The sequence below is a fragment of the Azospirillum sp. B510 genome, from assembly GCF_000010725.1.
Taxonomy (GTDB): domain Bacteria; phylum Pseudomonadota; class Alphaproteobacteria; order Azospirillales; family Azospirillaceae; genus Azospirillum; species Azospirillum lipoferum_B.
This window is the reverse complement of the sequence record NC_013856.1, coordinates 345,391-402,164: the sequence shown is the minus strand read 5'-3', so window position 1 is coordinate 402,164 and position 56,774 is coordinate 345,391. Positions and strand designations below refer to the sequence as shown.

Sequence of the window (56,774 nt, the reverse complement as noted above, 5' to 3'; positions counted from 1 at the left end):
ACGAACAGGCAGGCGGCCCGGCGAACGGGCGGATCGACAAGGGATTCACGATCATGACTGACGAGAGGACTGGAACGCCGGCTCCCTGGCAGATGGATGCCACGGATCTCGCCACCCGGATCGCCAAGCGGGAGCTGTCCGCGCTTGAGGCGGCGCGCAGCTGTCTGGAACGGCTGGACGCCGTCAACCCGGCGATCAACGCCATGGTCGGCGATCTCAGCGCCGGCGCGCTGGCGGAGGCCGAGCGGGCCGACCGGCTGGCGGAGGCCGGCGAAGCGTTCGCCCCGCTGCATGGCGTGCCGGTCACCACCAAGATCAACGTCGATCAGGCCGGCGTCGCCACCACCAACGGCGTGTCGGCCTTCACCGGCCTGATCGCCGAGACCGACAGCCCGCCGGTCGCCAACTGGCGCAAGGCCGGGGCCGTCTTCATCGGCCGCACCAACGCGCCGCCCTTCTCCGTGCGCTGGTTCACCGACAACGAGCCGCATGGCCTGACCCTCAACCCGTGGAATCCCGCCCGCAATGTCGGCGGCTCCAGCGGCGGGGCCGCCGCCGCGGTCGCCACCGGCATCGGTCCGCTGGCCCATGGCAATGATCTGGCCGGCTCCGCCCGGCTGCCGGCCAGCGCCTGCGGCATCTATGGCATGCGGCCGACCACCGGCCGGGTTCCCGCCTTCAACCCGACCGGCAAGGGCGAGCGCTCGCTCTGCCTACAGATCGGCTCGTCCCAGGGGGTGCTGGCGCGTTCGGTGCGCGACATCCGCCTGGGGCTGGAGACGATGGTTCCACGGGACGCGCGGGATCCTCTGTGGGTGCCGGCGCCGCTGGCGATGGCGGGCGATGACGACAAGGTGCGCGTCGCCCTGTTCACCGGGGAGCCGGATTACGCCATCGACCCTGCAGTGCGCGACGCGCTGCGGCTGGCCGGCGACTGGCTCAGCGACGCCGGTTACGCCGTGGAGGAAGCCGCACCGCCCAGCTTCGCCGAGATCGCCCGGCTGTGGATGGCGATGCTGGGCACCGAGATGCAGGGCCCGGCGATGCAGCAGGCGATGGCGCTCGCCGACGAGCCGCTGCGCCGCTCGCAGGCGCTGACCGCCGGCCTGTCGCCCCGCCTGTCGGCGGAGGAGATGCTGGCCGGCTTCACCGCCCGCGCCACCTATCAGCGCGCCTGGCAGCTGTTCTTCGAGCAGTATCCGCTGCTGCTGCTGCCGACGGCCTGGGCCCTTCCCTTCCCGGTCGGCCATGACACGGTCGGCGAAAGCGAGGCGCTGGAGATCCTGCGGGCGCACAGCCCCTGCTGCGTCACCGCCTTCCTCGGCGTGCCGGCGATCTCGGTCCCGGTGGTGCGCGCGCCGCTGCCGATCGGCATCCAGCTGGTGGGGGCGCGGTTCCGCGATGGCCTGTGCCTGACCGCCGCCGAGGCGCTGGGCCGGCGCATCGGGCCGATCCTGCCGATCGATCCCAAAGGGTCAAGCCCTTCGCGATAATCCCTGGCACGAACTAGTCATTTGACCTAGTTTCGGTTCCCTGCCGGCCGATGGTGCCGGAATGCCCGGCCCTGCGCGCTTTTTCGGTGTGCAGCCCCGCGTCGATCCAAGGAGGAAACCGAAGGTGTTACGGAGAGCGAAGAGTGAGGCCAAGCGCGAAACCATCCTGCAGGCGGCGATCACCGTCATCGCCAAGGAGGGCGTGCACGGCGCCACGACACGCAAGATCGCGGCGGAAGCGGGAATCAATCTCGCGACCCTGCATTACCAGTTCGAAAGCAAGGAAACGATCCTGCTCAGCGTGCTCGGCCATCTGACCGCGCAGTACCGGCAGGAACTGGACATGACCTTTTCCAAGCCGGAACCCCTGCGGGACCGGATCGACCATCTGCTGACCTTCATCTGGAGCGAGGTTCAGCGCGCACCGGAAGAACAGCTGACGCTCTACGACCTCACGCTCTACGCCCTGACGACCCCGGGGTCGGAATGGATGGGGAAGAAGAAGTACGAGGAGCTTCTGCTGCTGTACCGGGACGCGCTCGCCTCCTCCACCGAGATCACGACCGGCTCACTGGACATCGACCTCGACGGCCTGGCGAATTTCGTCTTCACCGGCTTCGTCGGCACCGTTCTCCAGTGGCTCGCCACCGCCAACACGCCGCGGGCCAGACAGCAAATCCAGAATCTGATCGTCGCGGCCCAACGCATGTATCTCTGACCCCCTCCCACCCCCGGAGACACCATGGGCAACACCCCGATCCACACCGCTTCCCGCCATGTCGCCGTCATCGGCGCGGGCTTCGCCGGACTGACCGCCGCCCGCGCCCTGAAGGCCGCCGGCCACCGCGTCACCATCCTCGAAGCCCGTGACCGGGTCGGCGGACGCATCAACACCAAGGCGGCGAAGGACGGCACGCCGGTGGATGTCGGCGGCCAGTGGATCGGTCCGGGCCAGGATCGCGTGATCGCGCTTGCCGAGGAACTGGGGGTCGAAACCTTCCCCTCCTACGAGGCGGGCGAGAATCTCTGCCTCTATGACGGCAAGCTGATGCGCTTCGACGGGCTGATGCCGCCGCACGAGCCGGCCGGTCTCGCCGATGCCGAGGCGATCTTCGGCGCCCTTGACGCGCTGGCGGATACCGCCAATGCCGAGCGCCCGTGGGAGACGCCCAACGCCAACGAGTTGGACAGCATCACCTTCGAGCAGTGGATCGTCCGCACCGCCAACACGCCGGAGGCCGCCTTCTGGATGCGCTTCCTGGCCAATTCGGTGTTGGCGGCCGACGCCCGCGAACTGTCGATGCTGCATGTGATGTTCTACATCAAGGCCGGCGGCGGGCTGGCCAGCCTGATCAGCATGTCCGGTGGCGCGCAGGAGCGGCGCTTCACCAAGGGCGCCCAGCATCTGGCCGACCGGCTGGCCGACAGCGTGCGCGACGATATCCGCTTCAACTGTCCGGTCACCTCCATCACCCAGGACGAGGGTGGCGTCACCATCGAGCATGCCGGCGGCACCCTGCGCGCCGACCGCGTCGTCGTCACCCTGCCCCCGGCGCTCGCCGGCCGCCTGCGCTACAGCCCCGCCCTGCCCGGTCAGCGCGACCACCTGACCCAGCGCATGCCGATGGGCGCCTGCATCAAGATCCAATGCTTCTACGACACGCCCTTCTGGCGCGAGGACGGTCTGTCGGGCATGGCGGTCAACCAGGACGGTCCGATCAGCCTGACCTACGACAACTCGCCGGCCTCCGGCCAGCCGGGCGTGATGGTCTGCTTCATCGAGGGCGAGGACGCCAAGGAGTGGACCGGCCACAGCGCCGAGGAGCGGCGGACCGCCGTGCTGAACGCGCTGGCGCGGCTGTTCGGTCCGCGCGCCCTGGAGGTGCGCGAGTTCATCGAGCAGTCCTGGCTGGAGGAGGAATATTCGCGCGGCGGCTATGCCGGCTTCATGATCCCCGGCGTCTGGACCCGTCTCGGCCCGGCGCTGACCGCGCCCTGCGGCCTGATCCATTGGGCCGGCACCGAGACCGCCAGCCGCTGGTCGGGCTACATGGACGGCGCCATCCGATCCGGCGAGCGCGTCGCCGCCGAGATCGCGACCGCCCTGGCGACGGCGTAAGAATAAAGAAAAACAAGCAAGAACAAGATCGAACAGGAGATCACGACATGGTGGACAGTGCGAAGCTGGCGCGCCTGCGCGACCGTTACGGCAACGCCACTCCGGCCGATTTCTTCGACCCCCAGTTCCGGGCGGTGGCGGAGGCGGTGTTCCGCGGGGCCGAGGCGCCGCGCCAGCCCTATTCCGACGCCGGAACCCTGCTGGATGCGCCGCTGCGCACCGATGTCGCCGCCCTGCCGGATTTCGGCGGCATCGACATCGCCCTGGTCGGGGTGCCGCTCGACCTCGGCGTGACCAACCGGGCCGGCTCCCGCTTCGGACCACGGGCGCTGCGCAACACCGACCGCATCGGCCCCTACGACCATGTGCTGAAACTGGCGCCGGCGACCCTGGTGGAAATCGCCGACATCGGCGACGTCCCCTTCGCCAACTATCTCAGCCATGACAGCTGCCATTTCGACATCCAGGCCTTCTATGCCAAGATGAAGGCGGCTGGCGTCATCCCGCTGTCGGTCGGTGGCGACCATTCCATCACCGGCTCGATCCTGAAGAGTCTGGGCAGCGACCGCCCGGTCGGTCTGGTGCATTTCGACGCCCATTGCGACACCAGTGGAGTCGGCGACGGCGCCCGCTTCCACCACAGCGGCCCCTTCCGCACCGCCGTGCTCGACGGCGTGCTGGATCCGGACCGCACCATCCAGATCGGCATCCGCGGCAGCGCCGAGTTCTTCTGGGAATTCTCCTATGAATCCGGAATGACCGTGCTGCATGCCGAGGATGTCGAGGAGATGGGTGTCAAGGCGGTCATCGCCAAGGCCCGCGAGGTGGTGGGCGACGGCCCGGTCTATGTCTCGTTCGACGTCGATTGCCTCGACCCGGTCTATGCCGCCGGCACCGGCACGCCGGAGGCCGGCGGCTTGACCTCGCGCGAGGCGCTGGCGATCCTGCGCGGCCTGGACGGCCTCGACGTGATCGGTGCCGACGTGGTGGAGGTGGCGCCGCAATACGACCCCACCAGCAACACCGCCCAGATCGGCGCGCAGATCCTGTTCGAGGAACTGTGCCTCGCCACCCGCGCCCTGCGGAAGCGGCGGGCGGTCTGATCCCGCAGCATGGGTAAAGGTGCTCCGGGCCGTCTCCCTCGACGGTCCGGCGCGTCATGCCGCCACGCGGCACCGAATTGGTGCGGCGCAGCACCGCAAACGTTTGCGCAAACGTTTCGATAACGCTAGGCTCCCGCTCGTATCGCCCTGCTGGAGCCTGCCTCGCCATGAAACGGATCGGCCTTCTCAATGCCCCGCTCAGCCACGCCATCGCGACGCTGGGCCATACGCAGGCGTTGACCATCGCCGACGCCGGACTGCCGATCCCCGCCGGTCCGCAGCGCATCGATCTGGCGGTGACGCCGGGCCTGCCCTCCTTCCTTCAGCTCCTCGACGCCGTCGCCGGGGAGATGATGGTCGAGCGCGCGGTGATCGCCTCCGAAATGGCCACGGTGAATCCTTCCCTGCGCGCGGCATTGGCCGAGCGGCTGGACCGCATGGCGGCGGCCCAGGGCCGCGCCATCGCGCTGGAGGAGGTCGCGCATGAGGAGTTCAAGCGGCTGACGGTCGCGTCGGCCGCCGTGGTGCGCACGGGCGAATGCTCCCCCTACGCCAACATCCTGCTCTATTCCGGCGTAACCTTCTGACCCACGGGGGCGACATGGATCCCAACACCGGGTTCCTGCTCGACCTCCAGGGGGTCGGCAAGGGGTTCAACGGCGTCACGGTGCTGGACGGGGTGGATTTCCGCCTGCGCGGCGGCGAGGTCATGGCCCTGATCGGCGAGAATGGCGCCGGCAAATCGACGCTGATGCGCATCGTCACCGGCATCATTCCGCCGGATTCGGCGTCGGCGATGATGTTCCGCGGGCGGGCGGTCAGCTTCACCGCGCCGAGGCAGGCGATCGACGCCGGCATCGCCATGATCCACCAGGAACTGAACCTGCTGCCCCACCTGTCGGTGTCCGACAACATCTGGCTGGGGCGCGAGCCGCTGAACCGGCTGGGGCTGATCGACCGCGCCCGCATGCGGCGCGAGGCGGCGGCGCTGTTGCGGCGGCTGCGGCAGACCATCGACCCCGACCGTCCGGTCGGCAGCCTCAGCGTCGGCCAGCAGCAGATGGTCGAGATCGCCCGCGCCCTGTCGCTGAACGCCGAACTCATCATCATGGACGAGCCGACCGACGCCCTGACCGACGTCGAGACCGCCGTGCTGTTCGAGGTGATCCGCGGCCTGAAGGCCGAGGGCAAGGGCATCGTCTACATCTCGCACCGGCTGGGCGAGATCTTCGCGCTGTGCGACAGCGTCACCGTGCTGCGCGACGGCCACATGGTCCATCGCGGCGCCGTCGCCGATCTGGACGAGGCAGCGCTGATCCGCCACATGGTCGGCCGCTCGATCAGCGACCAGTATCCCTATCTGCCCTGCCCCGCCGGGCCGGAACGGCTGGCGGTGGAGGGGGTGAGCGCCGAGGGGGTGAACGACGTCGGCTTCACCGCCGCCGGCGGTGAGATCCTGGGCTTCGCCGGGCTGATGGGCGCCGGGCGGACCGAACTGGGCAAGGCGATCTTCGGCGCCAGCCGGCTGCGCGCCGGCCGCGTCCGTGTCGATGGCGCCGAGGTGCGGTTGCGCCATCCCCGCGACGGGGTGGCCGCCGGCATCGCCTATGTGCCCGAGGACCGCAAGGCGGAGGGGCTGATCCAGTCCCATTCCATCCGCACCAACATGTCGCTGGCCGCCTTGAAGCGGCTCTGCGGCCCCGCCGGCGTCGTCCGCCAGTCTGACGAGCGCTCCGCCATCGACCGCTTCATGGCCGCCTTCTCGGTCAAGGCGCATGGCATCGGGGCGGAGGTGCGGACGCTGTCGGGCGGCAACCAACAGAAGATCTCGCTGGCCAAGGCGCTGATGCTGTCGCCGAAAATCGTGATCCTCGACGAGCCGACGCGCGGCGTCGATGTCGGCGCCCGCCGGGAAATCTACGGGCTGATCAACGGCCTGAAGGCACAGGGCCTGTGCATCCTGCTGATGTCGTCGGACATGCCGGAACTGCTGGGCCTGTCCGACCGCATCCTCGTCATGGCGGGCGGGCGGATCACCGGCCGTTTCGGCCGCGACGAGGCGACCCAGGAAAAGATCATGGCCTGCGCCATCGGATGAGGGCAGGAAGAGAGACGACGATGACCATGCTGATACGCTTCCTGTCCCGCAACAAGCCGCTGGTCGGTCTGGTCGTGCTGATGGCGGTTGTCGCCATTCTCAGCCCCAGCTTCATGACCATCGACAATCTGCTGAACATCCTGCGGCAGACCTCGATCAACGCGGTGATCGCGGTGGGCATGACCTATGTCATCCTGTCCGGCGGCATCGACCTGTCGGTCGGCTCGGTCCTCGCCTTCTGCGGCGCGGTCTGCGCCTGGCTGGTGGCGGGGGATATGTCGATCTGGCTCGCCATTCCGCTCACCCTGCTGCTGGGTGCCGGGCTGGGTGCCGTGAACGGCATCGTCGTCGGCACCGGCGGCGTGCAGCCCTTCGTCGCCACGCTGGTCGCCATGACCATGCTGCGCGGCGCCACGCTGGTGTTCACCGACGGGCGGCCGATCACCACCGGGACCGGTGCCGCGGCCGACGCCTTCTGGAGCGTCGGCGGCGGCTATCTGCTCGGCATTCCGGTGCCGGTGGTGGTCGCGGCCGTCGTCTTCGCCGTCTGCGGCCTCGTCCTGACCCGGACCCGCTTCGGCCGCTACACCTACGCGGTCGGCGGCAACGAGGTGGTGGCCCGGCTGTCGGGCATCCGCGTCAATGTCGAGAAGACCACGATCTACGCCCTGTCGGGCCTGCTGGCCGCGCTGGCCGGCGTCATCCTGACCGCCCGGCTGGAAAGCGCGCAGCCGACCGCCGGCGCCGGTTACGAGCTGGACGCCATCGCCGCCGTGGTGGTCGGCGGCACCAGCCTGTCGGGCGGCAAGGGCACCCTGTTCGGCACGCTGGTCGGCGCCCTCATCATCGGGGTGCTGAACAACGCGCTGAACCTGATGGACGTCTCCTCCTATTACCAGATGATCGCGAAGGGTGCGGTCATCCTGCTCGCGGTGCTCGCCGACAGCCGCAAGTCGTCGTAAGGCGACCGTTTCCCCCGCTCGGCCCCATCTGCACGAACAAGAACGTTGAGGAAGGAAAAACCAGCCATGCGCAAGCTTCTGACCGCCACCACCGTTGCCGCCACCGCCCTGTTCGCCTCGGCCAGCGCCCAGGCGGCCGACACCATCGCGCTCGTCGTCTCGACCCTCAACAACCCCTTCTTCGTCACGTTGAAGAACGGGGCGGAGAGCAAGGCCAAGGCGCTCGGCTACAATCTGCTGGTCCTCGATTCCCAGAACGACCCGGCCAAGGAGCTGGCCAATGTCGAGGATGTGGTGAACAAGAAGGTCAAGCTGCTGCTGGTCAACCCGACCGATTCCGACGCGGTGCGCTCGGCGGTCCGTTCGGCCAACCGCGCCAAGATCCCGGTGGTGACGCTCGACCGTTCGGCCAATGGCGGCGAGGTCGTGTCGCACATCGCGTCCGACAATGTGGCGGGCGGCCGCATGGCCGGGCAGCTGGTGGTCGACATGCTGAAGGGCCAGGGCGCCGTCGTCGAGTTGCAGGGCCTGCCGGGCGCGTCCGCCGCCCGCGACCGCGGCAAGGGCTTCCACGAGGTGGTCGACAAGGCCGCCGGCATCAAGGTGGTGGCGAGCCAGCCGGCCGACTTCGACCGCACCAAGGCGCTGAACGTCATGGAGAACATCCTCCAGGCCCAGCAGAAGATCGACGTCGTGTTCGCCCACAATGACGAGATGGCGCTGGGCGCGGCCAAGGCGGTGCAGGCGTCGGGCCGCAAGATCCCGGTGGTCGGCTTCGACGGCACCGACGAGGGCGTCGCCGCCATCAGCGCCGGCACCCTGACCGCCTCGGTCGCCCAGCAGGCCGGTCTGATCGGCGAGAAGGGTGTCGAGACCGCCGACAAGGTGCTGAAGGGCGAGACGGTCCCGGCCTTCACCCCGGTCGAGCTGAAGCTGGTGGCGAAGTAACGCACGGCCTCCCCGCCGGCATGGCCGCGACGGCCGTGCCGGCGGGGGGACCGCGCTTGGGGGACAGGTTCGGGAGCGGCGGCATGGTGACGATCAGGGATGTGGCCCGCGAGGCCGGCGTGTCGATGAGCACCGTCTCCCACGTCATCAACGCCACCCGCTTCGTGGCGCCGGAAACCGAACGGCTGGTGCGCGCCGTCATCGACCGGCTGGGCTACATGCCGAACGGCATCGCCCGCGCGCTGAAGGGCAACCGCACCCGCACGCTGGGGATGATCGTCACCGCCAGCTCCAACCCCTTCTTCGCCCATGTCATCCATGGGCTGGAGACGGTCAGTTCCGACCGCGGCTACAGCCTGATCCTGTGCAACACCGACGACGTGCCGGGCAGGCAGCTCCGCGCCTTCGAGGCGCTGCACAACCGGCGGATCGACGGGTTGGCGGTGATGACCAGCAACGCCGATCCCGGCTTTCTCGACGATGTCCAGGCCCGCGCGCCCGGCCTGCCGCTGCTGCTGCTCGACACCGATCCGCGTCCGGGCGCCTGCGCGGTGACCGACGATTCGGTGATGGGCGGGCGGCTGGCCGCCCGGCTGCTGGCGGAGCGCGGATTCCGCCGCATCGCCTGCGTCACCGGGCCGGGGCGCCATCCGCGTTCCCGCGCCCGGCTGGCCGGCTTCGTCGAGGAGTTGGGCCGGGCCGGGCTGACGCTTGATCCCGCGCTGCTGCGCGAGGCCGACCTGACCATCGCCGGCGGCTATGCCGCCGCGGCCGCCCTGCTCGACGCCGGACAGGCGCCGGAGGCGGTCTTCGCCTTCAACGACCTGATGGCGGCCGGCGTGCTGCGCGCCGCCGCCGAGCGCGGGCTGCCGGTTCCCGGCCGGCTGTCGGTTCTGGGCTATGACGACATCGAACTGGCCGCCTATCTCACCCCGCCGCTGTCCACCATCCGCCAGTCGGCGGACCTGCTGGGCGCCCGCGCGGCGGAGCTTCTGATCGACCATCTGGAAGACGGCCGGCCCCTGCCGGACCTGCTGTCCCTGCCGCCCGACCTCGTGCTGCGCGCCTCGGTCGGGCGGCCCCGCGAGAGGCTTTCATGACCAAGACCCCTTCCTTCATCGGCCGCCCCATCACCGTCTTCGGCAGCGTCAACATCGACGTCTGCGCCTATTCCGACCGGCTGCCCCGTCCGGGCGAGACCGTGCATGGCGGCGGCTACGCCATGGGGCTGGGCGGCAAGGGCGCCAACCAGGCCGCCGCCGCCGCCCGTCTGGGCGGTCAGGTCGAGATGGTCGGCCGCACCGGCGACGACGCCTTCGGCGAGATGGCGCGCGGCCGGCTGGCCGGCTTCGGCGTGCGGACCAGCCATCTGTCGGCGGATCCGGACCATCCCACCGGCATCGCGGTGATCGGCGTCGAAGCCTCGGGCGAGAACTGCATCACCGTCGTCGGCGGCGCCAACATGGCGGTGAGCGCCGAGGATGCCGCGCGGGCCGCCCCGCTGTTCGCGTCCTCCGCCATCCTGCTGCTTCAGCTGGAGACCCCGCTCGCCGCCGGTCTGGCGGCGGCGGCGGCGGTGCGGGCCGGTGGCGGGCGCGTCATCCTCGACCCCGCCCCGGCGCCGCGCGGCGGGCTGGCGGCGGAGGTCTTCCAGGCGGTCGACGCCATGACCCCCAACGAGACCGAGACCGAATCCCTGGTCGGGCTGCGGCCGACCAGCCCGGAGGAGGCCGCCGCCGCCGCCGACCGGCTGATCGGGTGCGGCCTGTCGATCGCCATCGTCAAGATGGGGGGCAAGGGCCTCTATTACCGGGGGCCGGGCCAGCAGGGCTATCTGCCGCCCTTCCCGGTGAACCCGATCGACACGGTGGCGGCGGGCGACTGCTTCAACGGCGGTCTGGCCTTCGCCCTGGCGCGCGGCGACGATCTGGCCGCCGCCGTACGCTTCGCCTCCGCCTGCGGCGCGCTCGCCACCACCCGCGCCGGGGCGGCCGATTCGGCGCCGACGCTGGCGGAGGTGACGGCGCTGCTCGGGTAAGCGGTGGTCGCCGGTGTCAGCGGAGCGGTCCGGCGGCGTTCAGGACGCCGCCGTCCAGGCGAAGGCGTCGCTGCCGGCCTTGCGGTAATTGGCGTCGAGGGCCGGCTCCATCAGGATGATGGCGGTGAGGCGGCGGACCATGGCGGTGACATACTCCAGCTCGTCCATGGTCAGGTCGCGGCCCAGCACCGACCGCTCCCGGTAGGACAGCCATTTCTTGATCACCTGATAGCCGCCGATCCGGTAGTCCCAGACGGCGGTCGGAACATCGGCCCAATAGGCCGCCTCGTTCAGATGCACATCGACCGGCGGGCCGAGCCGGTCCAGCAGGGTGGCCGGCAACGCGGCGTTCGCCAGCGCCTTGCGGATCGCCGCCTCGGTGGCGGGATCATAGGCGGCGCGGGCCGTCAACCTGCCCCGGCCCGGCATGACGCCGTTGGTGTCCGCGCGCCCCCAGCCGGCGGTCACGGCGAGATCGGCCGCCCTGAGCACCCCGCCCCCGGCCCGGCTGATCACGCCGAAGGGGAGATAGAGCGGATCGAGGGGGAAGGCGTCCACGCCGTCCACCGCTGTTTCGGTGTCGAGCAGGGCCGCGAGCCGCGCGCCCAGCGCCGCCGACGCCTCCAGCCCCGCCCTGGTCGAGGGCAGCGGCACACGCGGCCAATTTCCTTGCAGTTCCCCCTGATTCTCCTCCAGATATTTCGGCGCGGCCACAACCGCAAGCGCATGCATCCACGGAAGCGGGCCAGCCACGCTCTCGATTTCAGAGGCCGGGAAGCCGATCTTTACCAGATAGTCCTTCATCCTCTCCGACAGGTTCGCCTTCAATTCCTCGGGCAGGAACCCATCACTTTTCGAGACGATATGGATGGGCATGTAATAGGCATGCCCCCTCAGCGCGTCATTGTCGCCGAGGCAAGACGTATAAACTATGGGAATGCCCTCCGGCTCGGCGACACGGGCTGGACGGGAGACGATGAAGGCATTCTTCTTATTAAACTGATCCCATAACTTCGGCCTTGGCTCGTTCCAGAGGGGGCGGGTTTTGCAGTAATAGGCAAACCTGTCATCAAATGGGCGGATCATATAGCGGACGACATTCGCAGGATCGTATGTCTCGGCGGCCAGGATCTTCGGTCTGGCGGTTCGGGCCTCGAACCGCGCCGCGTCGACGCAAAGCGGGTGGCCGCCAGACAGAAGGGTGTCGAAATCATGGCCGGGGTCGAAGTAGGCCCTCATCCTCGCGGACAGCTTCGCCTGATCGATATCGATCAGCGCGCCGCCACGCTTTTCCATCAGACCATTCAAAGGCTGGATTGAGCCGAACTCGACAAGCGACGCCCAGTTCTCTCTGTCGGCGCCGCCGCTGACCGGACGGAACGAGAAGCGGTTGCCCGGCTCCGGAACCGCGACGCCGTAGGCCGCATCGAAGGCCGTGCTGTCCAGGCTGGCCGCCAATTCCTCCCGCTTCGCCGTTCCCCAGAAATCGCGGTAGAGGATTTTGGGCGGGTCGTGCCGGGCGGTGCGGACGAACAGGCCGACCGCCGTGCCGGCGCGGATGCCCTCGCGGTTGAACTCGGTCGAGAAGACCGACGGGTCGGGCTTGCCGTCCGGCGTCAGCTTTCCGGTTTCCCGGCTGTCGCCGTTCAGCCCGTCGATCCAGATGCGGTCGAAACCGGTCAGCAGCCGCTGGCGGGCGACGACATAGGACGGATCGCCGATATAGGAATGGTTGGTGATGTAGCAGACGACGCCCTCGTCCGCCCGCTCGCCGATCTGGCGTTCGGCCAGCCGCAGGAAGCGCACATAAAGGTCGTCGAGGTTGAATTTGCGGATGCCCCAGACCTTGGCCAGCCCCTCCTTGTAGGGGGCGACCAGCCCATCCTCGCCCGGCGGGCTGGTGCCGGCGAAGGCGTTGTAGGGCGGGTTGCCGAGAATGACCAGGATCGGCACCTCCCGCTTCACATGGTCGGCGGCGTCGCGTTCCGCCTCCAGCTCCGGGAACAGCAGGCGGGTCTTCGGCTCGGCCGGCGGTTCCCAGCCGGTCAGCGCGTTGGTGAGATAGACGGCGGCACGCTCCCCCGTGGCGCCGTCCAGCGGCACGCCGAGCGCCGCCAGGAAGAAGCCGATCTGCCAATGGGCGATGACGAAGGGCGCCGGCATGATCTCGAATCCGAACACCCGCTCGGTCGCCGCCTCCTTCAGCCGCAAGGCCGTCAGCGCCCCGGCCCCGCCCTCGGCGAGGTTGCGCCTGATCTTGTCGAGCACCGCGATCACGAAGGACCCGGTGCCGCAGCACGGATCAAGCACATGGACCCTGGGATCCGCCAGCCCGGCCTTGACGCCGAGTTCGCCGCGCAGCACCCGGTCGACCCGCTCGACCATATAGGTGACGACCTCCGGCGGCGTGTACCAGACGCCGAGATCCTTGCGCAGTTCCGGGTCGAAGGCGGCAAGGAACGGCTCGTAGAAATACTGCACCGCCTGCCCGGCATCGAAGGCGGAGAAGAAGGCCGGACGGTCGACGCGGGCCAGCGCGTCGCCGGTCCAGTTCAGCACCTCGGTCAGGCCGAGCGGCCCGAGCCGGCTCGGCTGCGCCACCTGGTCATACAGGTTGCGCACCATCGGCACATGCAGCGACCAGCCGGCACTCTTCCAGTCGAACAGCGCCTTGCTTCCCGGCGGCTGCTGGCGCGACCACATCACCCAGGCGGAGAACACGCCGTAGAACAGGGTCTGGACCAGGGTGGAGCGGAAGAAGTGATGGCCCTTCGCTCCCTCGAACCTCATCCCCAACGCCTGTTCGAGCGCCGTTTGCAGGATGGCGAGCGCGGGCAGCTCCGCCGCCTCGACCCGCGCCAGGGCTTCGCGCGCGTAGGACGCCAGCAGCCACGCCAGATCGCGGGCGGTGGTGATCGGCGCCTTGAGCAGCAGCGCGCGGCGCAGGAACTCGACGAAGCGGGTCCGTTGCTCCGGGCCGACCATTCTCGGCTTGCGCGTCGCCTCCCAGAACGCGACCTCGGTGTCGAACAGGGAAAAGCTCTCCAGCTTCGCCGGCTGGCCGCGGTCGCCGGTGCCCAGGATGATGAACTGCCGGTAGTTGGTGACGAGGACGAGGCCGTAGCGCTTCCAGTATTTCGACACCTGATCGCCGTCGGCGGTCTGCCAGCTGTCGTCGCTGGCCGCCTTCACCTCGATGACGCCGCGTTCCGGCGTCTCGCCCTGGCCCTTCTTCGGTTCGCCCTTGGCGCACTGGTCCTGCGTGTACAGGCCGAAATCGGGATGCCCGGCGCCCTGGTTGCGGATCTGCCCGTTGCACATGACCCTGGGCTTCAGCGTCCTGCCGATCTCGTTGAGCAGGGTTTCAAGCGCGCCGTAATAGGAGGTCTCGCCCGCCGCCGCCCCGGTTCCGCGGATTTCCGCCATCCGGCGCAGATAGGTTTCAACGGCGCTGTCCATGACACTCCCCCCGCGCAAGCTCCCCGGCCCCGCCGGCCGGAGGCGAAGAAGCTCTCCGATCGCCGCCGGAAATGCCAGCCGAAAGACGGGGGAAGGGCGCGGCATCCGCGCGCCCTTCGGGGACGGTCACTCAAAGCACGAAGGTCAGCACGATGTTCATCAGCACCGCCGCGACGACGCCGACGGGGGCGGCGCGGAACAGCAGCCGGGTGAACAGCCCGCCGCGGGTCTCCTCGTCCGGGGCGGAGCCGAGGACCAGGCTGCCGCCGGACGAGAAGGGCGAGATCGAGGTCGCCTGCGAGCCGACGACGATCGCCGTGAACAGCAGCACCGGGCTGACCGACAGGCTGGCCGCCAGCGCCGGCACCAGCGGGAACAGCGTCGGCGTCACCACGCCCAGCGTGCTGGAGAACAGCGACATGATGGCGGCGACCACGCCGAACACCACGGGCAGCAGCCAGGCCGGGATGCTGCCGCCGAGCCACGCCGCCAGCACCGCGATGGTCCCCGCCTTGATCGCCACCGAGATCAGCATGCCCATGCCGCAGATCATGATCAGCGTCGACCACGGCACCGAGGCGATGGCCTTGCGCTCGTCGCCGAGCTTCAGCAGCAGGGCGATGACGGAAAAGGTCCCGGCGATCAGCCCGATGTCGATCTTGGAATTCAGGGCGGCGATGGTGGCGTTCGCCGGCAGCGCCAGTTGCAGCACCGGGCCGAGCAGCACCAGCGCCATCATCGCCAGCGTGAGCGCCAGCGTCTTGCGCTGCCGGCCGTCGAGCGGCTCCGGCCGCGCGCTGTCGGCCATCGCCGTGTTCAGGGAACGGTGATCGCCGAACAGGAAGAGCATCACGGTGATGACGAGGAACGGGATGATCAGCGTCGCGGCGAAGATGACCGCGCTGTAGAGGAAGGCGTCGGCCTCACTGGTGCCGTTCGCCGTCATCAGCCCACGGAAGATGATGCCGCTCTGGCTCGACATAAAATTCGCGCCGGCCAGCGCGCCGTAATTGGCGCCCATCGCCCCCAGCACCATGTCCAGCCCGGTCCGCCGGCACAGGATCAGCGTGAGCGGCGCCATGAAGGCCAGGACGGTGTAATAGCCGGCCCCCATCGCGGCGATCAGCGTCGCCGTGACCAGGATGGCATAGGGCAGCACCCAGGGGATGCCGCGGCAGCGGTAGAGCATGTGCTCGGCCAGCTTCTCCAGCGTGCCGTTGACAAGGGCGAAGCTGTAGAACAGGCAGACCGAGAAGATGACGAAGAAGATCTTCAGGGGCCACAGATCGACCACGGCGCCCGGCTTCATCCCCAGCCCGAAACAGCCGATAAGATAGGCGAAGGCGATGGCGAACAGGCCGATGTTGATCTTGGTCACATAGCCGAGATAGACGGCCAGGGCGATCGCCAACACGACGACAAGGCTCACGGGGGGGCTCCCTTGGTGGATTTTCGGGCCCGTTGAAGGATCGGGCCCGATTGGAAATTCAGGAAAATTGGAAAAGCGCCGCCGGATTCCCGGTCAGGATCCGGGTCCGCTCCGCCCGGTCGGGGATCAGCGCCTGGAGCCGGGCCATCTGGGCGTCATAGCCGGTCTCCGCCTCGTGCTGGGTATGGGGCCAGTCGCTGCCCCAGACGAAGCGATGGGAGCCGCCGCAGGCCTCGCGCAGCAGATCGAGGCTGCGGGCCGCCAGGTCCGGCGTCAGGCCGGCGCGATAGGGGGCGGACAGCTTGACCCAGACGGCCGGCGTCCGCCGCAGCACGTCGAGGAAGGCGGCATGGCCGGGGTTGGCCGGATCGATGCCGCCCTGGGGCAGGCCGAAATGATCGATCACCACGGTCACGCCGGAAGCGGCGATGGCGGGGACGAAGGCGGCGAGATCGTCGAAGCGGCGCTGGATCTCGACCTGCCAGCGGCGGGCGGCGAGGCGGCGGAGGAAGTCCCGCCAAGGGGGCGCCGTGTAATCCTCCAGCGCGCGGCCGACGAGATTCAGCCGGACCCCGACGAAACCGAGGGCGCCGAGCCGGTCCAGCTCCGCCTCCGCGACGGCGGGATCGACGACGGCGATCGCGCGCAGCCGCTCGGGAAAGGCGCCGAGCGCCGCCTCGATGAAGCCGTTGTCGGTGCCGAGGAAGCTGGGCTGGATCAGCACGCCGTGGCTGATGCCGGCGCCGTCCTGCAAGGCGAACCAGTTGGACAGCTCCGCCGCGTAGGCCGGGCTGTAGCGCCGGCCGGCGGCCATCGGCAGATCCGGGCGGAAGATGTGGGCATGCGTGTCGATGCCCCGGATGGGGGTCTGTGCGGTCATTCGTCGGTCCATGCAGACGGCAGGCAAGGAGGGAGCGGCCTCCGCAGCCTTGCGGTCACGGGGCGGGAGAAGACAGGACAGGAGGAAGGAGGACGCCGGGAGAACCGCTCCGGCGCCGCGGGTCAGCCCAGGCGGCTGCGGTAACGGAAACGGTCGGCCGGGCCTTGGGCGATGCGCCATTCGACCGCGCCGCCGTCCACGGTATAGGCGGTGCGCTCGATCACGGCGGTCGGCGCCCCCGCCGCCAGTCCAAGCCGTGCCGCGATGTCCGGGGAGGCCGGGGCGAAGCTCACGTCATCGACGGCGCTGGCGATGAAGACGCCGAAGCGTTCGAAATAGAGCGGATAGAGCAGCGGGCCGAACTGGGAATCGTCCAGCCCGTCGATGCCCTCGAACCGGGCGCGCGGCAGCCAGATCTCCTCCGACAGCAGCAGGGCGCCGGACTGGCCGCGCAGACGGTCGAGACGGATGCAATCGGCCGTGCCGAGAATGACGGCGACGGCCGGCGGTGCCGCCGCCATGGCGCGGGCGATGATGCGGCTGGGCGGGATCGTCGCCGCGCCGTCGGCGGACTGGACCGCGAAGAAACGGAACAGCGAGGCGTTGAAGGCCCGCTTGCGCAAATAGGTTCCCGATCCCTGGCGCCGTTCGAGCAGCCCCTCGTCGACCAGGGTCTGGATCGCCTTGCGGACGGTGCCGACCGACAGGCCGGTTTCGGCCGTCAACTGGTTTTCCGACGGCAGCGCGGAGTCGGGCCCCCATTCGCCATGCGCCACGCGGGCGGCCAGCGCATCGCGCAGTTGCAGATAGGCCGGCAACCGCCGGTCGGACGGTTGGGCAGAGGCAGAATCACGCTGTGGCATCGTTTCCTCCCACAGCCATCCTGTCGCATATCGGTGCCGCGGTCAACAAGTTCTATATAGAACTATATGATTGCTCCAATGCCGGGATGTTCAGGATGCCGGACAAGACGAAAGCCCCCGACCCTATGCGATGTCGCATAAGGCCGGGGGCTTTCGGGTGAAGGACGGAACGGCGCTTAACGGTCGATCCGGGTGCGGAGCCGCAGGAGCAGGGCGGCGGCCGAGGCGGCGGTGGCGACGGCGACCACGCCGTTCCAGCCCCAGGCGGCCAGGGCCTGGCTGCCCAGCGTCGCGCCGGCCGACATGCCGATGAACATGCCGACCATCAGCACCGCGTTCAGGCGGCTGCGGGCGGGCGGATCGATGGCGTAGATGATGGTCTGATGGGCGATCAGCGAGGCCTGGACGCCGAGGTCGAAGCCGATGGCGCTCGCCACCAGCAGCCACAGGCGGCCACCCTCGGGCAACAGCGGCGACAGGGCCATGGCGGCGAAGGACAGCGCGGCCAGACCGGCGCCCAGCCGGGTCACCAGCGCCGGCCCATGGCGGTCGGCGATGCCCCCGGCCAGAGGTGCCGCCAGCGCACCGGCGGCACCGGCCAGCCCGAAGGCGCCCGCCGCCGCGGCACCCAGTTGGAAGTTGGCGTGCAGCATCACCGCCAGCGTCGACCAGAAGGCGCTGAAGCCCAGCGACAGCAGTCCCTGCGCCACCGCCGCCCGGCGCAGACCCGGATGACGGGCGAACAGGGTGACCAGCGATCCCAGCAATTGGCCATAGCCGAGGTCGGTCGTCGGCGCGAAGCGCGGCAGCCCGCGCCACAGCGCCGCCCCCAGCAGGGCGATGCTGCCGGCGGCGGCGATGAAGACCGCCCGCCAGCCGAACTGCTCGGCGATGGCGCCGCTGACCACCCGCGACAGCAGGATTCCCAGCAGCAGGCCGGTCATCACCGTGCCGACCACCCGGCCGCGATGCTCCGCCGGAGCCAGCGTCGCGGCGGCGGGAACGATGTCCTGGGCCAGCGTCGCCGACAGGCCGATCACCAGACTGGCCGCCAGCAGCCCGCCGATGGAGGGGGCGATGCCCGCCCCCAGCAGGGCGGCGGCCAGCACAGCCACCTTCGCCAGGATGATGCGGCGGCGGTCGAAGCGGTCGCCCAGCGGCGCCAGCAGAAGCAGCCCGAAGGCGTATCCCAGCTGCGTCAGCGTCGGCACCCAGCCGACGGTCCGGTCCGCGGCACCGATCTCGGCGCCGAGCACCCCCAGCATCGGCTGGCTGTAATAGAGCGCCGCCGCCGCCAGACCGGCGCCGGTGGCCAGCAGGAAGACCAAAGGCCGGCTTATCCCGCTCTCGCGGGCGGGCGCCAGGACCACCGGACCTTCATGCGCTTCTTGAATGGATGACATCGTCCGACCCTCTGTTCAGTCCCCGCAGGGACATCCATGACGTTGTTGAGCGCGAGTATGGCGGCGTGCCTCACGAGACGGTAGCCGGAACGGCGGTAGATTTGTTATACGCTGAGCGTATGAAACTTGACCTGACAGCCGCCGGCAGCGACCGCATCGCCCTGCTGGAGACCTTCGTCCGCATCGTCGAGTCCGGCAGCCTGTCGGCGGCGGCGGCGTTGCTGGGCAGCACCCAGCCGACGGTCAGCCGCCGCTTGCAATTGCTGGAGCGGATGCTGGGCGTGCGGTTGCTCCAGCGCTCCACCCACCGGATGAGCCTGACGGAGGACGGGACCCGCTGTTACGAGCGGGCCAAGGATCTGCTCGCCGGCTGGCAAATCCTGGAAAGCGACGTCCGCGGGGCCGACGACCAGCCGTCCGGTCATCTGCGGGTGGTGGCGCCGCACGCCTTCGGACAGCAGCAGTTGATCGGACCAGTGGTCGATTATCTGCGCCGCTATCCGGGCATGACGGTGGAATGGCTTCTGCACGACCGCATGCCGGACTTCATCGCCGAGGGCATCGACTGCGCCATCCGTGTCGGCGAGGTCGCCGATCCCTCGGTCGTCGCCTTGCGGGTGGCGGAGGTGCCGCGAATCGCCGTCGCCTCTCCCCTCATGCTCGATGGACGGCCACCGCCCCGGCACCCCGATGAGCTGGCGGAGCTGCCCTGGCTGGCGTTGCGCACCTTCTACCGCGACGAGGTGATGCTGACCCATGCCACGACCGGTGAGACCGCCAGCTTCGCGATCCGGCCGCGCCTGTCCACCGACGGGTTGCAGGCGATCCGCAACGCGGCGCTGCTCGGGCTGGGGGCCGCCATCGGTTCGCAATGGGCGCTGGTGGAGGATCTGGCGGCGGGGCGTCTCGTCCATCTGGCGCCGGACTGGCGGGCCGCCGCCCTGCCGGTCCATCTGGTCTATCCGCCGGCCCGCCACCAGCCCGCCCGCCTGCGCCGCTTCATCGAGGTGATGCGCGTCGCGGTTCCTCTCGCCTTCCGCGCGGTTCAGGAGTCATAAACCGCCGGCTCTGATATGCTGCCGCCCCCTGTCGCAGAAGGCCCGAAGTCGATGCACGAGTATGTCCGCAAGATCCTCACCGCGCGTGTCTATGACGTCGCGATCGAGAGTCCGCTCGATCCGATGCCGCGGCTGTCCCAGCGCCTGAACAACAAGGCCCTGCTGAAACGCGAGGATCTCCAGCCCGTCTTCTCCTTCAAGCTGCGCGGCGCCTACAACAAGATGGTCGGCCTGGCCCCGGAGCAGCGGGAGCGCGGGGTGGTCTGCGCCTCGGCCGGCAACCATGCCCAGGGCGTGGCGCTGGCGGCGCAGAAGCTGGGTATCAAGGCGGTGATCGTGATGCCGCGCACCACGCCGGCCATCAAGGTCCAGGCGGTCAAGAGCCGCGGCGGCCGGGTCGTGCTGCATGGCGACCTGTTCGACGACGCCTATCTCCATGCCCGCCAGATCGAGGCGGAGAAGGGGCTGACCTTCATCCATCCCTATGACGATCCCGACGTGATCGCCGGCCAGGGCACCGTCGGCATGGAGATCCTGCGCCAGCATCCGCAGCCGCTCGACGCCATCTTCGTGCAGATCGGCGGCGGCGGGCTGGCCGCCGGCATCGCCGCCTATGTCAAGTTCCTGCGCCCCGACGTCAAGGTGATCGGGGTCGAGCCGGACGATGCCGCCAGCATGGCCAAGGCCATCGCCGCCGGGGACCGCGTCCAGCTCGATCAGGTCGGGCTGTTCGCCGATGGCGTCGCCGTCCGTCAGGTCGGAACCGAGACTTTCCGGCTGTGCCGCGAGCTGCTGGACGAGGTCATCACCGTCAACACCGACGAGATCTGCGCCGCCGTCAAGGACATCTTCGAGGACACCCGCGCCATCACCGAACCGTCGGGCGCGGTCGGTCTGGCCGGGCTGAAGAAATACGCCGGGCGCGAGCGGTTGCAGGGCAAGGGGCTGGTCGCCATCGGCAGCGGCGCCAACATGAATTTCGACCGGCTGCGTCACATCGCCGAACGGGCGGAGATCGGCGAACGGCGCGAGGCGCTGCTCGCCGTCACCATCCCGGAACGGCCCGGCGCCTACCGCCAGTTCATCCAGGCGCTCGGCAAGCGGTCGATCACCGAATTCAATTACCGCTACGCCGACGAGCGCGAGGCGCAGATCTTCGTCGGCGTGCAGTTGACCGAGGGCGACGCCGAAAAGCGCCAGATCATCGAGCTGCTGCAAGGTCTGAACTGTCCGGTGCTCGACATGAGCGACAACGAGATGGCCAAGCTCCATGTGCGCTACATGGTCGGCGGCCGGGTCCGCGGCCTGAAGGACGAGCGGCTCTACCGCTTCCAGTTCCCCGAACGGCCGGGCGCCCTGCTGAAGTTCCTGAACGGGCTGGCCCAGGACTGGAACATCTCGCTGTTCCATTACCGCAACCATGGCGCCGACTACGGCCGCGTGCTGGCCGGCATCCAGGTGCCGGAGAAGGACCGCGCCCGCTTCCGGCGCTGCCTCGACGACCTCGGCTATCCCTGCTGGGACGAGAGCGATAATCCCGCCTACCGGCTGTTCCTGGCTGAACCGCAGCCGCGTTGACGGCGTGCGACATTGAAAAGCTGGCAACTCGGCGCTTACATGTTTACAAATACCTGACAGCGCGGAGGCGACGGTCAATGGATGGGAGCGGCAGGATGCGATCGGGTGACAACGGCGCGGCGGCCCGTGTGGCGGCCTCTTCGGCGCCGGAAGGAAACTCCGACGGAACGTCGCATCTCCGGACCCGGCAGACCCCGCTGGTCACCCGGGTCTATCAGCTGCTGCTGGCCCAGATCAGCACCGGCGAATTCCAGCCCGACGAACGTCTACCGGGCGAGAACGAGCTTGCCGGCCGCTTCCAGGTGTCCCGTCCGGTGGTCCGGGATGCGCTGAAGCGGCTGCGCGAGGATGGGCTGATCTATTCCCGCCAGGGGGCCGGCAGCTTCGTCCGCGCGGCGGCGGAGGAAAGCCCGCCGATGCTGGGCTACGCCCCGGTGGAGACCATCGCCGACATCCAGCGCTGCTACGAGTTCCGGCTGACCATCGAACCGGATCACGCCTACCATGCCGCCTTGCGCTGGAACGATGCCGCGCTCGACAGCATCGCGACGGCGCTCACCCTGATGGATGACGCGACCCGCGCGCACCGGCACCGCGAGGATGCCGACTATGCCTTCCATACCGCCATCGCCGAAGCGACGAACAATCATTATTACATGTCGTCGATGCAGGCGCTGAAGGATCACATCGCCGTCGGCATGAAGTTCCATGGCGTGTCGCTGATGGGGCCGAGCTCCGGCCTGTCCGGCGTCTATGACGAGCATCGCGGCATCTTCGAAGCCATCCGCGCCCGTGACGGCGAAACCGCGCGCCAGCGCATGCGCCGCCATCTCGAAGGGTCGCGCGACCGCGTGTTCGAAGGCCGCACCCTGGATCTGTCGCTGTAAGCCCCTGCACCTGCCGCAAGTCTCAGCCTGTAGGCATGACGAACCCGCACCGGCCCGGCTGCTTTACGGGGAGCGCCGGCTGGCGCGGTTTTGCAGCCGTCCATACATGTAAACATGTAATGTAAAATTACTGCGACATTTGCGCATTTTCCGCCCAACAAGATTACAACATATTGACATCTCCGCAGCGCTGTGATGGAGTGGGGCATCGTCAAGGGCGGCATGAGCGCCCGGTTGCGGTTCGCCGCTTTTCCGGCCGCCGCCGCTCAGAATGATGGGGACCACCGATGGACAGCATGGTTGCACCTGCCGGACTGCCGGACGGCCTCGACATGCCGGCCCGATCGCCGGCCGCCCTGCGCCCGTGCCTGATCGCCGATGATCTGACCGGCGCGCTCGACACAGCCGCCCAGTTCGCCATCGCCACCGGTCCGATTCCCGTTTTCTGGCGGACCCTGTCCCATGCCGATGCCCCGACCGGTGCCGCCATCGACAGCGGCACGCGCGAAGCGACGCGGGACGAGGCGCGCCGCCGGGTCGCCGCCCTTGCCGCCGGACTGCCGCGCACGCCCGGCAGCCTCCACTACGCCAAGCTCGACAGCCTGCTGCGCGGCCATGCCGGGGCGGAGATCGCCGCCTGGATCGCCGCCACGGCTCCCGATCATGTCATCATCGCCCCCGCCTTCCCCTATCAGGGCCGCATCACCCGCGACGGTGTCCAGCTCGCCCGCGGACGTGACGGGCGCGGCTGGACCCCCGCCGCCAGCGATCTGCGCGCCGATCTGGAGCGCGAGGGCCTGACCCTCCGGCTCCGTTCCCCGGGCGGCACCGTGCCGGCTGGCATCAGCCTGTGGGACGCGGAGACCGACGCCGATCTCGACGCCATCGCCGCCGTCGGCCTCGCGCTGAAGGGGCGCGTGCTGTGGTGCGGCAGCAGCGGGCTTGCCGGCGCCCTTGCCCGGCAGATCGGCGCGCCGGCCGAGGTCACCGACCAGCGCCGGCTGCCGCGCCCGTTGCTCGGGCTGTTCGGCACCAACCATCCGGCGATGCTGGCCCAACTCGACGCCTGTTCCGACCAGTTGCTGACCCTGCCGGACGGCGGCCCCACCGCCGCCACGGTGCTGGGGCAGCAGCTGGACCATGTCGGGACCGCGCTTGCCGTCCTCGCGCTGCCCGAGGGGGTGGCGCGCGCCGATGCGGCGCACCGGATCGAATGGGAATTCGCCCGGCTGGTCCGCCGGATCGACCCGCCCGGCACGCTGCTGGTGGCGGGTGGCGAGACCCTGCGCGGCCTGTGCCTGGCGCTGGAAGCCGACCGGCTGGACCTCGACGGCCATATTTGGCCGGGGGTCCCCTGCTCCATCCTGCGCGGCGGCCGCTTCGACGGGGTCCGCGTCGTTTCAAAATCGGGTGCCTTCGGCGACCCGGCGCTGCTGCGCCGGCTGCTCGCGCTGGGCGCACCGCATCATCAGGGAGAACAAGCATGACACCGCATCTGGCCATCACCATGGGCGATCCGGCCGGCGTCGGCCCGGAGATCATCGTGAAGGCCTGCGCGCGTCTGAAGGACCGGCTGGCCGATGGGTCGCTGCGCCTGCTGGTCATCGGCAGCAACCCCGCCCTCCACGCGGCGCGCGATGCCCTGAGCAGCGACCTCGACTTCCCGGAGGTGAACGACATCGACGGCGAATGGCCGGCGCTGGCCTGCCTCCAGGCCGGGCCGGAGGGCGAGCCGATCCGCCCCGGCGTGCTGTCGGTCGACGGCGGCCGCTTCGCCTATCTGGCGGTGGAGCGCGCGGTGCGGCTGGCCGAGGCCGGCCGCATCCACGGCATCGTCACCGCGCCGTTGAACAAGGAGGCGATGAACAAGGCCGGCTATCACTATGCCGGGCACACCGACCTTCTGGCCGAGCTGACCGGGGCGCGCGGCTCGGTGATGATGCTGGCGCACGGCAACATGCGGGTCAGCCACGTCACCACCCACATCGCGCTGGAGGATGTGCCGAAGAAGCTGACGGCGGAACGCCTGCGCTACGTCATCGACCGCACGGAGGAGACGCTCGCCGGGCTCGGCCTGCCGCGCCGCCGCATCGCCATCGCCGCCCTCAACCCCCATGCCGGCGAAGGCGGGCTGTTCGGCCGCCAGGACATCGAGGTGACCGAGCCTGTCATCAGCCAGTGCGTCGCCGACGGGCTGGACGTGGTCGGGCCGGTGCCGGGCGACACCATCTTCGTCAAGCTGCGCGCCGGCCAGTATGACGCGGTGGTCGCCATGTACCATGACCAGGGGCACATCCCGGTCAAGTTGCTGGGCTTCAACGTCAATCCCGAGACCGGGACCTGGGACGCGCTGAGCGGCGTCAACATCACGCTCGGCCTGCCGATCATCCGCACCTCGGTCGACCATGGCACCGCCTTCGACATCGCCGGCAAGGGCATCGCCAACGAGCTGAGCCTGATCGAGGCCATCGACTACGCCGAGAAGCTGGCCGCCGCCCGCGTGCGCGCCGCCGCCTGAGGACACCGAGAATGAGCATCATCGACCTGACCACCCCCATCGAGCTGCTCCGTCCGGCCCGCGTCGTCTTCGGCGCCGGCACGGCGGCGGAGACCGGCCGCTGGGTGCGCGAGCGCGGCCTGACCCGCATCCTGGTGGTCGCCGACGCCTTCAACGCCGCCCGCGTGGATTTGCTGGGGCTGGAAGGCGCCGTCACCGTCTTCGCCGACATCAAGCCGGAACCCGACATTCCTAACCTGGAGGCGCTGCTCACCGTCGCCGATCGGGTCGAGCCCCAGGTGGTGATCGGCTTCGGCGGCGGCAGCGCCATGGATCTGGCCAAGCTGGCCGCCGTTCTGCCCGGCAGCGGCCAGACCATCCGCGACGTGGTCGGGCCGGAGAAGGTGGCGGGCAAGCGCGCCGCCCTGATCCAGGTGCCGACCACCGCCGGCACCGGCAGCGAGGTCGGCACCCGCGCGCTCGTCACCGACCCGGCGACCATGAGCAAGCTGGCGGTGCAGAGCGTCCACACGCTGGCCGACGTCGCGGTGGTCGATCCCGACCTGACGCTGAGCGTGCCGGCCGCCGTCACCGCCGCCACCGGCGTCGACGCCCTGGCCCATTGCGTCGAGGCCTACACCAACCGCAAGGCCCATCCGCTGATCGACCTCTATGCGCTGGAAGGCATCCGGCTGGTCGGCCGCTTCCTGCCGCGCGCCATCGCCGACGGCAACGACCGCGAGGCGCGGGCCGGACTGTCGCTGGCCTCCTTCTATGGCGGCATCTGCCTGGGTCCGGTCAACACCGCCGCCGGCCATGCCGTCGCCTATCCGCTGGGCACCCGCCACCATATCCCGCATGGCGCCGCCAACGCGCTGATCTTCCCGCATGTGCTGGCCTTCAACGCGCCGGCCGTCCCGGCCAAGACGCTCGCCGTGCTCGACGCGCTGGGGATGAAGCCCGCGACCGATCCGGCCCTGGTGTTCAAGGCGGCCTATGACTGGTGCGTGGCGCTCGGCTGCAAGATGCGCTTGTCGGAGTTCGGCGTGCCGGAAGCCGATCTGCCCCGGATGGCCGAGGAGGCGCACGCCATCCGCCGCCTGCTCGACAACAACCCGCGCGAGCTTGGCCGCGAAGACATCCTGAACATGTACCGCGCCGCCGCCTGACGGCGCGGCGCGATCCCCATCCCGTTCGTTAAAAGGTCAATCCCATGAGCAAGACCAGCGGTAGCAAGATCGGCGGTCCCTTCGTCGCCATCGTCACCCCCTTCGACGGCGATGAGCGCGTCGAAATCGCAGCGCTGCGACGGCAGGTGAAACGGCAGGCGTCCGCCGGCAACGGCGTGTTCTGCGCCGGCACCAACGGCGAGTTCTATGCCCTGTCCTTCGACGAGAAGCTGGCGGTGGCGGAGATCTGTGTCGAGGCCGCCGCCGGACAGGTGCCGGTGCTGGCCCATATCGGCGAGATCTCCACCCATCAGACCATCGCGCTGGGCCGGGCGATCCAGGCTCTCGGCGTCAAGGCGGTCTCCGCCATCACCCCCTCCTTCATCGCCTGTTCGCAGGCCGAGCTGATCGCGCATTACCTGCGCGTCGCCGACGCGCTGACCGTGCCGCTCTATCTCTACAACATCCCCGCCCGCACCGGGAACACGCTGGAGCCGGAGACCGCGCGCGTCCTGGCCGACCATCCGAACATCATCGGCATCAAGGACAGCGCCGGTTCGCAGGAGAGCCTGGACGGCTTCCTCGCCATCGCCCGCGAGCGCGGTGATTTCGACGTGCTGGTCGGGCCGGACTCGCTGGTTCTGCATGGCCTGCGCAATGGTGCCGCCGGCTGCATCTCCGGTCTCGGCAACATCGCGCCGGTGACGCTCAACGGCATCCACGCCGCCTTCGTGGCCGGCGACGCCGCCGCGGCCGAGGCGCATCAGACCCATTTCAGCACGCTCCGCAAGGAGCTGTACGCGCTGGGCTTCCCGCCGGCGATGGTCAAGCGCGCGCTCTACCGCGCCATGCCGGAGGTCGGCCTCAGCCGCGCCCCGGTGCTGATCGCCAACGAGGCTGACAACCGGATCAAGGAACTCGCGGCCCGCTACGCCGAAGCGGTGTGAGGCTGTTCCTCATCGCATGCGCCGGCATCAGGGGCCGGCGCCCTTCACCCGAACAACCGAAGGCGGATCCATCCGCCCGTTAGGGAGACCCGTCCATGAATCACTTCACCAGTGGGGAAAGCGCGCTCATCCTGGGGATCGTCGTCCTCTATATCCTCTTCACCTCCTGGCTGACGGTGCGGCTGCGCAGCCGCAACAACGGCGAGTTCATGAATGCCGCGCGGTCGATGCCGGCGGCGGTCGTCGGCGTCCTGCTGATGTCCGAATTCATCGGCGCCAAATCCACCGTCGGCACCGCGCAGGAGGCCTTCACCTCCGGCATGGCGTCGGCCTGGTCGGTGCTGGGGGCCTCGATCGGCTTCCTGCTGTTCGGGCTGTTCTTCGCCAAGCGCATCTACGGCTCGGGCGAATACACCATCTCCGCCGCCATCGCGAAATATTACGGCACCTCCACCATGCGGACGGTGTCGATCATCATGATGTATGCGCTGCTGCTGGTGAATGTCGGCAACTACATCAGCGGTGCCGCGGCCCTGTCCACCGTCATGAACCTGGACCTGACCTGGGCGATGGTCATCATCGCGGTGGTCAGCACCTTTTATTACGTGTTCGGCGGCCTGAAGGGCATCGCCTACGTCACCATCCTGCACAGCGCCCTCAAGCTGATCGGCATCGCCCTGCTGCTGGGCACCGCGCTGTCGCTGAGCGGCGGCATCACTCCGATGGTCGAGAAGCTGCCGGCCCATTACTTCACCATCGAGGGCAAGATCGGCATGCCGACCGTCTTCGCCTGGGTCATCGGCACCGTCGGCGCCATCTTCTCCACCCAGTTCGTCATCCAGGCGATCTCGTCCAACCGCAGCGCCGGCGAGGCCCAGCGCTCCGCCATCTACGCCTCGATCTTCTGCCTGCCGCTGGGCATCATGCTGGCGCTGATCGGCGTCACCGCCCATTACCTCTACCCCGACATGAAGAGCCTCTATGCGCTGCCGGTGTTCCTGGACGCCATGCATCCGCTGATGGCCGCCGTCGTCACCACCTCGCTCGTCGCCTCGGTCTTCGTCAGCGTCAGCACGGTGGCGCTCGCCATCGCCTCGCTGATGGTCCGCGACTTCTACGTCCCCTGGAAGAAGCCGACGCCGGAGCAGGAATTCCGCACCACCCGCATCCTGTCGCTGATCATCGGTTTCCTGCCGCTGATCTTCGTCTTCTTCGTCCCGGAAATCCTGAAGCTGTCCTTCTTCACCCGGGCGCTGCGCCTGTCGATCACGGTGGTCGCCATCATCGGCTTCTTCCTGCCCTTCTTCGCCAGCAACCTGGGTGCCACGCTCGGCCTGCTCGGCGCCACCGTCAGCACCACCGTCTGGTATGTCCTGGGCAACCCCTATGGCATCGACAACATGTATGTCGCCCTGCTGACGCCGCTGCTGGTGATGGCGGTCGAACGCCTGATCCGCGGCCGCAGCGCCCCGGCGATGGTCGCCGCCGCGCCGCAGGCCCCGCCACGGGCCGAAGCCCGGTGACCCTCCTCCCCTTCTCCTCCGTTTCCATGTGACCGTCATGACCACACCCTCAACCCTGCCTTCCGCCATCGAACGCGGGCGCATCGCGCCCGCGGACGGGGATGCCGGGCGCCGCGACGCCTATCTGCCGTCGCCCTGCGTCCAGAACCACGCCGCCAACATCACCGTGCTCGGCAACGGCGATCTCGGCTGCGTCTGGTTCGGCGGCACCCAGGAGGGCATTCCCGACATCTCGATCTATTTCTCGCGGCTGGCCCAGGGCTCCGACCGCTGGACCGACCCGGTCAAGCTGTCGGACGACCCGACCCGCTCGGAACAGAATCCGGTGCTGTTCCCGGCGCCGGACGGCACGTTGTGGCTGTTCTACACCGCACAAGTGTCGGGCAACCAGGACACCGCCTTCGTCCGCTGCCGCAGCTCCGCCGACCATGGGCACAGCTGGGGGCCGATCCGCACCCTGTTCGAAGGGACGAACGGCGACGGCATCTTCATCCGCCAGCCGGTGGTGGTGCTGCCGAACGGCGACTGGCTGATGCCGACCTTCCTCTGCCACGGCACGCCGGGCGAGAAGTGGGTGGGCGACAACGACACCAGCGCGGTGCGCATCTCCAGCGACCAGGGTGAAAGCTGGACCGAGCATGCGGTGCCCGACAGCGTCGGCTGCGTCCATATGAGCGTCGTGCCTTTGCGCGACAGCACGCTGGCCGCCTTCTACCGCAGCCGCTGGGCCGACCATGTCTACCGCAGCCTCTCCACCGACAATGGCCGGAGCTGGAGCGCGCCGGTGGCGACCGAGCTGCCCAACAACAACTCCTCGATCCAGGTGACGGCGCTGGCCGACGGCCGGCTCGCCATCGTCTTCAACCAGTCGAGCGCGGAGAACGCCACCGGGCGCCGCGCCTCGCTCTATGACGAGATCGAGGACGACGTCCCCGCCGGCGGTGCCGCCGTCGCCGTGGCTCCGGCCCCGGTTAAGGCGGAGGCTCTTGCCCGCAAGGCCTTCTGGGGGGCGCCGCGCGCGCCGCTGACGCTGGCCCTGTCGGAGGATGGCGGACTGACCTGGCCGCTGCGCCGGAACCTGGAGGTCGGCGACGGCTATTGCATGACCAACAATTCCAAGGACAGCCTGAACCGGGAATTCTCCTATCCGTCGGTCACCCAGACGGCGGACGGCGACCTGCATGTCGCCTTCACCTATTTCCGTCAGGCCATCAAATACAGCCGTGTTCCGCCCGACTGGGTAGGCAACCGCTGATTGGCGATGGGAGCGCCACCCGGCGCTCCCGCCCGCTTCCCTCCTCTTCGGGGACTTGTCCCATGACCATGACCGCCGAGGCCGTTTCCCAGGCCGCAGCGGCGCTGCTCGCCGCGCGCCGTGACAACCGCCCGCTCGACGCGCTGCCCGCCGCGGCACAGCCGGCCGACAAGGCCGACGCCTATGCCATCCAGACCGAGGTCGCGCGGCGCATCGGCCCGGTGACCGCCTGGAAGGTCGGCGCGTCGGCCCCCGACGCCGAGCCGTCGAGCGCCCCCATCCATGCCGAGACCCTGTTCTTCGACAGCGAGACGCTGCCGGCCGGCATGTTCCGCGTCATCGGCATCGAGGCGGAGATCGTCTATCGCCTGAAAAGCGACCTGCCCGCCCGTGACGAGCCCTGGACGCGCGACGAGGTGCTGGCCGCGATCGGCTCCATCCATCCGGCCTTCGAGATCTGCGACACCCGCTTCGCCAGCTACGGCTCGCAGGGGCCGTTCGCCTCGCTGGCCGATCAGGCCAACCATGGCGCGCTGATCGTCGGCGCCGCCACCGCCGACTGGCGGGCCATCGATCCGGTCAACCAGCCCTTGACGCTGGATATCGACGGCGAGCGCCGTATCGAGGTGATCGGCGGCAACAAGGCCGGCGATCCGATCCGCCTGCTGGCCTGGCTCGCCAATACCGGCGCCCGGCCCTTCGGTGGCCTGCATGCCGGCGACAGCGTGACGACCGGCTCCTGCACCGGCACCCTCTTCATCCAGCCCGGCAGCCGCGCCGTCGCCGACTTCCCCGGCCTCGGACGCATCGCCCTGACGGTGGCGTGAGCGATGGCCGCCACCATGAACACCGAACCACGCCAACGGCGGGCGCTGGTCACCGGCGCCAGTTCCGGCATCGGCGCCGCCATCACCGAGCGGCTGCTGCGCGACGGCTGGCTGGTGGAGGGGATGAGCCGCTCGGCCCCCGCCATCGACCATCCCAATCTGCGCTTCACCGCCGCCGACCTGATGGCGCCGGAGTCGGTGTCCGCGGCGCTCGCCGCCCTGCCGCCGGTCGATGCGCTGGTCCATGCCGCCGGCCTGATGCGGGTCGGCAAGCTGGGCGAACTCGCCGGCGACGACGCCCGCACCATGTGGCGCCTGCATGTGGAGGCCACGACCCAGCTGGTCGAACAGGTCGTGCCACGGATGCCGGACATGGCGGGTGGCGGCGGGCGCATCGTCCTGATCGGCAGCCGTACCGCCCAGGGGGCCGCCGGCCGCAGCCAATATGCGGCGACCAAGGCGGCGATGGTCGGGTTGGCCCGTTCCTGGGCGATCGAGCTGGCGCCGCGCGGCATCACGGTGAATGTAGTGGCGCCGGGGGCGACCGACACGCCGATGCTGAAGGACCCCAACCGCACCGGCCTGCCGCCGAAGCTGCCGCCGATCGGGCGCTTCATCAAGCCGGAGGAGGTGGCGGCGCTGACCGCCTTCCTGCTGTCCGACAGCGCGGCCGCCATCACCGGCCAGCAAATCCTCGTCTGCGGCGGCGCCTCGCTTTAGGCTGGTTCGCGGGGAACCATCGACCCCGGCGGGTTTGGGCTATATGGTTCTCCCGGCCGCCGGCCGACCCGCGAAGGCTCCATCCTCCGTGGCCGTGGCGGGTCCGGGTTTCAATCCGTCACGAGGGAAGTGAAGAAGAATGTCGAACAACGCCCCGAAAACGGCCGCCCCGAAAACGGCGATCGTCACCGGCGCCACCTCCGGTTTCGGTGACGCCATCGCCCGGCGGCTGGTCGCGGAGGGCTGGCGGATCGTCGCCACCGGACGCCGCCAGGACCGGCTGGACGCCCTGGTCGAGGCGCTGGGCGGGCCGGCGGTGGTCCATCCGCTGTGCTTCGACATCCGCGACGAGGCGGCGACCCGCGCCGCCCTGGAGTCGCTGCCGGAGGACTTCGCCGGCATCTCCGTCCTGGTCAACAATGCCGGACTGGCGCTGGGCACCGCCGCCGCGCAGAATTGCGACCTGGAACAATGGCGGGCGATGATCGACACCAACATCACCGGTCTGGTGACGATCACCCGCATCCTGCTCGACCGGCTGATCGCCCGGCGCGGACTGATCGTCAACCTCGCCTCCGTCGCCTCCAGCTGGCCCTATCCGGGCGGCAACGTCTATGGCGGCACCAAGGCTTTCGTCAGGCAATTCTCGCTCGGCCTGCGCAGCGACCTGTCGGCCCAGGGCGTGCGCGTCACCTCGATCGAGCCGGGGCTGGCGGAAAGCGAATTCACCCTGGTGCGCACCGGCGGCAACAAGGCCGCCTATGACGCGCTCTATGCCGGCGCCAACCCGCTGCAACCCGACGATATCGCCGAGACGGTGCGCTGGGTGGTCTCGCTGCCGCCGCACGTCAACATCAACAGCGTGGAGATCATGCCGGTGAGCCAGTCCTGGTCGCCCTTCACCATACACCGCGAAACACCGGCCTGAATCCGGTCCGATGCAGGCGCGGCCCGCTACGGGCCCGCCGGCGCGGCATTCCCCGCCAGCGGCGGATCGACCGCCTCGCCGGCCAGTTCCCTGGCCGGTGCCGTCGCCAGGGCCGCTTGCAGATATTCCAGGAACGCCCGTTCGGCGCGGTTCAGCTTGGCCTGCTCGTTCCAGATGAGGTGGACGTTCACCGGCGCGATCCCCTCATAGGGCGGCAGCTCCCACAGCAGGCCGTCGGCGACGTCGCGGGCGGCGATGTGTTCCGGCAGCGGGCCGATGCCGAGCCCGCAGACGATCATCCGCCGCACCTCCTCCAGATTGGCCGAGGACGCGACGACGCGGCCGGCGAACCCCTCCCGCGCCCGGAACAGCGTCAGCGGCGACAGCGCGCCGTCGATCTGGTCGGAGGTGAAGGAGACGAAATTCTCGTGCCGCAGCTCGGCGATGTCGATGTCGCGCTGGCCGAACAGGCGGAAATCCGGGCCGCAATAGAGCCGGTAGGTCTGGCGCAGGAAGATTTGGGCCGACAGCCCCGGAATCGGCTCGCGCAGCAGGCAGATCGCCATGGCGCCGACCCGCTGCTGCAACGCGATGTGCGCGTCGGCCGACGCCATCACGTCGATGCGGAAGGTCACCTGGGGATACAGCCGGTGGAACTCCCGCAGCGAGCGGTCGAGCAGCGGGGTCTGGATGCGGCTGGTCATCAGGATGTGGACATGGCCGCTGATCCCGTCCTTGGCGTCGCGCACCAAAGCCCCCAGACGTGACACGGTGGCATGGATCGACACCGCCTCGTCATAGACCTGCTCGCCGGCGGCGGTGACGGCGAAACGGCCGGGGCCACGGTCGATCAGCGTGCGGCCAAGCTGCTCCTCCAGCCGCTTCAGGGCGAGGCTGACCGCCGGCTGCGTCAGAAACAGGCGGACGGCGGCCTTGGTGAAGCTCCCCTCCTGGACGATCACCATGAAGGTGCGCAGCAGATTCCAGTCCATCTGCTGGCCCAGACGGGCCAAAGCCTGCCGTTCCGCCTCGCTCATCGCTCCGCCCCTTGTTCGGGTGCCCGATTCCGGCGCATCGGGGCCACCGCCTAAATTCTACGCATATGAATGCGCTGTGAGCAACTGCGGCATAAATCAGATTCATGGGCGAAATGAAAAATGCTTATTTGCCACATCGATCTGATGGCCGCCTAATCGACATATGGCGGCCTTCAAACATCGCCACGCCGGATCACGCATAACATCGCGTTATGGCGACCCTATCCATTTTGGATAGGTCACGATAAACCGCTTCGTCTTTTTCTACCCGCCCGGCCCGACAAGGTCACGACGACGGGGAATTGGGTAAAGGAATCGGAATGACACCAGACAGGGCAGACCGTCTCGACCATGCGTTGCCGGACAGCGGCCTGCGCGCCGCGATCCTCGCCGCCGCCGACGCGGCGCAGGACGGCTGCGTCGCCCTGCTGTCGGACCTCGTGCGCCAGCCCTCGCTGCTGGGGGAGGAGGCGGGGGCGCAGGCGCTGATGGCCGACCGCTTCGCCGGATTGGGGCTGACCGTCGACGAATTCGACGTGGATGAGGCGGCGATCTCCCGCCTGCCCGGCTTCTCGCCGCCGGTGACTCCGGGCGCCTATGCCGGCCGCCGGAATGTCGTCGGCGTCCACAAGCCCCGCAGGGCGACGGGCCGCTCGCTGATCCTGAACGGTCACATCGACGTGGTGCCCGCCGGCCCGGCGGAGCTGTGGACCAGCCCGCCCTTCGAGCCGCGCATCGAGAATGGCCGCCTCCATGGCCGCGGGGCGGGAGACATGAAGGCGGGCATCGCGGCCTACACCACCGCCTTCTCCGCCTTGCGCAGCCTGGGCTACCAGCCCGCCGCCCCGGTCTATCTCCAGTCGGTGATCGAGGAGGAATGCACCGGCAACGGCGCGCTGGCCTGCCTGCATCGCGGCTACCGCGCCGACGCCGCGGTGATCCCGGAGCCGTTCAACCATTCCATTTCGGTCGCCCAGGTCGGCGTCATGTGGCTGCGGCTGGTGCTGACCGGAACGCCGGCCCATGTGCTGGACACCTCCGCCGGGGTCAACGCCATCGAGGCGGCCTATGCCCTGGCGGCGCATCTGAAGGCGCTGGAGGTTCGCTGGAACGAGCCGTCCTGCCGCCATCCCGCCTTTTGCGGCCATGCCCATCCCGTCAACGTCAATCTCGGCCGGATCGAGGGCGGCGAGTGGCCGTCGTCGGTCCCGACGCGCTGCGCGCTCGACCTCCGGCTCGGCTTCTTCCCCGGCCAGGAGCCGGAGGCGGTTCGCGCCGAGGTGGCTCTGGCGGTGGAACAAGCGCGCTCCACCGACCCGGCGCTGTCCGGTGTCGGAATCGAACTGCACTGGAACGGTTTCCAGGCCGCCGGTTGCGAGATCGACCCCGCCCACCCGCTGGTGACGATGCTGGCCGACAGCCACCGCGCCGTGCGCGGCGGCGATCCGGAGCTGGTGGCGCTGACCTGCACCACCGACGCCCGCTTCTTCCAGCTTTACGGCGACACGCCCGCCACCTGCTACGGGCCGGAGGCGACGCGCATCCACGGCATCGATGAATCGGTGTCGCTGGACAGCCTCCGCGACGTGACCCGCGTGCTGGCGCTGTTCATCGCCGGCTGGTGCGGCCTGGAACCCCTCTGATCCACCTTCCACCCTGACGAGACCATTGCCGATGACCGCCGCCATCCTGAAAGCAAACGCCGCCCATGCCCCGCGCGCCACCCGCGACTGTTCCGACGTGGAGTGGAAGGCGCGCACCGATCTGGCCGCCGCCTACAAGCTGTTCGACCGGCTCGGCATGACCGACCTGATCTACACCCACATGTCGGCCCGCATCCCCGACACGCCCGACCATTTCCTGATCAACCCCTATGGGCTGATGTTCCACGAGGTGACGCCCGACAATCTCGTGAAGGTCGACATCGACGGCAATCTGGTGGAGGAGCGCGACGGCGACGCCATCAACCCGGCCGGCTTCACCATCCACAGCGCGGTGCACCACGCCCGCCCGGATGTCGGCGCGGTGATCCACCTGCACACCGACGCCGGCATGGCGGTCAGCGCCCAGGCCGACGGGCTGCTGCCGCTCACCCAGCATTCGCTGCGCTGGTACAACCGCATCGCCTATCACACCTACGAGGGCATCGCGCTCGATCTGGCGGAGCGGGAACGGCTGGTCGCCGATCTCGGCAGCCACCACAGCATGATCCTGCGCAACCACGGCCTGCTGACCGCCGGCCGGGACGTCGCCGAGGCGGCGGTGCTGATGTACTACCTGGAACAGGCCTGCCGGCAGCAGATCATGGCGCTGGCCGGCGGCCGGCCGCTGGTCACCCCCTCGCCGGAAGTCTGCGAGCACACCGCCCAGCAATATGAGCGCGCCTATCCGCGCGCCGGCGTCCTGGAATGGGATTCGCTGCTGCGCTGGCTCGACAGCACCACCGGGCCGGTGGGGCCGCGGTAAGGGGGTTAGGTTAGCCCCCCACCTAACCTCCCCCGCTGGGCGGGGGAGGGACTGCCGCCCCTCTTCCGCTTAAGCATTGCTCCCTCCCCCGCCCCGCGGGGGAGGGTCGGGGTGGGGGCAATCGAAGCCGACACCCTCTCAACCAAGAACAATCGACACGACAGGGCCGCTTACCGCACCGACACTTCTGGAGACGAGGACACCCGATGACCAGACGCCTTACCGGTATCCCCGCCCGCATCCATCGCGCCGCCGCCGCCGGCCTGCTGGCGGCATCCCTCGCCATCCCCGGCACGGCCGCCCTGGTCGCCGCCCCGGCCATGGCCCAGGAAACCCCGGTTCGCGGCGGCGTCCTCAACTCCATCGTGCAGCCGGAGCCACCGACCCTGATGCTGGGCCTGAACCAGCAGGGGCCGACCCAGACGGTTGCCGGCAAGATCTATCAGGGACTGCTGACCTATGACCGCAAGCTGAACCCGCTGCCGTCACTGGCCGAGAGCTGGACGGTATCGCCGGACGGGCTGACCTACACCTTCAAGCTGTACCAGAACGTGAAGTGGCACGACGGCAAGCCGTTCAGCGCCGCCGACGTGGTGTTCTCGACCTCCAAGTTCCTGATGGAGGTCCACCCGCGCGCCCGCGCCGTGTTCAGCCGTTGCGAGTCGATCAAGGCGTTGGACGACCACACCGTCGAATTCAAGCTGAAGGAGCCGTTCCCGGCCTTCATCCAGGCTTTCGAGGTGTCGTCGGCCCCGATCGTGCCGGCACACATCTATGAGGGCGGCGATTACCGCACCAACCCGGCCAACACAACCCCCATCGGCACCGGCCCCTTCAAGCTGAAGGAGTGGGTGAAGGGCAGCTATATCCAGCTCGTCCGCAACGAGGATTATTACAAGAAGGACCTGCCCTATCTCGACGGCATCACCTTCCGCGTGATCCCCGACGCCGCCAGCCGCTCGCTGGCGCTGGAAAGCGGGCAGGTGCAGCAGACCCAGTACAGCGACCTGGAACCCTTCGAGGTTCCGCGCCTGAAGACGCTGCCCAACGTGACCCTGACCACCCAGGGCTATGAATTCGTGGCGCCGATGGCGTGGCTGGAGATCAACCACCGGGTCAAGCCGCTGGACGACAAGCGCTTCCGCAAGGCGATCGCCTACGCCATCGACCGCAAGTTCATCCGCGACAAGATCTGGTTCGGTCTCGGCCGCGTGCCGACCGGTCCGATCAACTCGGTGGTGAAGTTCTACGACCCCAAGGTGACGACCTACGAGCCGAGCCCGGAGAAGGCCAAGGCCCTGCTCGACGAGATGGGGCTGAAGCCCGACGCCAAGGGTGTGCGCGCCACCGTCAAGCTGATGCCGATGCCCTATGGCGAGACCTGGACCCGGCTCGGCGAATATCTGAAGCAGGCGCTGGGCAAGGTCGGCGTCGCCGTGGTTCTGGAGAGCACCGACGCCGCCGGCTGGGCGCAGCGCGTCGCCAATTGGGATTACGAGATCACCACGAACTTCCTCTACCAGTATGGCGACCCGGCGCTGGGCGTCGCCCGCACCTACATCTCGTCGAACATCCGCAAGGGCGTGCTGTTCACCAACACCATGGGCTATTCCAACCCGAAGGTGGACGAGCTGTTCGACCAGGCCTCGCGCGAGAACGACCCGGCCAAGCGCCAGGAGCAGTACAGCGAGGTCCAGCGCATCCTGTCGGACGAGCTGCCGGTGGTGTGGCTGCTGGAGATGGAGTTCCCAACCTTCCTCGACAAGCGGGTGAGGAACGCCAACACGTCCGCCATCGGCGTCAACGACACCTATGAAAGCGTCTGGCTGGCGAAGTAACGAGCCTGCCCCCACCCTAACCCTCCCCCGCTTCGCAGGGGAGGGGACTGCCGCCGCCCTTCCGATTCAGCACGATCCCCCTCCCCCGCCCAGCGGGGGAGGGTCGGGGTGGGGGCAATCAGTCCAGGGGCTCCGCACACAGGATATTTGCCCATGCTGGGATTCGCCCAACTCTTCGCGAGCCGCCTGGTCAAGGCTGCCGCGATCCTGATCGCCATCGTGGTGATGAACTTCTTCCTCGTCCATGCCGCCCCCGGCGACCCGGCCATGGTGATGGCGGGCGAGGCGGGGGCCGCCGACGAAAAGTTCGTGGCCCAGCTGCGCGAGCAGTTCGGGCTCGACCGTCCGCTCATCGAGCAGCTCGCCACCTATGTCGGCAAGGTCATGCAGGGCGATCTCGGCTTCTCCTACCGCCAGCAGCGGCCGGTCCGGGACATCCTGGCCGAACGGCTGCCGGCCACCCTGGTGCTGACGCTGACCGCCTTCGTCCTGGCGCTCGCCGCCGGTGTGGCGCTCGGCACGCTGGCGGCGGTCGCCGTCGGCACCTGGGCCGACAGCGCCATCACCGTCATCGCCCTGTTGGCCTACGCCACGCCGATCTACTGGATCGGGCTGATGCTGAGCCTGCTGTTCTCGATCCAGCTCGGCTGGCTGCCGGCCTTCGGCTACGAGACCATCGGCGCCGGCTATACCGGGCTGGCCCATGTCGCCGACGTCGCCGCCCATCTGATCCTGCCGGTCATCACGCTGGCGCTGTTCTACATGGCGGGCTACGCCCGCCTGACCCGCGCCTCGATGCTGGAGGTGCGCGGCCTCGACTTCGTCAAGACCGCCAAGGCCAAGGGGCTGACCAAGAGCCGCATCGTCACCCGCCATGTCCTGCGCAACGCCATCCTGCCGGTCATCACCGTCGCCGGCATCCAGGCCGGGCAGCTGGTCGGCGGCTCCATCCTGATCGAGACGGTGTTCGCCTGGCCCGGCATCGGCCGGCTGGCCTTCGAGGCGGTGTTGCAGCGCGACTATCAGGTCCTGCTGGGCATCTTCCTGGTCACGTCGGTGATGGTGATCCTCTTCAACATCCTGACGGACATCCTCTACGGCCTCGTCGATCCCCGGATTCAGGTGTCGCAATGATGAATTCCGATTTCTGGCGGGCCTACGTCCGCAACAAGGGCGCCGTCCTGGGGCTGGTGATCCTGATCGCCATCGTCGTGCTCGCCGTCTTCGCCCCCGTCCTGTTCCCCGGCGACCCGTGGGAGATGGCGGCCGCCCCGTTCCAGCCGCCGCTCTCCGACGACGCGCTGCTGGGCTCCGACATGCTGGGCCGCGACATCGCGTCGGGCATCGCCCATGGCGCGCGGGTGTCGCTGCTGATCGGCCTGACCTCCACCGCCGCGGCGCTGGCCATCGGCGTCACGCTGGGGGCGCTCGCCGGCTTCCATGGCGGGCGGGTGGACGACGCCATCATGCGCTTCACCGAGCTGTTCCAGACCATCCCCAATTTCGTGCTGGCGGTGGTGCTGGTCGCCATCTTCACCCCCAGCCTGACCACCATCGTCGCCGCCATCGCCATCGTCAGCTGGCCACCGCTGGCCCGTCTCGCCCGTGCCGAGTTCCTCAGCCTGCGCACCCGCGAGTTCGTTCAGGCCGCCATCACCACCGGACAGAGCAGCGGCACCATCATCCTGCGCCAGATCCTGCCCAACAGCCTGTCGCCGATCATCGTGTCGGCCTCGCTGATGGTGGCGACGGCGATCCTGCTGGAAAGCTCGCTCAGCTTCCTCGGCCTCGGCGATCCCAACGCCATGAGCTGGGGCTACATGATCGGCGCCGCCCGCACGGTGATCCGCCAGGCCTGGTGGATGAGCGTCTTCCCCGGCCTCGCCATCGTGCTGACCGTGCTGGCGCTTAACCTGGTCGGCGAGGGGCTGAACGACGCCCTGAACCCGAAGCTCGCCCGGTCGCGGGGCTGAGGCGATGAACCGGTTCGACCTGTTGCGCACACCCGTGGAGACCACCGCCATGACCACGCCGCTTCTCGATGTGCGGGGCCTCAGCATCGCGCTGCCGCCGGGCGCCGACCGCCCGCTGGCGGTGGACGATCTGACCTTCACCCTGAACCCCGACGAGATCCTTTGCGTCGTCGGCGAATCCGGCTCCGGCAAGTCGATGACCGCGCACGCCATGATGGGCCTGCTGCCCGCCCCCCATGTCCGGGTATCCGGCGGCAGCCTGCTGTTCAAGGGCAAGGACGTGCTGACCATGCCGGAGGCGGAGCAGCGGAGCTTGCGTGGCGGCCGCATCGCCATGGTGTTCCAGGAGCCGATGACGGCGCTGAACCCGCTGATGCGGGTCGGCCGCCAGATCGGTGAATCCCTGCGCGAGCACACCGCCCTCCCCGCTCCGGCCCGCCGCGCCCGCGTGGTGGAGCTGCTGGGGCAGGTCGGGCTGCCCAACCCGGCCGAACTGGCCGACGCCTACCCCTTCCGCCTGTCGGGCGGCCAGCGCCAGCGGGTGATGATCGCCATGGCGCTGGCCTGCCAGCCCGACATCCTGATCGCCGACGAGCCGACCACCGCGCTCGACGTCACCACCCAGAAGCAAATCCTCGACCTGATCCGCGCGATCCAGGCCGAGCGCCACATGGGCATGATGTTCATCACCCATGATTTCGGCGTGGTGGCGGAGATCGCCCACCGGGTCGCGGTGATGCGCCATGGCAAGCTGGTGGAATATGGCGCCGCGTCCGACGTGCTGAACCGGCCGCGGCATCCCTATACCCGGCAGCTGATCGCCTCGGTCCCGCACTACATCGAACACCGCGACGACCATGCCAAGGCGGGCGCGCCGCTGCTGGTCGCCGACAAGGTGCGCAAGGTCTTCCATGTCGGCGGCGGGCTGTTCAGGAAATCGAAGGAGGTCGTGGCCGGTGACGACCTGTCGCTGACCATCCATCCCGGCGAGACGGTCGGGCTGGTCGGCGAATCCGGGTCGGGCAAATCGACGCTCGGCCGTTCCATCGTCGGGCTGATCAAGCCGGATTCGGGCCGCATCCTGTTCGAGGGCACCGACCTGCTGGCGCTCGACCGCAAGGGCTTCCGCCCCTACCGCCGGGCGGTGCAGATGGTGTTCCAGGATCCCTACGCCTCGCTGAACCCGCGCCACCGCGTCGGCGACATCGTGGCCCAGGGGCCGGTCGCCTTCGGAGAAGACCGCGGCAAGGCGCTGGCCCGTGCGCGGGAGCTTCTGGCCCTGGTCGGGCTCGACGGCTCGGCCGCCGACCGTTTCCCGCATGAATTCTCCGGCGGCCAGCGCCAGCGCATCGGCATCGCCCGCGCGCTCGCCATGGAGCCGAAGCTGCTGGTGGCCGACGAGCCGGTGTCGGCGCTCGACGTCTCGGTCCAGGGGCAGGTGTTGGAACTGCTGGACGACATCCGCAGGCGGCTGAACCTCGCCATGCTGTTCATCACCCATGACCTGCGCGTCGCCGCCCAGGTCTGCGACACCATCGCGGTGATGCGCCGGGGCCGGATCGTCGAAATGGGCGCCGCGCGCGAGGTTTTCACCCATCCGCGCGACGCCTACACCCGCAGCCTGCTCGACGCCATTCCCGGCAAGGCCTGGCACATCCCGGACGACCTGCGACAAGTCCGGGCGGGAGCGCACTGAATGAAGAAGATCGCCATCATCGGGGCCGGCGCCATCGGCGGATTGCTGGCCGCCCGGCTGGGCGCCACCGAAGCCGAGGTGACGCTGGTCGCCCGGCCGAACGCGGCGTCGGCCATCCGCCGCGACGGCCTGACCATGGTGACGCCGCTGAACCGCGTCGCCCGGCTCAGCCCGCGCGTCACCGACGACAGCCTGTCGCTGGGGCCGCAAGACGCGGTGTTCCTCTGCGTCAAGGCCCATGCCCTGCGCGGCACCATCGACACGCTGACGCCGCTGCTGGGGCCGGAGACCGCCCTCGTGCCGATGGTCAACGGCGTCCCCTGGTGGTATCCGCACCGCCAGCCGGAACCGCTGGCCGACCGGCCGCTCGCCAGCGTCGATCCCGACGGGCTGCTGTGGCGCTCCATCGATCCCGACCGTGTGGTCGGGGCGACCAGCTTCGTCGCGGTGGAGGGGGACGGCCCCTGCCGCATCCGCCATGTCAGCGACCAGCGCTTCGTCTTCGGCGATGCGGGGGACCGCGACAACCCGGTGGTGGACCGCATCGTCGCGCTGTTCGGGCAGGCGGGCTTCCAGCCGGCGAAGACCGCCGACATCCGGCAGGCGATCTGGGTGAAGCTGTGGGGCAACCTCGCCTTCAATCCGCTCAGCGTGCTGACCGGATCGACGCTCGGCCGGCTGTGCAACGATCCCGGCACGCGCGAGACCGGCCGCGCCATGATGCTGGAGGCCAAGCAAGTGGCCGAACGGCTGGGCGTGGTCTTCACCACCAGCGTCGACGAGCGCATCGCCATGGCCGCCGGCGTCGGCGACTTCAAGACCTCGATGCTCCAGGACTATGAAGCCGGCCGCCGTCTGGAGCTGGAGGCGATCCTGGGTGCGGTGATCGAGCTGGCGGAGCGCTGCGGCGTGGATGTGCCGATGCTGCGCGCGGTGCTGGCGATGGTCGATCTCAGGGCGCGGGAAAGGCGGGAGGCGGCGGCTTAGGCGGACTCTGGCCCCCACCTCTCCATTCAAACACGACCAACAAGCACCCCCGGAGCCACCATGTCCCTCCCCTCCAACCTGCCCATCGACGCCGGCCGCCTGTGGGACAGCCTCGCCGAGATGGCGAAGATCGGCGCCACCGCCAAGGGCGGCAGTTGCCGCCTCGCCCTGTCGGACGAGGACAAGGCCGGCCGCGACCTGTTCGTCTCCTGGTGCGAGGCCGCCGGCTGCACGGTGACCATCGACCGCATTGGCAACATCTTCGCCCGCCGCCGTGGCCGCGACGACGGCTTGGCCCCGGTGGTGATGGGCAGCCATCTCGACACCCAACCGACCGGCGGACGCTTCGACGGCGTGTATGGCGTGCTGGCGGCGCTGGAGGTGGTGCGCTCGCTGAACGATCGCGGGGTCGAGACGCTGCGCCCGGTCGAGGTCGCGGTGTGGACCAACGAGGAGGGCTCGCGCTTCTCGCCGCCGATGATGGGGTCGGGCGTCGTCACCGGCGTGTTCACCCTGGACGAGATCCTCGACAAGCTGGCGCAGGACGGGGCGCGGCTGGGCGACGAGCTGGTCCGCACCGGCTATGCCGGCGCCGCTCCGGTCACCCACCCGATGCACGCCTATCTGGAGGCCCACATCGAACAGGGCCCGGTGCTGGAGGTCGAGGGCAAGGAGATCGGCATCGTCACCGGCGCCCAGGGCCAGCGCTGGTACGAGGTGACGGTGACGGGGGTGGAGGCGCATGCCGGCCCGACGCCGATGCGCCTGCGTCGCGACGCGCTGGTCGCCGCCTCGGCCATGGTGCAGGCGGTGCAGCGGATCGGGCTGGAGACGGCGGGCGATCCTTGCGCCACCGTCGGCATCCTCGACGTCCATCCCCATTCGCGCAACGTCATCCCCGGCCGGGTCTTCTTCACCGTCGACCTGCGCCATCCGGAGGCGGAGACGCTGGCCGACATGGACCGCCGGTTCCGCGCCGCCGTCGCCGGGATCGCCGAGCGGAACGGGGTCAGCGCCGAGATCGCCGATTTCTGGCACTTCCCGCCGACGCCCTTCGCCAGGCCGCTGGTCGACCGGGTGCGCGAGGCCGCCAGCGGCTTCGGCTTCAGTCATCGCGACATCGTGTCGGGCGCCGGCCATGACGCGGTCTATGTGGCGGGCAAGGTGCCGACGGCGATGATCTTCATCCCCTGCGAGGACGGCATCAGCCACAACGAGGTGGAGAACATCACTCCCGCCGACGGCGCCCGCGGCGCCGCCGTGCTGTTCGAAACGCTGGTCGCCACGGCCAACGCTTAAAAAGCCCTCTCCCGGGACGGGAGAGGGAGAAGATCTCCCACGGAGTCTCCCCCCATGAAGTTCGTCCATCACCCCGACGCCGCCCTGCATCGCCCCGCCACCTATTTCAACAAGGGCCTGCTGCGCGCCCTGCCGGAAAAGCCGGAACGGGTCGGCGCGCTGGCCTCGTTGATCGAAAGCCGTGGCGAAACCCTGATCCTGCCCGACGATTACGGCCCCGCGCCGCGCGCCGCCGTGCACACCCCCGCCTATCTCGCCTTCCTGGAAACCGCGCATGCCCGTTGGCTGGCGGCGGGCGACATGGGCGACGTGGTGCTGCCCAACGTCCACCGCATGCAGGCCGCCCCCAACTACCCGACCGGCATCGTCGGGCAGGCGGGCTGGCACATGTTCGATACCGCCTGCCCGATCGGCGAGGGCACCTGGGCCGCCACCTGCGCCGCGTCGAACGCCGCCATCCACGCGGCCAAGCTGGTCGCCACCGGCGCCGGCGGCGCGGCCTATGCCCTGTGCCGCCCGCCGGGACACCATGCCACCCGCGATATGGCCGGCGGCTTCTGCTATCTGAACCATGTCGCGGTCGCGGCGGAATCGGCGCTGCCGCTGCTGCGCGCCCAGGGGCGGCGGGCGCGGGTCGCCATCATCGATGTGGACGTGCATCACGGCAACGGCACGCAGGACATCTTCTATGACCGCGACGACGTCTTCTTCGTCTCGGTCCATGGCGACCCGGCGGAGTTCTATCCGCACATGGCCGGCTATGCCCAGGAGCGCGGCGTCGGGCGCGGCGAGGGCTACACCCTGAACCTGCCGCTGCCGATCGGCAGCGACGAGGCGACGGTGCTGGCGACCATCGGCAAGGGGCTGGACGCGATCCGCCGCTTCGCCCCGGAGATGCTGTTCGTCTCGCTCGGCTTCGACACCTTCATCGGCGACCCGCTGGCCGCCTTCGGCGTCACCACGCCGGGCTTCGCCCGCATGGGCGCGCTGATCGCCGCCGCCGGCCTGCCGACGGTGCTGGTGCAGGAGGGCGGCTACGCCATCGACGATTTGTCGGCCAACCTGTCGAGCTTCCTGGATGGGTTTGAAGGCAAGGCGACGGCATGACCGCCACAGCCGGCGGCGGCGCTGGCCGCGATCCGGTCAAATATCTGCTGATCGCCACCATCAGCCTGTTCTGGGGCCTGAACTGGCCGGCGGTGAAGACGATCCTGACGCAGATGCCGATCTTCAGCCTGCGCGCCATCGGCTTTACCGCCGGGGCGGTGCTGCTGCTGGGGGCGGCGCGTCTGGCCGGGCACCGGCTGCGGGTGGAGCGGGCGGAATGGCCGGCGCTGGCGGCGGCGGGGCTGTGCAACGTGCTGGTCTTCAACCTGTGCACCGCGCTGGGCCAGAGCCTGATGGCGACCTCGCAGGCGGCGATCATCGCCTTCACCATGCCGGTGTGGGCGATGCTGCTCGCGATCCCGCTGCTGGGCGAACGGCCGGGGCCGCGCCAGATCATCGGGCTGGCCTGCGGGCTGACCGGCCTCCTGGTGCTGATGGGGCCGGAGGCGCTGTCGGCACCGCCCGCCGCCCTGGCGGGGCCGGCGGTGATGCTGGTGGCGGCGATGGCCTGGGCGCTCGGCACCATCGTGATGAAGCGGCGGGTATGGCGCACCCACCCGATGGTGATCACCGGCTGGCAATATGTGCTCTGCGCCCTGCCGATGGTCGCCCTGGCGGCGACGGAGGCGCGGCCGGCGCTGGCCGATCTTCACGCCGCGGTGTGGGCCGGCTTCGCCTGGCACATCGTCTGTTCGATCTGCGTGGCGCAGGCGCTGTGGTACGTCACCGTCCGCCGCCTGACGGTGGGAGAGGCGGCGGTCAGCACCCTGCTGATCCCGGTGGTGGGCGTCGGCGGCGCGGTGCTGCTTCTCGGCGACCCGGTGACGCCACGGCTGGCCGGGGCGCTGGTGCTGATCCTGGCCGCCGTCGCCTGCGTTCTGGGTCCGAAGCCGGCCCGGCGCTGACGGTTCGATCACCCGAGCTGCCGCTCCACCCAGGCGGCGGCACCCGACGGGCTGCGGAAATCGGCCAGGGCGCGAACGGCGAGGCCGGGGTGTCGCTCCGCCGCCATGCGGGCCAGGGCGTTGCCGGGGCCGGTCTCCAGCAGGACGGTGCAGCCCATTTCCAGCAGCCCGTCCAGGCAGGCGGCCCAGGCGACCGTCTCCGTCATCTGGCGGGTCAGCGCCGTCACCGCGCGTTCGCGCGTGTAGACCGGGGTGCCATCGATGCCGGCCAGCACCGGCAGGGATGGAGCCGCAAGCCCGCTCGCCGCCAGGACCGGGCCGAACTCCACGGCGGCGGGCGCCATCAGCCGGGTGTGCGAGGCGACCGTGACCGGCAAAGCGGTGGTCGAGGCGCCGAGCGCCAGCACCGCCCGCTCCACCGCCGCCAGCGCCGTCCGGTGACCGCCGATCACCATGCGGTCGGCGCCATTCTCGATGGCGATGCCAAGGGCGATATCGGTATCGAAGTCGCGGCAGACCGCCTCCAGCCGTGCCCGGTCCAGCCCGCGCACGGCCAGCAGCCCGCCCGGCTCGGGGTCGGCGCGGTCCATCGCCTCGGCCCGGCGGATGGCCAGCCGCAAGAGCTCCTCCACGTCGAGCGCGCCGGCGACATGGTAGGCCGACAGCTCCCCCAGGCTGTAGCCGGCCACCGCCCGCGGCGCCGGCAGCAACGGGCGCAACGCCGCCCAGACCGCCGCCTGGACGGCGCAGAGCAGCGGCTGGGCGAGGGCGTTGCGCCGCATCTCCGCCTCCGGCCCGGCGACCAGGGTGCGCGGGTCCCGCCCCATGACCTTGGTGGCCCGGTCCAGCACCGCCTGCGCCGCCGGCTCCCGCCGCAGCGGGTCCAGCATGTCCGGTCCCTGCCCGCCCTGGCCGGAACAGAGAATGCCCAGGCTCATGACCAGCCCTCCCGCAGGGCATGGACGAAATGCGCCGCCGCCAGCATGTCGGCGCTGCCGCCGGGCGACAGGCGGCGGGCGACGCAGGCCCGGTGCAGGGTCAGCGCCTGGGCCCGCCACCGTGTCCGGAACACCCCGCCACGGTCGAGAAAGCGGCGCGCCTCCCCCCGGACGAAGGCCAACCCGGCGGGGCCGCCGCGATGCAGCAGGTTGGTGTCCTCCAACTCCGCCATCAGGGTGAACAGGGTCTGCACCAGCGCCCGCTCCGCATCGGCGCCCTCGGCCAGGGCGCGCTCCAGCGCCGGCAGCGCGATGGTGAACAGGGTGGGAAAACCCGCCGCCGCCTCCTGCCGGGCGCCACGGGCGCCATGGCGCCGCACCGCCAGCGCGCCATGGCTGTCGGGAGCCCGCGGGGCGGCGGCCAGAATCTCCGCCCCCCAGAGATCGGCGACGGTCGCGCCCAGCGCGTCGTCCCGCAGCGTCAGGCCCCGCCGCATCCGCCACCCCGCCGCCGCCGCGAGGAAGCCGATGCCGAACACCGCGCCGCGATGGGTGTTGATGCCGCCGGTCGCCGCCAGCATCCGCCGTTCGGCGGCGATGCCGAGGTCGCGCAGCGTGGCGAAGCCGGCGCCCTCCGTTCCGGCGGCGGCGATGGTGCGGAAATAGCCGCGCAGGGCGAACAGGCTGCGCAGGAAGGTGCCCATGTCCATGTCGTCATGGCTGCCGCTGTCGAGCGGGCTGACCAGCCCCGGCTTGGGATGCAGCGCCAGCTCGGCATACAGGGCGCGGACCGCCGTGCGCCCGACCGTCGCGGCGAGCGGGCCGGCGGAAAGCGCGGCGCCCTGGCGGATCATGCGGCCTCCTCGCGCTCGAACAGCGCCAGCACCGCCGAAAGATCGCGCAATTCCACTGCCGCCGGGCCCTTCACCAGCAGGCGGGCGGGCCGCCCGGCCAATTCCCGCCACGCGACCGCCGCCCCGTCCGGCAGCAGGATCTCGCCGTCCAGGCGCGGCGTCCCGTCACCGGCCTCCGCCAACAGCGCCAGCACCCGCTCCAATGACCGCCGGCCGGATGGGGTGAACAGCAGGTCGATATCGGAGTCCGGGCGGACATAGCGCAGGCCGGTTTGGTGCTGCCATGCCAGCGAGCCATAGACCGCCGCCGGAGCATCCAGATCCAGCGCCCGCCGCGCCAGATCGCCCAGCATCGGCCGCCACCCCTCCGGCGCCGACCCGGCCGTCTCGGCGAGCGGCAGCGGCGGCCGGCGCTCGGCCACGGCGTCGGTACCGACATGCAGGCCGATGCGCCGCTTGTCGGGCGTGGCCAGCCCCAGCCGAAGCGCGCCCACCCCGTCGCCGGGCCGGCCGCGCGCGATCACCAAAGGCCGCCCGGCCCGGCACCAGTCCCCGACCTCCGCCCGCGCCGCCTTGTCCAGCCCAGCCTTGTCCAGCCCAACCTCGTCCAGCCCAGCCTCGTCCGGCGGGCAGCGCAGGCCAGCCGCCCAGCCCTCTCCCAGACGGACCCAGCCATGGCGCGGCCAGCCGGCCATCTCAGACGGCATCCCGCCGCACCCGGTCGGCCACCTGGCGGGCCAACCGCCGCCCGCCGCGCTCCTCGCCGAGCGCCCGGCGCGGATCGCCGTCGGTCGGCTCCGCCAGCGCCTCGGCAAGGCGGGCGGCGAGATCGCCCTCCCACAAGGCGGTGATGGCGCCCATCCGGCGGTAATTCTCCACACCCGGCGCGAAGACCGGGGAGGAGGCGCTCAGCTCCGTCAGCCGCTCCAGCGGGATCTTGGTGACGCGGGACATCGCCGGCAGGTTCATCACCCGGATCTCGGCGTCGGGCAGGGCGTAGCAGCGGTCGGCGAACAGGCTGGTGGCGAGGAAGCCGCCGCTGACCGCCTGCCCATGGACCAGCCCCAGCACCCGGTGGCCGTTGCGCCGGGCCAGATCGATGCATTTGGCCAGATGCGCCATATAGCCGTTGATGCCCAGCAGCTCGTCGCGATGGCTCAGCCGCTGGCCCTGGGTGTCGACCAGCAGCAGGATCGGACGGCCGGGATGGCGGCGCACCACCTCCAGCACCGCGCCGGCCATGCGGAAGGCCAGTTCGATGCCGATCGGCGTGTTGTCGAGGGTGCCGATCACCGCCACGTCGGTGCCGGAAACCCGGCCGCAGCCGTCGAAATGGACGCCATCCACAGCGATGCCGTGCCCGTCCGGGAACAGCCGGTCAAGAAGAGTGGTCAAATCCATAACTCAGGCCCTCCGGTCGCGGACGGTGGCGAGGAAGCCGGCGGTGTCGAGGAGCGGCAGCCGTTCCGGCTCCTCCACCCCCAGCCGCTCCCAGATGTCGAGCGCGTCGCGGCAATCGCCGAACCGCTCCAGCCGGCGGCCGAACGCCGCATGCTCCGCCTCCAGCGCCGCCAGCGACAGGTCGGGCTTGCTGTCCAGCAGGGCCAATGCCTCGGCGCGGAAGGCGGCGACATCATCCTCGACCAGCGTCGCCGCCTCGCCCAACAGATAGCGGTGCTTGCCGCCGACGGTGCGCCAGACCAGGGCGCGGTCGCGGCTGTCGAACTCCTCCACCCCCATGGTGGTCTCGATCACCTCGGGGCCGGACAGGCCGAGGCGGCCCTCCTCGCTCATCACCACCGCGTCGCACAGGCGCGACACGATGCCCATGCCGCCGAAACAGCCGAAGGTGCCGCCGTCCAGCACGATCACCGGGATGCCGGCCGCCCGCACCGCCAGCACCGCGCGCATCACCTCCGACACCGCGATCAGCCCGGCATTGGCCTCATGCAGCCGGACACCGCCGGATTCGACCAGCAGCAGCACGCCGTCCGGACGGCTGTCGAGCGCGCGTTCCAGCAGGCCGGTCAGCTTGGCGCCATGCACCTCGCCGACGGCACCGCCCATGAAGCCGCCTTCCTGGGCGGCGACCAGCACCCGGCGCCCCGCCAGCCGCCCCTCGCCGACGATGATGCCGTCGTCGAAGGCGGCCGGCGTGTCGAGCTGGCGCAGATGCGGGCTGACCACCCGTTCGGTCGGCGGCAGGATCTCGGCGAAGCTTCCGGCGTCGAGCAGCCCGGCGAGACGGCCACGGGCGCTGTCCTCGTAATAGCTGCGGCTCATGGTTGGGCTCCCCCGGCGAAGGCGTCCAGCGCCTGGTCCAGCCGCAGGCCGACCACGGCCGGCGTGGCGCCGACATCGTTGATGGAGATGCGGACATCGGCCAGCGGATGGCGGGCGAAGACGTCGTCCATCACCGCCCGCCACGTCGCGCCGAAGCCGACCGCCGCCGTCTGGATCTCGATGCGGCAGAGGCCGCCGAGCGGTGCGGCTTCGACCAGCACCTCCAGATTGCCGGACCCGACGACGCCGACCAGCACCGAGGGGGGTGGGGACAGCGCGGGCCCAGTGTTGAGAGGCCGGCCGCCGCGATATTCGAAAGTCAGGGTTTCCATGGGATGCCGCTCACCAGTTGCGGAAGCGCTTGGGCGGGTCGTACAGGCCGCCCGATGCGCGCACCAGATCCTTGATCGACCGCGCGGCCAGCAGGTCGCGGGTCGCCAGCCGCTTGTCGATGCCCAGATCCTCCGGACGGCGGATGACGCCACGGTCGCGGAGGTTCTCCACCATGCGGCGGTCGCGCCCGCGCCCGACCGGGGTATAGCCGGCGACGCCGCGGATCGCCTGTTCCCGCTCCTCCGCCGTCCGGCAGAGCAGCAGGTTGGCGATGCCCTCCTCCGTCAGGATGTGGGTGACGTCCTCGCCATAGATCATCACCGGCGGCAGCTCCATGCCGGCGCTCTCCGCCAATTCCCAGGCGTCGAGCCGCTCGACGAAGGCCGGCTGCATGTGCTCGCGGAAGGTCTCGACCATCTGGACGACCAGCTTCTGGCCGCGCGGCATCTGCCCGCCGCCCTCGCGCGCCTCCCGTCCGGCCTTCAGCCAGGCCGGGCTGGCATGGCGGCGTCCGCGGGCGTCGGCCCCCATGTTGGGCGCGCCGCCGAAGCCGGCGATGCGTCCCAGCGTGGCGGTGGAGCTGTTGCCGGCGAGGTCGATCTGCAAGGTCGAGCCGATGAACAGGTCGCAGGCATAGTGGCCGGCGGCCTGGCACATCGCCCGGTTGGACCGCATGTTGCCGTCGGACCCGGTGAAGAACACGTCCGGCCGTTCGCGGATATAGGCCTCCATCCCCAGCTCCGAGCCGAAGGAATGGACGCTTTCGACGAAGCCGGCCTCGATGGCGGGGATCAGCGCCGGGTGCGGGTTCAGCGCCCAATGCCGGCAGATCCTCCCCTTCAGCCCCAGCGACTCCGCATAGGTCGGCAGCAGCAGCTCGATGGCGGCGGTGTCGAAACCGATGCCGTGGTTCAGCCGCTGGATGCCGTATTCGGCATAGATGCCCTTGATGGCCATCATCGCCATCAGCACCTGGATTTCCGAGATCTGCGCCGGATCGCGGGTGAACAGCGGCTCGATATAGTGCGGCGTCGGGCTCTGGATGACGAAATCGACCCAGCCGCCGGGGATGTCGACGCGCGGAACCGTCTCCACCAGCTCGTTGACTTGGGCGATGACGATGCCGCGCTTGAAGGCGGTCGCCTCGACGATGACCGGCGTGTCCTCGGTGTTGGGACCGGTGTAGAGGTTGCCGGCGGCGTCCGCCGCCTGGGCGGCGACGAGGCTGACGCGCGGCGTCAGATCGACGAAATAGCGGCCGAACAGCTCCAGATAGGTGTGGATGGCGCCGATGGCGATCCGCCCGTCCGCCACCATGCGCGCCAGCCGCGCCCCCTGCGGGCCGGAGAAGGAGAAGTCGAGCTTCGACGCGATGCCGCGTTCGAAAACGTCGAGATGCTCCGGCAGGGCCAGCACCGACTGCACCATGTGCAGGCCGTTCACCCGCGCCGGATCGACCGAGGCCAGGCTGCGGGCGAGGAAATCGGCCTGCTTCTGGTTGTTGCCCTCCAGGCAGACGCGGTCCTCCGGCTCCAGCACCGCTTCGAGCAGGGCGCTCGCGTTGGCGGCGGCGACACGCTTTCCTTCGGTCAGCCCGGCGGCGCGGGCCAGCCGGGCGTCGCGGTTGCGCCCCCGCAGGTTCCAGTCGCGCATGGTGTCAGCTTCCTTCATCACGTTGGTTCGCGATCAGCCCAGTCAAATCAGCGGGGTCAATTCAGCCGGCGACCGCCTTGATCGCCAGGAACAGCACGGACGGCCCCATCAGGCAGCCCAGGCCGGTGTGGAAGGTGGCGACCAGCGCGCCATAGGGCACCAGCCGCCGGTCGGTCGCCGCCAGCCCGGCGCTGACGCCGCTGACCGTGCCGGCCAATCCGCCGAACACCATCGCCGCCTGCGGGTTGTCCAGCCGCATGAAGCCGGCCAGGACCGGCGTGAAGATCATCACCAGGATCGCCTTGACCACGCCGGTGGCGATGCTGAGCGCGATGACGTCGGAGCTGGCGCCGATGGCCGCCCCGGTCACCGGGCCGACGATGTAGGTGATGGCGCCGGCGCCGATGGTGGTCAGCGCCACCGGGTCGGTGTAGCCGAAGGCCATGGCGACGGCGACGCCGACGATGAAGGGCAGCACGGTGCCGAGGAACAGGGCGATGAAGCCGAGCCAGCCGGCCTTGCGCGCCTCGTCGATCTGCACCTCGCTGGCGGTGGCGACGATGCAGAAGTCGCGCATCATCGCGCCCCCCATCAGCGCCAGCCCGCTGAACAGGGTCAGGTCGGCCAGGCCCTTGGTCTTGCCGGTGACCAGCCCGCCCCAATAGGCGAGCGCCAGCCCGGCCAGCACCGCGATGGCGGAACCGTGCACCCGGCCGCCGGTCAGGCGGCGGGCCAGGAAATTGGAGAGCCAGACGATGATGCCGACGATGGCGAAGGCGGCGACCAGCTGGTTGTCCGCGATCTCATGCATGAATTTTTCGAGCATCGCGGCCCCCTTATTCGAGATCGGCGCCGGCGGTGCCGGCCTGCCGGCCGGCTTGCCAGGCGGCGGCCGCACCGGTGCGCTGGATCGCGCGGTTGATCAGCGAGATGACGCAGGCGCACAACGCGACCGAGCCGAGAGCGGCCAGCAGGGCGATCGGACCGCCCTTGACGGCGACGATGACATTCTGGGTGGCGGCCATGGCGACCACCACCGGGATATACATCATCGCCCAGAAGGTGATGCCCCTCTCGGTCTCCGGCCGCAGCAGCCCGCGCTTGCGCATGTGGTACTGGGCGGCCATCAGCAGCATCATGGCGATGCCGACGCCGCCGACATTGGCCTTGACCCCGATCAGCGATCCCAGGATGTCGCCGAGCAGGACGCCCAGCAGATAGCAGGCCGCCAGCAGGGCGGTGCCGAAGATCACCATGGCGCCACCTCCCCCGTGGCGGAGGCCGCGGCGGCGGTTGGCGGAATTGGAATTGGCGGATTATGTCGGCCCGTCATGTGCGCTTCCCCATTTCGTCGTTTCATGCGGCCCGGCGGCCCAAGGCTGGACTGGCAGCGGGGTCGAACCGGATACGCGTCACGACGGCGGCCGACGATGGTTCCCAGAGCGGGCGGTGCCGCGCGATTCATGTATGCGCACCAGCCGAGGATTGGGTCTTTCGTATTTTTTGATCAGCCGCCGCTACTGTTGCGCATACATATCATGCGCGCCGGGGCCTGAAAACATAATTTTGACCGTTTATCGGGTTTCCGTATACTGATCCGCGATGATGCCGGTATGTGCGCATACACGGCTGGGCAATCAGACATGGTCATGTACGCAGATGGATGCCATTCAGCCAGCGGAACCCCCTGAGCGGGACGTGACCGACGACGGTAAGAGCCTGCTGTCCGACGTGATCCGGGTCGCCCTGGCCGACGAGATCGCGACCGGCCGGCTGAAGCCGGGCACGCCGCTCGACGAACAGCAGATCGGCCAGCGCTTCGGCGCCTCGCGCACCCCGGTGCGCGAGGCGCTGCGCCAGCTCGCCACCACCGGCATGGTGGAGGTGCGGCCGCGCCGCGGCGTGGTCGTCGCCACCATGACGGCCGAGCGCATCATGGACATGTTCGAAACCACGGCGGAGATGGAGGCGATGTGCGTCCGTCTCGCCACCTACCGCATCACGCCGATGGAACGCAGCCGGTTGCAGACCATGCACGAGTCCTCGGCGGAGATGGTGCGGGGCGGCGATCTCGGCGCCTATGACGATTTCAACCGCCGCTTCCACGAGGCGATCTATCAGGCCACCCACAACCACTTCATGGCGGAGCAGGCGGTCGGCATCCGCGCCCGCCTCGCCGCCTTCCGCCGCACCCAGCTCCGCCATGGCAACCGGCTGGAGACCTCGCACGCCGAACATGGCGCCATCCTCGACGCCATGGCGCGCGGCGATGGCGGGGAGGCCGCCCGCCGCATGCGCGCCCACATGCTGAACGCCAGCTGCGCGCTGACCCGCTACATCCAGGACCTCGATTTGCCCTGACTGCCGGCCAGATGCCGGCCTGACACGCCACTGTCTCCGGACGGTCATGATGTAGCAACACTACAGAAGCGCAACCAGCGCAAGAGTGACGGCGCACCCTCCTGTAAATCCCTTGTTTTCCTATGCTTGCCCCAATTTTGCCGCAACGCCCCCTGCGACGGAATTGCTCAGGCGGTGCCCTTGCCAGCGGCCTCCCGACGGGAGTATGTAGTAAAGCTACATGGCGGACGCGAAAGCCGCCGCCGATGGGCCGCGACACCGCGCGGCAGCGAGGACATCGACCGATGAACATGGACAGCAAGGATGTGGGCTGGAGCCAGCCGACGCCGCAGACTCTCGACGCGTTGATGCCCGATGCCATCGCGCTTGCCGCCGAGAATCTCGGTGTCAAGAAGGCCCATTACGACACCCCCACCCTGTTCGCCCTGGCGGTCCTGGCCGGCGCCTTCATCGCGCTGGGCGGGCTGTTCGCCACCGTCACCATGTCGGGCGCCGAAGGCATGCTGCCCTACGGCCTGACCCGGCTGCTGGGCGGGCTGGTCTTTTCGATGGGGCTGATCCTGGTCATCATCGGCGGCGCGCAGCTCTTCACCGGCGACGCGCTGATGGTGATGGCCTGGGCCAGCGGCCGGCTGCATGCCCGCGAGATGATGCGGGTGTGGACCACGGTGTGGATCGGCAATTTCGTCGGCGCCGCCGGCACAGCGCTGCTGGTCTTCCTCTCCGGCCAATACACCTTCGGCCATGGCGCGGTCGGCGCCTCGGCGCTGTATTTCGCGGTGGCGAAAAGCTCGCTGCCGACGACCCAGGCCTTCTTCCTGGCCATCCTGTGCAATGTGCTGGTCTGCCTCGCCGTCTGGCTGGCGCTCGGCGCGCGCAGCGTCGGCGACAAGATCCTGGCGATCACCTTCCCGGTCGCCGCCTTCGTCGCCGCCGGCTTCGAGCACTGCGTCGCCAACATGTATTTCGTCCCGCTCGGCCTGCTGATCGAATGGGGCGCGCCGGACAGCTTCTGGCACGACCTCGGCCGCGCGGCACCCGTCATCCCGGTCGGCCAGTATCTGGTCAACCTCGTCGCCGTCACGCTCGGCAATTGGATCGGCGGGGCGGTGATGGTGGGCGCCGTCTACTGGTTCATCTACCGGCGCCCCAAGCTGCGCTGAGCGCTCCGCCGACAGCGCTTCCGACCGAACCCCGCAAATCACCATTCCTCAAGACACGGGACATCCCTTCCCATGAGCGTCATCACCGAGATTCACGCCCGCGAAATCCTTGACAGCCGCGGCAACCCGACCGTGGAAGTGGACGTCGCGCTGGACAGCGGCGCCTTCGGCCGCGCCGCGGTGCCGTCGGGCGCCTCCACCGGCGCCCATGAGGCGGTCGAGCTTCGCGACGGCGACAAGGGCCGCTACGGCGGCAAGGGCGTGCTGAAGGCGGTCGAGGCCGTCAACGGCGAGATCTACGACACGCTCGCCGGCTTCGAGGCCGACGACCAGCGCGCCATCGATCTCGCCATGATCGAGCTGGACGGGACCGAGAACAAGGGTCGGCTCGGCGCCAACGCCATCCTTGGCGTTTCGCTGGCGGTCGCCCGCGCCGCCGCCGAGGATGCCGGCCTGCCGCTCTACCGCTATGTCGGCGGCGCCTTCGCCTCGCTGCTGCCGGTGCCGATGATGAACATCATCAACGGCGGCGCCCATGCCGACAACCCGATCGACATCCAGGAATTCATGATCATGCCGGTGGGGGCCGAGACCGGCGCCGACGCCATCCGCATGGGCTCGGAAATCTTCCAGTCGCTGAAGAAGAAGCTGAAGGACGCCGGCCACAACACCAATGTCGGCGACGAGGGCGGCTTCGCCCCCAACCTGGCCTCCACCGACGACGCGCTCGGCTTCGTCATGAAGGCGATCGAGGCCGCCGGCTACAAGCCGGGTGACGACGTGATGCTCGCCATCGACGCCGCCTCCACCGAATTCTTCAAGAACGGCAAGTATGAGCTGGCCGGCGAAGGCAAGTCGCTGTCGCCGGAACAGATGGTCGCCTACTGGACCGATCTGGCCGGGCGCTACCCGATCATCTCGATCGAGGACGGCATGGCCGAGGATGATTGGGAAGGCTGGAAGGCGCTGACCGACGCCATCGGCGACAAGGTGCAGTTGGTCGGCGACGACCTGTTCGTCACCAACCCCAAGCGCCTGGCCCAGGGCATCCGCCAGGGCGTCGCCAACTCGATCCTGGTGAAGGTCAACCAGATCGGCACGCTGTCGGAGACGCTGGAAGCCGTCGACATGGCGCACAAGGCCGGCTACACCGCCGTCCTGTCGCACCGCTCGGGCGAAACCGAGGACAGCACCATCGCCGACCTCGCCGTCGCCACCAACTGCGGCCAGATCAAGACCGGCTCGCTCAGCCGCTCCGACCGCCTCGCCAAGTACAACCAGCTGATCCGCATCGAGGAGCAGCTCGGCGTCGCCGCCCGCTTCGCCGGACGCGGCATTCTCAAGGCCTGAGTTTCCCGAGCTCCTGAAGTCCCCTGCCCGGCGGCCCGCCCGCCTCGTCCTCTCCCGCCCCCGGAGAGGCGATCACGACCGGACGGATCGCACCTGAAGGGACTTCACGGACGGGCGGCGGGCGCCGCTTTCTCTTGGGACGCCCCGCCGTAGTACCCCCCTCCTCCCGTCTCTCCCCGGGGGGAGGGGGAAGCCCCGCCGGACCACCGCGGCCCCATGGGACACCTCTACGGCCCCCTGCGGCATAGTGTCAGGACGGGGAGTTTCCACTGGTTCCATGTTGCGGCGCACATTTAATATATTAATATATCTTTGGTTCCCGGCGCAGCGGACAAGGCTGGCGCAAA

Annotated in this window: 50 protein-coding genes; 35 read left to right on the top strand and 15 right to left on the bottom strand. The window is 69.5% G+C overall.

Going from position 1 to position 56,774, the window contains the following annotated elements; all coding sequences use genetic code 11:
- The first annotated feature begins 53 nt into the window (after positions 1 to 53).
- The 10 genes from AZL_RS23160 to rbsK all read left to right on the top strand — a co-directional run bounded on the left by AZL_RS23160 (position 54) and on the right by rbsK (position 10,761).
- Complete coding sequence (locus AZL_RS23160) at positions 54 to 1,493, top strand: amidase (RefSeq protein ID WP_012976869.1); 1,440 nt, start codon at positions 54 to 56, stop codon at positions 1,491 to 1,493.
- 124 nt (positions 1,494 to 1,617) lie between these two features.
- Positions 1,618 to 2,211: a TetR/AcrR family transcriptional regulator gene (locus tag AZL_RS33615; protein WP_052293755.1), complete on the top strand. Its 594-nt coding sequence runs from the start codon at positions 1,618 to 1,620 to the stop codon at positions 2,209 to 2,211.
- A 24-nt stretch (positions 2,212 to 2,235) separates the two neighbouring features.
- Entirely contained in the window at positions 2,236 to 3,612 is a 1,377-nt protein-coding gene (locus AZL_RS23150; protein WP_012976867.1) for a flavin monoamine oxidase family protein, read from the top strand.
- Positions 3,613 to 3,659: 47 nt separating this feature from the next.
- The gene (gene speB / locus AZL_RS23145; protein ID WP_012976866.1) at positions 3,660 to 4,715 is read left to right on the top strand and encodes an agmatinase; all 1,056 of its coding nucleotides are present in this window, start codon (positions 3,660 to 3,662) and stop codon (positions 4,713 to 4,715) included.
- 167 nt (positions 4,716 to 4,882) lie between these two features.
- A complete protein-coding gene (rbsD, locus tag AZL_RS23140) occupies positions 4,883 to 5,302 on the top strand; it encodes a D-ribose pyranase (RefSeq protein WP_012976865.1) in 420 nt (139 codons plus the stop codon).
- A 14-nt stretch (positions 5,303 to 5,316) separates the two neighbouring features.
- On the top strand, positions 5,317 to 6,813 hold the full coding sequence (locus AZL_RS23135; RefSeq protein ID WP_012976864.1) for a sugar ABC transporter ATP-binding protein: 1,497 nt from the start codon (positions 5,317 to 5,319) through the stop codon (positions 6,811 to 6,813).
- The gene (gene rbsC / locus AZL_RS23130) at positions 6,810 to 7,775 is read left to right on the top strand and encodes a ribose ABC transporter permease (RefSeq protein WP_012976863.1); all 966 of its coding nucleotides are present in this window, start codon (positions 6,810 to 6,812) and stop codon (positions 7,773 to 7,775) included. The genes AZL_RS23135 and rbsC overlap by 4 nt, the downstream gene beginning before the upstream one ends.
- A 66-nt stretch (positions 7,776 to 7,841) precedes the next feature.
- Complete coding sequence (gene rbsB, locus AZL_RS23125) at positions 7,842 to 8,723, top strand: ribose ABC transporter substrate-binding protein RbsB (protein WP_012976862.1); 882 nt, start codon at positions 7,842 to 7,844, stop codon at positions 8,721 to 8,723.
- A gap of 83 nt (positions 8,724 to 8,806) precedes the next feature.
- Positions 8,807 to 9,823: a LacI family DNA-binding transcriptional regulator gene (locus AZL_RS23120; RefSeq protein ID WP_012976861.1), complete on the top strand. Its 1,017-nt coding sequence runs from the start codon at positions 8,807 to 8,809 to the stop codon at positions 9,821 to 9,823.
- Positions 9,820 to 10,761, top strand: a complete 942-nt coding sequence (rbsK, locus tag AZL_RS23115) for a ribokinase (RefSeq protein ID WP_012976860.1) — start codon at positions 9,820 to 9,822, stop codon at positions 10,759 to 10,761. The genes AZL_RS23120 and rbsK overlap by 4 nt, the downstream gene beginning before the upstream one ends.
- A gap of 39 nt (positions 10,762 to 10,800) precedes the next feature.
- On the opposite strand, the gene AZL_RS23110 is transcribed toward rbsK, so the two are convergent.
- The 5 genes from AZL_RS23110 to AZL_RS23090 all read right to left on the bottom strand — a co-directional run bounded on the left by AZL_RS23110 (position 10,801) and on the right by AZL_RS23090 (position 18,795).
- Positions 10,801 to 14,220, bottom strand: coding sequence for a type ISP restriction/modification enzyme (locus tag AZL_RS23110; RefSeq protein ID WP_012976859.1), 3,420 nt, complete (start codon positions 14,218 to 14,220; stop codon positions 10,801 to 10,803).
- Positions 14,221 to 14,350: 130 nt separating this feature from the next.
- Positions 14,351 to 15,649 (bottom strand): SLC13 family permease, encoded by a 1,299-nt coding sequence (locus AZL_RS23105; protein ID WP_012976858.1) that lies wholly within the window; start codon positions 15,647 to 15,649, stop codon positions 14,351 to 14,353.
- 58 nt (positions 15,650 to 15,707) lie between these two features.
- Positions 15,708 to 16,529: an amidohydrolase family protein gene (locus AZL_RS23100; RefSeq protein WP_042445107.1), complete on the bottom strand. Its 822-nt coding sequence runs from the start codon at positions 16,527 to 16,529 to the stop codon at positions 15,708 to 15,710.
- A 122-nt stretch (positions 16,530 to 16,651) separates the two neighbouring features.
- Positions 16,652 to 17,392, bottom strand: a complete 741-nt coding sequence (locus tag AZL_RS23095) for a GntR family transcriptional regulator (RefSeq protein ID WP_012976856.1) — start codon at positions 17,390 to 17,392, stop codon at positions 16,652 to 16,654.
- 176 nt (positions 17,393 to 17,568) lie between these two features.
- A complete protein-coding gene (locus AZL_RS23090) occupies positions 17,569 to 18,795 on the bottom strand; it encodes an MFS transporter (RefSeq protein WP_012976855.1) in 1,227 nt (408 codons plus the stop codon).
- A 119-nt stretch (positions 18,796 to 18,914) separates the two neighbouring features.
- On the opposite strand from AZL_RS23090, the gene AZL_RS23085 reads away from it, so the two are divergent.
- The 12 genes from AZL_RS23085 to AZL_RS23030 all read left to right on the top strand — a co-directional run bounded on the left by AZL_RS23085 (position 18,915) and on the right by AZL_RS23030 (position 32,184).
- Positions 18,915 to 19,853 (top strand): LysR family transcriptional regulator, encoded by a 939-nt coding sequence (locus tag AZL_RS23085; RefSeq protein ID WP_042445104.1) that lies wholly within the window; start codon positions 18,915 to 18,917, stop codon positions 19,851 to 19,853.
- Positions 19,854 to 19,904: 51 nt separating this feature from the next.
- Positions 19,905 to 21,431 (top strand): threonine ammonia-lyase, biosynthetic, encoded by a 1,527-nt coding sequence (gene ilvA / locus AZL_RS23080; RefSeq protein ID WP_012976853.1) that lies wholly within the window; start codon positions 19,905 to 19,907, stop codon positions 21,429 to 21,431.
- Between the two features lie 95 nt (positions 21,432 to 21,526).
- Positions 21,527 to 22,318, top strand: coding sequence for a FadR/GntR family transcriptional regulator (locus tag AZL_RS23075; protein ID WP_012976852.1), 792 nt, complete (start codon positions 21,527 to 21,529; stop codon positions 22,316 to 22,318).
- A gap of 296 nt (positions 22,319 to 22,614) precedes the next feature.
- Positions 22,615 to 23,805, top strand: coding sequence for a four-carbon acid sugar kinase family protein (locus AZL_RS23070; RefSeq protein WP_012976851.1), 1,191 nt, complete (start codon positions 22,615 to 22,617; stop codon positions 23,803 to 23,805).
- On the top strand, positions 23,802 to 24,836 hold the full coding sequence (gene pdxA, locus AZL_RS23065) for a 4-hydroxythreonine-4-phosphate dehydrogenase PdxA (protein WP_012976850.1): 1,035 nt from the start codon (positions 23,802 to 23,804) through the stop codon (positions 24,834 to 24,836). The genes AZL_RS23070 and pdxA overlap by 4 nt, the downstream gene beginning before the upstream one ends.
- 11 nt (positions 24,837 to 24,847) lie before the next feature.
- Positions 24,848 to 25,984, top strand: a complete 1,137-nt coding sequence (locus tag AZL_RS23060; RefSeq protein WP_012976849.1) for an iron-containing alcohol dehydrogenase — start codon at positions 24,848 to 24,850, stop codon at positions 25,982 to 25,984.
- A gap of 44 nt (positions 25,985 to 26,028) precedes the next feature.
- Positions 26,029 to 26,931, top strand: a complete 903-nt coding sequence (locus AZL_RS23055; RefSeq protein ID WP_012976848.1) for a dihydrodipicolinate synthase family protein — start codon at positions 26,029 to 26,031, stop codon at positions 26,929 to 26,931.
- Positions 26,932 to 27,026: 95 nt separating this feature from the next.
- Positions 27,027 to 28,454: a sodium:solute symporter family protein gene (locus AZL_RS23050; protein WP_012976847.1), complete on the top strand. Its 1,428-nt coding sequence runs from the start codon at positions 27,027 to 27,029 to the stop codon at positions 28,452 to 28,454.
- A gap of 37 nt (positions 28,455 to 28,491) precedes the next feature.
- Positions 28,492 to 29,709: a sialidase family protein gene (locus AZL_RS23045; protein ID WP_042445100.1), complete on the top strand. Its 1,218-nt coding sequence runs from the start codon at positions 28,492 to 28,494 to the stop codon at positions 29,707 to 29,709.
- Between the two features lie 62 nt (positions 29,710 to 29,771).
- A complete protein-coding gene (locus AZL_RS23040; RefSeq protein WP_012976845.1) occupies positions 29,772 to 30,536 on the top strand; it encodes a 2-keto-4-pentenoate hydratase in 765 nt (254 codons plus the stop codon).
- A 3-nt stretch (positions 30,537 to 30,539) separates the two neighbouring features.
- The gene (locus AZL_RS23035) at positions 30,540 to 31,256 is read left to right on the top strand and encodes an SDR family NAD(P)-dependent oxidoreductase (RefSeq protein WP_012976844.1); all 717 of its coding nucleotides are present in this window, start codon (positions 30,540 to 30,542) and stop codon (positions 31,254 to 31,256) included.
- 139 nt (positions 31,257 to 31,395) lie between these two features.
- Positions 31,396 to 32,184, top strand: coding sequence for an SDR family NAD(P)-dependent oxidoreductase (locus tag AZL_RS23030; RefSeq protein WP_012976843.1), 789 nt, complete (start codon positions 31,396 to 31,398; stop codon positions 32,182 to 32,184).
- A 26-nt stretch (positions 32,185 to 32,210) separates the two neighbouring features.
- On the opposite strand, the gene AZL_RS23025 is transcribed toward AZL_RS23030, so the two are convergent.
- Positions 32,211 to 33,221: a LysR family transcriptional regulator gene (locus AZL_RS23025; RefSeq protein ID WP_012976842.1), complete on the bottom strand. Its 1,011-nt coding sequence runs from the start codon at positions 33,219 to 33,221 to the stop codon at positions 32,211 to 32,213.
- Positions 33,222 to 33,541: 320 nt separating this feature from the next.
- Here AZL_RS23025 and AZL_RS23020 point away from each other — a divergent pair, with 320 nt between their 5' ends.
- The 10 genes from AZL_RS23020 (at position 33,542) to AZL_RS22975 (ending at position 45,492) form a co-directional block, all read left to right on the top strand.
- Positions 33,542 to 34,864 (top strand): M20 family metallopeptidase, encoded by a 1,323-nt coding sequence (locus AZL_RS23020; protein ID WP_012976841.1) that lies wholly within the window; start codon positions 33,542 to 33,544, stop codon positions 34,862 to 34,864.
- Between the two features lie 31 nt (positions 34,865 to 34,895).
- A complete protein-coding gene (locus AZL_RS23015) occupies positions 34,896 to 35,687 on the top strand; it encodes a class II aldolase/adducin family protein (protein ID WP_012976840.1) in 792 nt (263 codons plus the stop codon).
- Positions 35,688 to 35,893: 206 nt separating this feature from the next.
- On the top strand, positions 35,894 to 37,525 hold the full coding sequence (locus AZL_RS23010) for an ABC transporter substrate-binding protein (RefSeq protein ID WP_012976839.1): 1,632 nt from the start codon (positions 35,894 to 35,896) through the stop codon (positions 37,523 to 37,525).
- Between the two features lie 153 nt (positions 37,526 to 37,678).
- Positions 37,679 to 38,659: an ABC transporter permease gene (locus tag AZL_RS23005; protein WP_012976838.1), complete on the top strand. Its 981-nt coding sequence runs from the start codon at positions 37,679 to 37,681 to the stop codon at positions 38,657 to 38,659.
- Positions 38,656 to 39,498, top strand: a complete 843-nt coding sequence (locus tag AZL_RS23000) for an ABC transporter permease (RefSeq protein ID WP_012976837.1) — start codon at positions 38,656 to 38,658, stop codon at positions 39,496 to 39,498. The genes AZL_RS23005 and AZL_RS23000 overlap by 4 nt, the downstream gene beginning before the upstream one ends.
- Positions 39,499 to 39,502: 4 nt before the next feature.
- A complete protein-coding gene (locus AZL_RS22995) occupies positions 39,503 to 41,194 on the top strand; it encodes an ABC transporter ATP-binding protein (protein WP_086935458.1) in 1,692 nt (563 codons plus the stop codon).
- Positions 41,195 to 42,181 (top strand): ketopantoate reductase family protein, encoded by a 987-nt coding sequence (locus AZL_RS22990; protein WP_012976835.1) that lies wholly within the window; start codon positions 41,195 to 41,197, stop codon positions 42,179 to 42,181.
- A gap of 60 nt (positions 42,182 to 42,241) precedes the next feature.
- Entirely contained in the window at positions 42,242 to 43,480 is a 1,239-nt protein-coding gene (locus AZL_RS22985; RefSeq protein ID WP_012976834.1) for a Zn-dependent hydrolase, read from the top strand.
- Between the two features lie 54 nt (positions 43,481 to 43,534).
- Positions 43,535 to 44,587 carry a histone deacetylase family protein gene (locus AZL_RS22980; RefSeq protein ID WP_012976833.1) on the top strand — a complete coding sequence of 351 codons (1,053 nt, stop codon included), beginning with the start codon at positions 43,535 to 43,537 and terminating at the stop codon, positions 44,585 to 44,587.
- The gene (locus AZL_RS22975; RefSeq protein WP_012976832.1) at positions 44,584 to 45,492 is read left to right on the top strand and encodes a DMT family transporter; all 909 of its coding nucleotides are present in this window, start codon (positions 44,584 to 44,586) and stop codon (positions 45,490 to 45,492) included. Before AZL_RS22980 ends, AZL_RS22975 begins: the two co-directional genes overlap by 4 nt.
- An 8-nt stretch (positions 45,493 to 45,500) precedes the next feature.
- Here the strand turns inward: AZL_RS22975 and AZL_RS22970 are convergent, their stop codons facing one another.
- From AZL_RS22970 to madL, 9 genes are read right to left on the bottom strand one after another with little or no spacing between them, the layout of a single operon-like run.
- Positions 45,501 to 46,430, bottom strand: a complete 930-nt coding sequence (locus AZL_RS22970; RefSeq protein ID WP_012976831.1) for an ACP S-malonyltransferase — start codon at positions 46,428 to 46,430, stop codon at positions 45,501 to 45,503.
- The gene (mdcB, locus tag AZL_RS22965) at positions 46,427 to 47,284 is read right to left on the bottom strand and encodes a triphosphoribosyl-dephospho-CoA synthase MdcB (RefSeq protein WP_012976830.1); all 858 of its coding nucleotides are present in this window, start codon (positions 47,282 to 47,284) and stop codon (positions 46,427 to 46,429) included. The genes AZL_RS22970 and mdcB overlap by 4 nt, the downstream gene beginning before the upstream one ends.
- On the bottom strand, positions 47,281 to 47,979 hold the full coding sequence (gene mdcG / locus AZL_RS22960) for a malonate decarboxylase holo-[acyl-carrier-protein] synthase (RefSeq protein ID WP_052293754.1): 699 nt from the start codon (positions 47,977 to 47,979) through the stop codon (positions 47,281 to 47,283). Before mdcG ends, mdcB begins: the two co-directional genes overlap by 4 nt.
- A 1-nt stretch (position 47,980) precedes the next feature.
- A complete protein-coding gene (mdcE, locus tag AZL_RS22955; protein ID WP_012976828.1) occupies positions 47,981 to 48,685 on the bottom strand; it encodes a biotin-independent malonate decarboxylase subunit gamma in 705 nt (234 codons plus the stop codon).
- 3 nt (positions 48,686 to 48,688) lie between these two features.
- Entirely contained in the window at positions 48,689 to 49,567 is an 879-nt protein-coding gene (locus AZL_RS22950) for a biotin-independent malonate decarboxylase subunit beta (RefSeq protein ID WP_012976827.1), read from the bottom strand.
- Positions 49,564 to 49,899 carry a malonate decarboxylase acyl carrier protein gene (gene mdcC / locus AZL_RS22945; RefSeq protein WP_012976826.1) on the bottom strand — a complete coding sequence of 112 codons (336 nt, stop codon included), beginning with the start codon at positions 49,897 to 49,899 and terminating at the stop codon, positions 49,564 to 49,566. Before mdcC ends, AZL_RS22950 begins: the two co-directional genes overlap by 4 nt.
- Before the next feature lie 10 nt (positions 49,900 to 49,909).
- A complete protein-coding gene (gene mdcA / locus AZL_RS22940; RefSeq protein WP_042445094.1) occupies positions 49,910 to 51,571 on the bottom strand; it encodes a malonate decarboxylase subunit alpha in 1,662 nt (553 codons plus the stop codon).
- 43 nt (positions 51,572 to 51,614) lie between these two features.
- The gene (madM, locus tag AZL_RS22935) at positions 51,615 to 52,379 is read right to left on the bottom strand and encodes a malonate transporter subunit MadM (protein WP_012976824.1); all 765 of its coding nucleotides are present in this window, start codon (positions 52,377 to 52,379) and stop codon (positions 51,615 to 51,617) included.
- A gap of 10 nt (positions 52,380 to 52,389) precedes the next feature.
- Positions 52,390 to 52,809 (bottom strand): malonate transporter subunit MadL, encoded by a 420-nt coding sequence (gene madL / locus AZL_RS22930; RefSeq protein WP_012976823.1) that lies wholly within the window; start codon positions 52,807 to 52,809, stop codon positions 52,390 to 52,392.
- A 403-nt stretch (positions 52,810 to 53,212) separates the two neighbouring features.
- Between madL and AZL_RS22925 the strand changes: the two genes are divergently transcribed.
- The 3 genes from AZL_RS22925 to eno all read left to right on the top strand — a co-directional run bounded on the left by AZL_RS22925 (position 53,213) and on the right by eno (position 56,427).
- Positions 53,213 to 53,914 carry a GntR family transcriptional regulator gene (locus AZL_RS22925; RefSeq protein WP_012976822.1) on the top strand — a complete coding sequence of 234 codons (702 nt, stop codon included), beginning with the start codon at positions 53,213 to 53,215 and terminating at the stop codon, positions 53,912 to 53,914.
- 284 nt (positions 53,915 to 54,198) lie between these two features.
- A complete protein-coding gene (locus AZL_RS22920) occupies positions 54,199 to 55,077 on the top strand; it encodes a formate/nitrite transporter family protein (RefSeq protein WP_042445091.1) in 879 nt (292 codons plus the stop codon).
- Between the two features lie 72 nt (positions 55,078 to 55,149).
- Positions 55,150 to 56,427 carry a phosphopyruvate hydratase gene (eno, locus tag AZL_RS22915; RefSeq protein ID WP_012976820.1) on the top strand — a complete coding sequence of 426 codons (1,278 nt, stop codon included), beginning with the start codon at positions 55,150 to 55,152 and terminating at the stop codon, positions 56,425 to 56,427.
- Positions 56,428 to 56,774 lie beyond the last annotated feature (347 nt).

What these genes read in the sequence shown, in the direction of transcription:
- AZL_RS23160 (WP_012976869.1), top strand. Translation starts at nt 54, where the DNA reads ATGACTGACGAGAGGACTGGAACGCCGGCTCCCTGGCAGATGGATGCC.
- AZL_RS23150 (WP_012976867.1), top strand. Translation starts at nt 2,236, where the DNA reads ATGGGCAACACCCCGATCCACACCGCTTCCCGCCATGTCGCCGTCATC.
- speB (WP_012976866.1), top strand. Translation starts at nt 3,660, where the DNA reads ATGGTGGACAGTGCGAAGCTGGCGCGCCTGCGCGACCGTTACGGCAAC.
- rbsD (WP_012976865.1), top strand. Translation starts at nt 4,883, where the DNA reads ATGAAACGGATCGGCCTTCTCAATGCCCCGCTCAGCCACGCCATCGCG.
- AZL_RS23135 (WP_012976864.1), top strand. Translation starts at nt 5,317, where the DNA reads ATGGATCCCAACACCGGGTTCCTGCTCGACCTCCAGGGGGTCGGCAAG.
- rbsC (WP_012976863.1), top strand. Translation starts at nt 6,810, where the DNA reads ATGAGGGCAGGAAGAGAGACGACGATGACCATGCTGATACGCTTCCTG.
- rbsB (WP_012976862.1), top strand. Translation starts at nt 7,842, where the DNA reads ATGCGCAAGCTTCTGACCGCCACCACCGTTGCCGCCACCGCCCTGTTC.
- AZL_RS23120 (WP_012976861.1), top strand. Translation starts at nt 8,807, where the DNA reads ATGGTGACGATCAGGGATGTGGCCCGCGAGGCCGGCGTGTCGATGAGC.
- rbsK (WP_012976860.1), top strand. Translation starts at nt 9,820, where the DNA reads ATGACCAAGACCCCTTCCTTCATCGGCCGCCCCATCACCGTCTTCGGC.
- AZL_RS23110 (WP_012976859.1), bottom strand. Translation starts at nt 14,220, where the DNA reads ATGGACAGCGCCGTTGAAACCTATCTGCGCCGGATGGCGGAAATCCGC.
- AZL_RS23100 (WP_042445107.1), bottom strand. Translation starts at nt 16,529, where the DNA reads ATGACCGCACAGACCCCCATCCGGGGCATCGACACGCATGCCCACATC.
- AZL_RS23095 (WP_012976856.1), bottom strand. Translation starts at nt 17,392, where the DNA reads ATGCCACAGCGTGATTCTGCCTCTGCCCAACCGTCCGACCGGCGGTTG.
- AZL_RS23090 (WP_012976855.1), bottom strand. Translation starts at nt 18,795, where the DNA reads ATGTCATCCATTCAAGAAGCGCATGAAGGTCCGGTGGTCCTGGCGCCC.
- AZL_RS23085 (WP_042445104.1), top strand. Translation starts at nt 18,915, where the DNA reads ATGAAACTTGACCTGACAGCCGCCGGCAGCGACCGCATCGCCCTGCTG.
- ilvA (WP_012976853.1), top strand. Translation starts at nt 19,905, where the DNA reads ATGCACGAGTATGTCCGCAAGATCCTCACCGCGCGTGTCTATGACGTC.
- AZL_RS23075 (WP_012976852.1), top strand. Translation starts at nt 21,527, where the DNA reads ATGCGATCGGGTGACAACGGCGCGGCGGCCCGTGTGGCGGCCTCTTCG.
- AZL_RS23070 (WP_012976851.1), top strand. Translation starts at nt 22,615, where the DNA reads ATGGTTGCACCTGCCGGACTGCCGGACGGCCTCGACATGCCGGCCCGA.
- pdxA (WP_012976850.1), top strand. Translation starts at nt 23,802, where the DNA reads ATGACACCGCATCTGGCCATCACCATGGGCGATCCGGCCGGCGTCGGC.
- AZL_RS23060 (WP_012976849.1), top strand. Translation starts at nt 24,848, where the DNA reads ATGAGCATCATCGACCTGACCACCCCCATCGAGCTGCTCCGTCCGGCC.
- AZL_RS23055 (WP_012976848.1), top strand. Translation starts at nt 26,029, where the DNA reads ATGAGCAAGACCAGCGGTAGCAAGATCGGCGGTCCCTTCGTCGCCATC.
- AZL_RS23050 (WP_012976847.1), top strand. Translation starts at nt 27,027, where the DNA reads ATGAATCACTTCACCAGTGGGGAAAGCGCGCTCATCCTGGGGATCGTC.
- AZL_RS23045 (WP_042445100.1), top strand. Translation starts at nt 28,492, where the DNA reads ATGACCACACCCTCAACCCTGCCTTCCGCCATCGAACGCGGGCGCATC.
- AZL_RS23040 (WP_012976845.1), top strand. Translation starts at nt 29,772, where the DNA reads ATGACCATGACCGCCGAGGCCGTTTCCCAGGCCGCAGCGGCGCTGCTC.
- AZL_RS23035 (WP_012976844.1), top strand. Translation starts at nt 30,540, where the DNA reads ATGGCCGCCACCATGAACACCGAACCACGCCAACGGCGGGCGCTGGTC.
- AZL_RS23030 (WP_012976843.1), top strand. Translation starts at nt 31,396, where the DNA reads ATGTCGAACAACGCCCCGAAAACGGCCGCCCCGAAAACGGCGATCGTC.
- AZL_RS23025 (WP_012976842.1), bottom strand. Translation starts at nt 33,221, where the DNA reads ATGAGCGAGGCGGAACGGCAGGCTTTGGCCCGTCTGGGCCAGCAGATG.
- AZL_RS23020 (WP_012976841.1), top strand. Translation starts at nt 33,542, where the DNA reads ATGACACCAGACAGGGCAGACCGTCTCGACCATGCGTTGCCGGACAGC.
- AZL_RS23015 (WP_012976840.1), top strand. Translation starts at nt 34,896, where the DNA reads ATGACCGCCGCCATCCTGAAAGCAAACGCCGCCCATGCCCCGCGCGCC.
- AZL_RS23010 (WP_012976839.1), top strand. Translation starts at nt 35,894, where the DNA reads ATGACCAGACGCCTTACCGGTATCCCCGCCCGCATCCATCGCGCCGCC.
- AZL_RS23005 (WP_012976838.1), top strand. Translation starts at nt 37,679, where the DNA reads ATGCTGGGATTCGCCCAACTCTTCGCGAGCCGCCTGGTCAAGGCTGCC.
- AZL_RS23000 (WP_012976837.1), top strand. Translation starts at nt 38,656, where the DNA reads ATGATGAATTCCGATTTCTGGCGGGCCTACGTCCGCAACAAGGGCGCC.
- AZL_RS22995 (WP_086935458.1), top strand. Translation starts at nt 39,503, where the DNA reads ATGAACCGGTTCGACCTGTTGCGCACACCCGTGGAGACCACCGCCATG.
- AZL_RS22990 (WP_012976835.1), top strand. Translation starts at nt 41,195, where the DNA reads ATGAAGAAGATCGCCATCATCGGGGCCGGCGCCATCGGCGGATTGCTG.
- AZL_RS22985 (WP_012976834.1), top strand. Translation starts at nt 42,242, where the DNA reads ATGTCCCTCCCCTCCAACCTGCCCATCGACGCCGGCCGCCTGTGGGAC.
- AZL_RS22980 (WP_012976833.1), top strand. Translation starts at nt 43,535, where the DNA reads ATGAAGTTCGTCCATCACCCCGACGCCGCCCTGCATCGCCCCGCCACC.
- AZL_RS22975 (WP_012976832.1), top strand. Translation starts at nt 44,584, where the DNA reads ATGACCGCCACAGCCGGCGGCGGCGCTGGCCGCGATCCGGTCAAATAT.
- AZL_RS22970 (WP_012976831.1), bottom strand. Translation starts at nt 46,430, where the DNA reads ATGAGCCTGGGCATTCTCTGTTCCGGCCAGGGCGGGCAGGGACCGGAC.
- mdcB (WP_012976830.1), bottom strand. Translation starts at nt 47,284, where the DNA reads ATGATCCGCCAGGGCGCCGCGCTTTCCGCCGGCCCGCTCGCCGCGACG.
- mdcG (WP_052293754.1), bottom strand. Translation starts at nt 47,979, where the DNA reads ATGGCCGGCTGGCCGCGCCATGGCTGGGTCCGTCTGGGAGAGGGCTGG.
- mdcE (WP_012976828.1), bottom strand. Translation starts at nt 48,685, where the DNA reads ATGGATTTGACCACTCTTCTTGACCGGCTGTTCCCGGACGGGCACGGC.
- AZL_RS22950 (WP_012976827.1), bottom strand. Translation starts at nt 49,567, where the DNA reads ATGAGCCGCAGCTATTACGAGGACAGCGCCCGTGGCCGTCTCGCCGGG.
- mdcC (WP_012976826.1), bottom strand. Translation starts at nt 49,899, where the DNA reads ATGGAAACCCTGACTTTCGAATATCGCGGCGGCCGGCCTCTCAACACT.
- mdcA (WP_042445094.1), bottom strand. Translation starts at nt 51,571, where the DNA reads ATGAAGGAAGCTGACACCATGCGCGACTGGAACCTGCGGGGGCGCAAC.
- madM (WP_012976824.1), bottom strand. Translation starts at nt 52,379, where the DNA reads ATGCTCGAAAAATTCATGCATGAGATCGCGGACAACCAGCTGGTCGCC.
- madL (WP_012976823.1), bottom strand. Translation starts at nt 52,809, where the DNA reads ATGGTGATCTTCGGCACCGCCCTGCTGGCGGCCTGCTATCTGCTGGGC.
- AZL_RS22925 (WP_012976822.1), top strand. Translation starts at nt 53,213, where the DNA reads ATGGATGCCATTCAGCCAGCGGAACCCCCTGAGCGGGACGTGACCGAC.
- AZL_RS22920 (WP_042445091.1), top strand. Translation starts at nt 54,199, where the DNA reads ATGAACATGGACAGCAAGGATGTGGGCTGGAGCCAGCCGACGCCGCAG.
- eno (WP_012976820.1), top strand. Translation starts at nt 55,150, where the DNA reads ATGAGCGTCATCACCGAGATTCACGCCCGCGAAATCCTTGACAGCCGC.